Annotated in this window: 57 protein-coding genes and 1 pseudogene (1 of these 58 running past the window's edge); 30 read left to right on the plus strand and 28 right to left on the minus strand. The window is 47.7% G+C overall.

Features of this window, described 5'->3' with window-relative positions; translation table 11 throughout:
- The 5 genes from ACTHTA_RS00005 to nagZ all read left to right on the plus strand — a co-directional run.
- The coding region (locus ACTHTA_RS00005) for an IS3 family transposase (RefSeq protein ID WP_440376361.1) at window positions 1–555 on the plus strand (555 nt) is incomplete at its 5' end.
- Between the two features lie 160 nt (window positions 556–715).
- Window positions 716–1,969 carry a glutamyl-tRNA reductase gene (gene hemA / locus ACTHTA_RS00010; protein ID WP_003684306.1) on the plus strand — a complete coding sequence of 418 codons (1,254 nt, stop codon included), beginning with the start codon at window positions 716–718 and terminating at the stop codon, window positions 1,967–1,969.
- Between the two features lie 245 nt (window positions 1,970–2,214).
- Window positions 2,215–3,714 carry a DegQ family serine endoprotease gene (locus ACTHTA_RS00015; protein ID WP_308887889.1) on the plus strand — a complete coding sequence of 500 codons (1,500 nt, stop codon included), beginning with the start codon at window positions 2,215–2,217 and terminating at the stop codon, window positions 3,712–3,714.
- A 133-nt stretch (window positions 3,715–3,847) separates the two neighbouring features.
- On the plus strand, window positions 3,848–5,368 hold the full coding sequence (locus tag ACTHTA_RS00020) for a Na+/H+ antiporter NhaC family protein (RefSeq protein WP_313971215.1): 1,521 nt from the start codon (window positions 3,848–3,850) through the stop codon (window positions 5,366–5,368).
- Window positions 5,369–5,465: 97 nt separating this feature from the next.
- Entirely contained in the window at window positions 5,466–6,551 is a 1,086-nt protein-coding gene (gene nagZ, locus ACTHTA_RS00025; protein WP_308887887.1) for a beta-N-acetylhexosaminidase, read from the plus strand.
- A 75-nt stretch (window positions 6,552–6,626) separates the two neighbouring features.
- Here the strand turns inward: nagZ and ACTHTA_RS00030 are convergent, their stop codons facing one another.
- Window positions 6,627–7,373: an amino acid ABC transporter permease gene (locus ACTHTA_RS00030; RefSeq protein WP_308887885.1), complete on the minus strand. Its 747-nt coding sequence runs from the start codon at window positions 7,371–7,373 to the stop codon at window positions 6,627–6,629.
- A gap of 326 nt (window positions 7,374–7,699) precedes the next feature.
- Here ACTHTA_RS00030 and trhP point away from each other — a divergent pair, with 326 nt between their 5' ends.
- Entirely contained in the window at window positions 7,700–9,055 is a 1,356-nt protein-coding gene (gene trhP, locus ACTHTA_RS00035; protein ID WP_049329556.1) for a prephenate-dependent tRNA uridine(34) hydroxylase TrhP, read from the plus strand.
- A 62-nt stretch (window positions 9,056–9,117) separates the two neighbouring features.
- Here trhP and hemC read toward each other — a convergent pair whose 3' ends face one another.
- Window positions 9,118–10,053, minus strand: a complete 936-nt coding sequence (gene hemC, locus ACTHTA_RS00040) for a hydroxymethylbilane synthase (protein WP_250590528.1) — start codon at window positions 10,051–10,053, stop codon at window positions 9,118–9,120.
- A 256-nt stretch (window positions 10,054–10,309) separates the two neighbouring features.
- Between hemC and ACTHTA_RS00045 the strand changes: the two genes are divergently transcribed.
- From ACTHTA_RS00045 to ACTHTA_RS00070, 6 genes are all read left to right on the plus strand, one after another.
- Window positions 10,310–11,617: a YadA family autotransporter adhesin gene (locus tag ACTHTA_RS00045; RefSeq protein WP_440364466.1), complete on the plus strand. Its 1,308-nt coding sequence runs from the start codon at window positions 10,310–10,312 to the stop codon at window positions 11,615–11,617.
- A 297-nt stretch (window positions 11,618–11,914) separates the two neighbouring features.
- Entirely contained in the window at window positions 11,915–12,430 is a 516-nt protein-coding gene (ybeY, locus tag ACTHTA_RS00050) for an rRNA maturation RNase YbeY (protein WP_250590532.1), read from the plus strand.
- 1 nt (window position 12,431) lies between these two features.
- Window positions 12,432–13,274: an HlyC/CorC family transporter gene (locus ACTHTA_RS00055; RefSeq protein WP_049329553.1), complete on the plus strand. Its 843-nt coding sequence runs from the start codon at window positions 12,432–12,434 to the stop codon at window positions 13,272–13,274.
- The gene (locus ACTHTA_RS00060) at window positions 13,271–14,008 is read left to right on the plus strand and encodes a methionine ABC transporter ATP-binding protein (protein WP_003679393.1); all 738 of its coding nucleotides are present in this window, start codon (window positions 13,271–13,273) and stop codon (window positions 14,006–14,008) included. Before ACTHTA_RS00055 ends, ACTHTA_RS00060 begins: the two co-directional genes overlap by 4 nt.
- Window position 14,009: 1 nt before the next feature.
- On the plus strand, window positions 14,010–14,696 hold the full coding sequence (locus ACTHTA_RS00065; RefSeq protein WP_049329551.1) for a methionine ABC transporter permease: 687 nt from the start codon (window positions 14,010–14,012) through the stop codon (window positions 14,694–14,696).
- 201 nt (window positions 14,697–14,897) lie between these two features.
- Entirely contained in the window at window positions 14,898–15,809 is a 912-nt protein-coding gene (locus ACTHTA_RS00070; protein ID WP_003684378.1) for a MetQ/NlpA family ABC transporter substrate-binding protein, read from the plus strand.
- 591 nt (window positions 15,810–16,400) lie between these two features.
- Here the strand turns inward: ACTHTA_RS00070 and ACTHTA_RS00075 are convergent.
- The 10 genes from ACTHTA_RS00075 to ACTHTA_RS00120 form a co-directional block, all read right to left on the minus strand.
- The gene (locus ACTHTA_RS00075; RefSeq protein WP_308186500.1) at window positions 16,401–17,426 is read right to left on the minus strand and encodes an FAD:protein FMN transferase; all 1,026 of its coding nucleotides are present in this window, start codon (window positions 17,424–17,426) and stop codon (window positions 16,401–16,403) included.
- Window positions 17,427–17,545: 119 nt separating this feature from the next.
- The gene (locus ACTHTA_RS00080) at window positions 17,546–18,040 is read right to left on the minus strand and encodes a nitrous oxide reductase accessory protein NosL (RefSeq protein ID WP_070632491.1); all 495 of its coding nucleotides are present in this window, start codon (window positions 18,038–18,040) and stop codon (window positions 17,546–17,548) included.
- The gene (locus ACTHTA_RS00085) at window positions 18,037–18,867 is read right to left on the minus strand and encodes an ABC transporter permease (protein ID WP_003684339.1); all 831 of its coding nucleotides are present in this window, start codon (window positions 18,865–18,867) and stop codon (window positions 18,037–18,039) included. The genes ACTHTA_RS00080 and ACTHTA_RS00085 overlap by 4 nt, the downstream gene beginning before the upstream one ends.
- A complete protein-coding gene (locus ACTHTA_RS00090; protein ID WP_049329549.1) occupies window positions 18,864–19,757 on the minus strand; it encodes an ABC transporter ATP-binding protein in 894 nt (297 codons plus the stop codon). The genes ACTHTA_RS00085 and ACTHTA_RS00090 overlap by 4 nt, the downstream gene beginning before the upstream one ends.
- Window positions 19,758–19,816: 59 nt before the next feature.
- Window positions 19,817–21,178 (minus strand): nitrous oxide reductase family maturation protein NosD, encoded by a 1,362-nt coding sequence (locus ACTHTA_RS00095; protein WP_431768184.1) that lies wholly within the window; start codon window positions 21,176–21,178, stop codon window positions 19,817–19,819.
- A gap of 198 nt (window positions 21,179–21,376) precedes the next feature.
- The gene (gene nosZ / locus ACTHTA_RS00100) at window positions 21,377–23,344 is read right to left on the minus strand and encodes a TAT-dependent nitrous-oxide reductase (protein ID WP_049350970.1); all 1,968 of its coding nucleotides are present in this window, start codon (window positions 23,342–23,344) and stop codon (window positions 21,377–21,379) included.
- A 108-nt stretch (window positions 23,345–23,452) separates the two neighbouring features.
- The gene (locus ACTHTA_RS00105) at window positions 23,453–25,801 is read right to left on the minus strand and encodes a 4Fe-4S binding protein (RefSeq protein WP_440364302.1); all 2,349 of its coding nucleotides are present in this window, start codon (window positions 25,799–25,801) and stop codon (window positions 23,453–23,455) included.
- A 415-nt stretch (window positions 25,802–26,216) separates the two neighbouring features.
- A complete protein-coding gene (gene porB / locus ACTHTA_RS00110; RefSeq protein ID WP_283121771.1) occupies window positions 26,217–27,278 on the minus strand; it encodes a trimeric porin PorB in 1,062 nt (353 codons plus the stop codon).
- A gap of 312 nt (window positions 27,279–27,590) precedes the next feature.
- Window positions 27,591–28,436, minus strand: coding sequence for a tRNA pseudouridine(38-40) synthase TruA (gene truA / locus ACTHTA_RS00115; protein ID WP_440375723.1), 846 nt, complete (start codon window positions 28,434–28,436; stop codon window positions 27,591–27,593).
- 225 nt (window positions 28,437–28,661) lie between these two features.
- Complete coding sequence (locus ACTHTA_RS00120; protein WP_440364309.1) at window positions 28,662–30,647, minus strand: FimV/HubP family polar landmark protein; 1,986 nt, start codon at window positions 30,645–30,647, stop codon at window positions 28,662–28,664.
- Window positions 30,648–31,000: 353 nt separating this feature from the next.
- Between ACTHTA_RS00120 and ACTHTA_RS00125 the strand changes: the two genes are divergently transcribed.
- The 6 genes from ACTHTA_RS00125 to dtd all read left to right on the plus strand — a co-directional run bounded on the left by ACTHTA_RS00125 (window position 31,001) and on the right by dtd (window position 34,384).
- Window positions 31,001–31,534 (plus strand): septation protein A, encoded by a 534-nt coding sequence (locus ACTHTA_RS00125; protein WP_049350972.1) that lies wholly within the window; start codon window positions 31,001–31,003, stop codon window positions 31,532–31,534.
- Window positions 31,534–31,824 (plus strand): YciI family protein, encoded by a 291-nt coding sequence (locus ACTHTA_RS00130; protein WP_004519663.1) that lies wholly within the window; start codon window positions 31,534–31,536, stop codon window positions 31,822–31,824. Before ACTHTA_RS00125 ends, ACTHTA_RS00130 begins: the two co-directional genes overlap by 1 nt.
- Window positions 31,821–32,093: a BolA family protein gene (locus ACTHTA_RS00135; RefSeq protein WP_049329542.1), complete on the plus strand. Its 273-nt coding sequence runs from the start codon at window positions 31,821–31,823 to the stop codon at window positions 32,091–32,093. The genes ACTHTA_RS00130 and ACTHTA_RS00135 overlap by 4 nt, the downstream gene beginning before the upstream one ends.
- Window positions 32,094–32,144: 51 nt before the next feature.
- Entirely contained in the window at window positions 32,145–33,017 is an 873-nt protein-coding gene (locus ACTHTA_RS00140) for a peptidyl-prolyl cis-trans isomerase (protein ID WP_308887871.1), read from the plus strand.
- A gap of 44 nt (window positions 33,018–33,061) precedes the next feature.
- A complete protein-coding gene (locus ACTHTA_RS00145; RefSeq protein ID WP_308887869.1) occupies window positions 33,062–33,826 on the plus strand; it encodes a peptidylprolyl isomerase in 765 nt (254 codons plus the stop codon).
- A gap of 96 nt (window positions 33,827–33,922) precedes the next feature.
- Window positions 33,923–34,384, plus strand: coding sequence for a D-aminoacyl-tRNA deacylase (dtd, locus tag ACTHTA_RS00150; RefSeq protein WP_049329571.1), 462 nt, complete (start codon window positions 33,923–33,925; stop codon window positions 34,382–34,384).
- Between the two features lie 56 nt (window positions 34,385–34,440).
- On the opposite strand, the pseudogene ACTHTA_RS00155 reads toward dtd, so the two are convergent.
- The 13 genes and pseudogenes from ACTHTA_RS00155 to hisC form a co-directional block, all read right to left on the minus strand.
- Window positions 34,441–34,791: pseudogene (locus tag ACTHTA_RS00155) on the minus strand (gluconokinase, GntK/IdnK-type); the annotation flags it as partial.
- Between the two features lie 145 nt (window positions 34,792–34,936).
- The gene (gene tatC / locus ACTHTA_RS00160; RefSeq protein WP_049350975.1) at window positions 34,937–35,713 is read right to left on the minus strand and encodes a twin-arginine translocase subunit TatC; all 777 of its coding nucleotides are present in this window, start codon (window positions 35,711–35,713) and stop codon (window positions 34,937–34,939) included.
- A 15-nt stretch (window positions 35,714–35,728) separates the two neighbouring features.
- A complete protein-coding gene (gene tatB, locus ACTHTA_RS00165) occupies window positions 35,729–36,391 on the minus strand; it encodes a Sec-independent protein translocase protein TatB (protein WP_440364304.1) in 663 nt (220 codons plus the stop codon).
- Window positions 36,392–36,394: 3 nt separating this feature from the next.
- A complete protein-coding gene (gene tatA / locus ACTHTA_RS00170) occupies window positions 36,395–36,598 on the minus strand; it encodes a Sec-independent protein translocase subunit TatA (RefSeq protein ID WP_003679438.1) in 204 nt (67 codons plus the stop codon).
- 35 nt (window positions 36,599–36,633) lie between these two features.
- Window positions 36,634–36,957 carry a histidine triad nucleotide-binding protein gene (locus ACTHTA_RS00175; protein WP_049329536.1) on the minus strand — a complete coding sequence of 108 codons (324 nt, stop codon included), beginning with the start codon at window positions 36,955–36,957 and terminating at the stop codon, window positions 36,634–36,636.
- A gap of 118 nt (window positions 36,958–37,075) precedes the next feature.
- The gene (locus tag ACTHTA_RS00180; RefSeq protein ID WP_003679440.1) at window positions 37,076–37,399 is read right to left on the minus strand and encodes a phosphoribosyl-ATP diphosphatase; all 324 of its coding nucleotides are present in this window, start codon (window positions 37,397–37,399) and stop codon (window positions 37,076–37,078) included.
- Between the two features lie 32 nt (window positions 37,400–37,431).
- The gene (gene hisI / locus ACTHTA_RS00185) at window positions 37,432–37,839 is read right to left on the minus strand and encodes a phosphoribosyl-AMP cyclohydrolase (protein WP_063075327.1); all 408 of its coding nucleotides are present in this window, start codon (window positions 37,837–37,839) and stop codon (window positions 37,432–37,434) included.
- Between the two features lie 44 nt (window positions 37,840–37,883).
- Window positions 37,884–38,651: an imidazole glycerol phosphate synthase subunit HisF gene (gene hisF / locus ACTHTA_RS00190; protein WP_049329534.1), complete on the minus strand. Its 768-nt coding sequence runs from the start codon at window positions 38,649–38,651 to the stop codon at window positions 37,884–37,886.
- 40 nt (window positions 38,652–38,691) lie between these two features.
- On the minus strand, window positions 38,692–39,009 hold the full coding sequence (locus ACTHTA_RS00195; RefSeq protein ID WP_003684447.1) for a hypothetical protein: 318 nt from the start codon (window positions 39,007–39,009) through the stop codon (window positions 38,692–38,694).
- 178 nt (window positions 39,010–39,187) lie between these two features.
- On the minus strand, window positions 39,188–39,925 hold the full coding sequence (gene hisA / locus ACTHTA_RS00200) for a 1-(5-phosphoribosyl)-5-[(5-phosphoribosylamino)methylideneamino]imidazole-4-carboxamide isomerase (protein ID WP_308887866.1): 738 nt from the start codon (window positions 39,923–39,925) through the stop codon (window positions 39,188–39,190).
- A 73-nt stretch (window positions 39,926–39,998) separates the two neighbouring features.
- The gene (gene hisH / locus ACTHTA_RS00205; RefSeq protein WP_440364305.1) at window positions 39,999–40,643 is read right to left on the minus strand and encodes an imidazole glycerol phosphate synthase subunit HisH; all 645 of its coding nucleotides are present in this window, start codon (window positions 40,641–40,643) and stop codon (window positions 39,999–40,001) included.
- Between the two features lie 168 nt (window positions 40,644–40,811).
- Window positions 40,812–41,768: an imidazoleglycerol-phosphate dehydratase HisB gene (gene hisB, locus ACTHTA_RS00210; RefSeq protein ID WP_440362843.1), complete on the minus strand. Its 957-nt coding sequence runs from the start codon at window positions 41,766–41,768 to the stop codon at window positions 40,812–40,814.
- Window positions 41,769–41,787: 19 nt separating this feature from the next.
- Window positions 41,788–42,873, minus strand: coding sequence for a histidinol-phosphate transaminase (gene hisC, locus ACTHTA_RS00215; protein WP_440362842.1), 1,086 nt, complete (start codon window positions 42,871–42,873; stop codon window positions 41,788–41,790).
- 218 nt (window positions 42,874–43,091) lie between these two features.
- On the opposite strand from hisC, the gene ACTHTA_RS00220 reads away from it, so the two are divergent.
- From ACTHTA_RS00220 to rplS, 9 genes are all read left to right on the plus strand, one after another.
- The gene (locus ACTHTA_RS00220; RefSeq protein ID WP_070632531.1) at window positions 43,092–43,448 is read left to right on the plus strand and encodes a DUF2069 domain-containing protein; all 357 of its coding nucleotides are present in this window, start codon (window positions 43,092–43,094) and stop codon (window positions 43,446–43,448) included.
- Entirely contained in the window at window positions 43,445–45,277 is a 1,833-nt protein-coding gene (locus ACTHTA_RS00225) for a Wzy polymerase domain-containing protein (RefSeq protein ID WP_440364306.1), read from the plus strand. Before ACTHTA_RS00220 ends, ACTHTA_RS00225 begins: the two co-directional genes overlap by 4 nt.
- 207 nt (window positions 45,278–45,484) lie before the next feature.
- Window positions 45,485–46,162 (plus strand): two-component system response regulator MisR, encoded by a 678-nt coding sequence (gene misR / locus ACTHTA_RS00230; RefSeq protein ID WP_049329527.1) that lies wholly within the window; start codon window positions 45,485–45,487, stop codon window positions 46,160–46,162.
- 15 nt (window positions 46,163–46,177) lie between these two features.
- Window positions 46,178–47,575: a HAMP domain-containing sensor histidine kinase gene (locus ACTHTA_RS00235; RefSeq protein ID WP_308887857.1), complete on the plus strand. Its 1,398-nt coding sequence runs from the start codon at window positions 46,178–46,180 to the stop codon at window positions 47,573–47,575.
- A 55-nt stretch (window positions 47,576–47,630) separates the two neighbouring features.
- Window positions 47,631–50,021, plus strand: a complete 2,391-nt coding sequence (locus ACTHTA_RS00240; RefSeq protein WP_308887856.1) for a bifunctional acetate--CoA ligase family protein/GNAT family N-acetyltransferase — start codon at window positions 47,631–47,633, stop codon at window positions 50,019–50,021.
- Window positions 50,022–50,096: 75 nt separating this feature from the next.
- Window positions 50,097–50,345, plus strand: coding sequence for a 30S ribosomal protein S16 (gene rpsP, locus ACTHTA_RS00245; RefSeq protein ID WP_003684452.1), 249 nt, complete (start codon window positions 50,097–50,099; stop codon window positions 50,343–50,345).
- A gap of 15 nt (window positions 50,346–50,360) precedes the next feature.
- The gene (rimM, locus tag ACTHTA_RS00250) at window positions 50,361–50,870 is read left to right on the plus strand and encodes a ribosome maturation factor RimM (RefSeq protein ID WP_440364307.1); all 510 of its coding nucleotides are present in this window, start codon (window positions 50,361–50,363) and stop codon (window positions 50,868–50,870) included.
- Entirely contained in the window at window positions 50,870–51,619 is a 750-nt protein-coding gene (gene trmD / locus ACTHTA_RS00255) for a tRNA (guanosine(37)-N1)-methyltransferase TrmD (RefSeq protein WP_308887852.1), read from the plus strand. The genes rimM and trmD overlap by 1 nt, the downstream gene beginning before the upstream one ends.
- Window positions 51,620–51,633: 14 nt before the next feature.
- Window positions 51,634–51,999: a 50S ribosomal protein L19 gene (gene rplS, locus ACTHTA_RS00260; protein ID WP_003679470.1), complete on the plus strand. Its 366-nt coding sequence runs from the start codon at window positions 51,634–51,636 to the stop codon at window positions 51,997–51,999.
- A gap of 211 nt (window positions 52,000–52,210) precedes the next feature.
- On the opposite strand, the gene ACTHTA_RS00265 is transcribed toward rplS, so the two are convergent.
- Window positions 52,211–53,620 (minus strand): PepSY-associated TM helix domain-containing protein, encoded by a 1,410-nt coding sequence (locus tag ACTHTA_RS00265; RefSeq protein WP_308887851.1) that lies wholly within the window; start codon window positions 53,618–53,620, stop codon window positions 52,211–52,213.
- Between the two features lie 344 nt (window positions 53,621–53,964).
- On the opposite strand from ACTHTA_RS00265, the gene greA reads away from it, so the two are divergent.
- Window positions 53,965–54,441: a transcription elongation factor GreA gene (gene greA / locus ACTHTA_RS00270; protein ID WP_003684304.1), complete on the plus strand. Its 477-nt coding sequence runs from the start codon at window positions 53,965–53,967 to the stop codon at window positions 54,439–54,441.
- 97 nt (window positions 54,442–54,538) lie between these two features.
- Window positions 54,539–54,967, plus strand: coding sequence for a DUF4149 domain-containing protein (locus tag ACTHTA_RS00275; protein WP_250590574.1), 429 nt, complete (start codon window positions 54,539–54,541; stop codon window positions 54,965–54,967).
- Window positions 54,968–55,102: 135 nt separating this feature from the next.
- Here ACTHTA_RS00275 and ACTHTA_RS00280 read toward each other — a convergent pair whose 3' ends face one another.
- Window positions 55,103–55,864, minus strand: coding sequence for an OmpA family protein (locus ACTHTA_RS00280; protein ID WP_070749355.1), 762 nt, complete (start codon window positions 55,862–55,864; stop codon window positions 55,103–55,105).
- A gap of 442 nt (window positions 55,865–56,306) precedes the next feature.
- On the opposite strand from ACTHTA_RS00280, the gene ACTHTA_RS00285 reads away from it, so the two are divergent.
- The gene (locus ACTHTA_RS00285; RefSeq protein ID WP_308887849.1) at window positions 56,307–57,257 is read left to right on the plus strand and encodes a CysB family HTH-type transcriptional regulator; all 951 of its coding nucleotides are present in this window, start codon (window positions 56,307–56,309) and stop codon (window positions 57,255–57,257) included.
- Window positions 57,258–57,343: 86 nt separating this feature from the next.
- Here ACTHTA_RS00285 and fnr read toward each other — a convergent pair whose 3' ends face one another.
- On the minus strand, window positions 57,344–57,671 hold the end of the coding sequence (gene fnr / locus ACTHTA_RS00290; RefSeq protein ID WP_039862092.1) for a fumarate/nitrate reduction transcriptional regulator Fnr. The gene runs 407 nt beyond the window's last position; only the last 328 of its 735 coding nucleotides appear in the window; its start codon lies beyond the right edge, outside the window; it ends in the stop codon at window positions 57,344–57,346.

A 57,671-nucleotide genomic window follows, 5' to 3' on the forward strand; every position in this document is an offset into this window, starting at 1 on the left:
GCCTACCGCCATCCCGCCATGGGCGAAATATCGGAACACCTCCTCAAACGCCTATTCACAGCCGAAAAGCCCAACGAAAAATGGCTGACCGACGTGACCGAACTCAAAGAAAAGGACGGCAAACTGTACCTCTCGCCAATATTGGACTTGTTCAACCGCGAGATCGTCGCCTACGCCATGAGCCGCAGAGCCGACAGCGAAATGGTGAAGGAAATGCTCGAAAAAGCCGCATCCCGGCTGACCGGCAAAGGAACGATGCTTCATTCGGACCAAGGTGTGCTGTACCGTACGTCGGGATATAGGGAATTGCTTGCCCAACATTCCATGGTTCAAAGCATGTCGCGAAAGGCGAACTGCTGGGACAATGCGCCGATGGAAAGCTTCTTTGCGGTGTTGAAGACGGAGTGTTTCTACCGTGCAGGAGAATTGACGGTGGACGAATTGATGAAACAGATAGATGACTATATGGATTACTACAACCGGGAGCGTTGCAGTTTGAAATTGAAAAAGCTGAGTCCTGTCGCATATAGAACCCAGCTTACACAGAGCGCCTGAATAGGCTTTTATGAGTGTCCAAGATTTGGGGGCCAGTTCATCTTTTCAGATGGCCTTCTCGATGGTAAACCTCATTGTATCTTCATCCCCAACACATTCATTTTAAAGCCCACTTAAGCTATAATACCCACCACACACACTACCCAGTCATACCATAACCATGCAACTTACCGTCGTCGGACTCAATCACCAAACCGCGCCCTTGAGCATACGCGAAAAACTGGCATTTGCAGCTGCAAATCTGCCGGATGCCGTGTCCAACCTCGCGCGCAGTGAGGCGGCGGAAGAAGCAGTCATTCTTTCTACCTGCAACCGCACCGAGCTTTACTGCGTCGGTGAAACCGAAAAAATCATCGACTGGTTGGCGCAATATCACGACCTGCCTGCCGAAGAAATCCGCCCTTACCTCTATACCTTGGATAATAATGAAACCGTCCGCCACGCCTTCCGTGTCGCCTGCGGTTTGGACTCCATGGTCTTGGGCGAACCGCAAATTCTCGGTCAAATCAAAGATGCCGTCCGCGTTGCGCAAGAACAGGAAAGCATCAATACCCACTTAAACGCCCTGTTTCAAAAAACCTTTGCCGTTGCCAAAGAAGTGCGTACTGACACTGCTGTCGGCGAAAACTCCGTCTCCATGGCTTCTGCATCGGTCAAAATGGCAGAGCAAATCTTCCCTTCCATTTCCGATCTGAACGTTCTCTTTATTGGCGCAGGCGAAATGATTGAACTGGTGGCCACTTATTTTGCCGCCAAAAATCCCAAGCTCATTACCGTTGCCAACCGTACACACCAGCGCGCGCAGGAATTGTGCGACAAACTCGGCGTCAACGCCGAAGCCTGCCTGTTGAATGAATTGCCCGATATTCTTCACGATTACGACGTGGTCGTTTCTTCCACCGCCAGCCAACTTCCCCTCGTCGGCAAAGGCATGGTTGAGCGCGCATTGAAAAAACGCCACAACATGCCTGTTTTCCTGCTGGATTTGGCCGTTCCGCGCGACATCGAAGCCGAAGTCGGCGAATTGGAAGACGCATATCTCTATACCGTAGACGACATGATGGACATTGTCCAAAGCGGTAAAGATGCGCGCAAAAAAGCAGCGGCGGCGGCTGAAAGCATGGTGGAAGAAAAAGTCAGCGAATTTATCCGCCTGCAGAAAAACCGTCAAAGCGTTCCGCTTATCCGCGCCTTGCGCGACGAAGGCGAACGTGCGCGCCGCCAAGTATTGGAAAATGCCATGAAGCAACTGGCAAAAGGCGTATCCGCCGAGGATGTCCTCGAACGCCTCTCCATCCAGTTGACCAACAAACTGCTCCACTCTCCGACACGCACGCTCAATAAAGCCGGCTCGGACAACAGCGAATTAATCGATGCCGTGGCGCAGATCTACCATTTGGATCAACACGACTGACCACAATTTAAAGGCCGTCTGAAAGAAGCGAACCGACCGGCAGGTCATATTCCAAAGCTTTCAGACGGCCTTAAAACAATAAAATCCCAATCATCATTTTTTCATTTAAAATGAAATGCTTGAAAAAAAACTGTTAAAGTGTAAAAATCCTACCTTATACATTTAAACAGCATTCAAACAATAAAACTACCTGCCGGCTCAAACGCATACCGACAATACGATAGGCACCGGCAAAAGGAACTTTCGTGAATATTAAAACAAACACATATCTGGCTCTTGCTGTTCTCTCAGCTTCCCTTCTTTCAGGTTGCGACAAAGTCAGCACCTTTTTCGGTAAAGACGAAAACAAAGAACTCGTCCAACGCATAGAAACCAATACCGATGACGGAAAAATCGGTATGTTGCTGCCCGACTTCGCCCAACTGGTGCAAAACGAAGGACAGGCCGTCGTCAATATTCAAGCGACACCGGCGAAACGCACTGCGACACCGGATGACGACCACAGCATGGACCTGAGTCAATTCCCCGACAACGATCCGTTTTACGAGTTCTTCAAACGCCTCGTTCCCAATATGCCCGACATGCCGCAAGAAGATACCGAAAGCGACGCTTTGAATTTCGGCTCCGGCTTCATCATCAGCAAAGACGGCTATATCCTGACCAATACCCACGTGGTTGCCGGCATGGGCAATATCAAAGTCCTGCTCAACGACAAACGCGAATACACAGCCAAACTGGTCGGCTCAGACGCCCAATCCGACGTCGCCCTCTTAAAAATTGAGCCGCAAGAAGACTTGCCGGTTGTCAAAATCGGCAATCCGAAAGATTTGAAACCGGGCGAATGGGTAGCCGCCATCGGCGCACCTTTCGGCTTTGACAACAGCGTAACCTCCGGCATCGTCTCCGCCAAAGGTCGCAGCCTGCCGAATGAAAACTACACGCCGTTCATCCAAACCGACGTTGCCATCAACCCAGGCAACTCTGGTGGCCCGTTATTCAACCTCCGCGGCCAAGTAGTCGGTATCAACTCGCAAATTTACAGCCGCAGCGGCGGTTTCATGGGTATTTCGTTTGCCATTCCGATTGATGTTGCCATGAATGTGGCCGAACAATTAAAAGCCAACGGTAAAGTCCAACGCGGTCAATTAGGCGTGGTTATTCAAGAAGTTTCTTACGATTTGGCCAAATCTTTCGGTTTGGACAAAGCAAGCGGCGCACTGATTGCCAAAATCATGCCGAACAGCGCGGCACAACAAGCCGGTTTGCAGGTTGGCGACATCGTACGCAAAGTTAACGGCGAAGAAGTCCGCGCTTCCAGCGATTTACCTGTTATGGTCGGCTCGATTATGCCGGGTAAAGAAGTGACTTTGAGCATTTGGCGCGGCGGCAAACAAACCGATGTCAAAGTCAAACTTGGCAGCGCGGCCGAGCAAACGGAAACTTCTGCAAAAGAAGCCGAACACCCACAATATGAAGGCGGCCACGACGGATTTACCGTTGAAAATGCAGGTGTTACTCTGCAGGTTGAAAACGCAGACGGCAAACAACGCTTAATCGTTCTGCGCGTCAACGGAGCGGCCGAACGTGCCGGCCTCAAACGCGGCGACGAAATCATTGCCGTCAGCCAAATCAGCGTCAATGACGAATCCACTTTCCGTAGCGCATTGGAAAGCTCAGGCAAAAACGTACCGCTTTTGGTACAACGCGATGGCAATACTTTGTTCCTTGCGCTAAATCTGCAGTAGTCCGATTTTTCAGACGGCATGATGATGTGTTAAATGATAAAATACCCATCTGTCAGAGGCGGTGGGTATTTTGTTATCCGTCTTCCAATTTAGGCCGTCTGAAAATATTTTACCGCTTATATACAATATAATTATGCAACTTATTAATTATTCAAATTCTATTTTATCTATCGTCCCGGCAGCCATTGCGCTCGCCCTGGCCATTGCCACACGCCGTGTGTTGCTGTCCCTGGGTGTCGGCATTATCGTTGGCTCATTCCTGCTGGTAGGCGGTAATCCACTCGATGCCTTGGTTCACTTAAAAGACATGGCGATCAGCCTGACTTGGGCGGACGGCGATTGGTCCTTGGGCAAACCCAAAATCCTGCTCTTTTTGGTGCTTTTGGGGATTTTCACTTCCCTGCTGACGCATTCCGGCAGCAACCAAGCATTTGCCGATTGGGCAAAACAGCACATCAAAGGCCGTCGCGGTGCGAAGCTGCTGACCGCCTGTCTGGTATTCGTTACCTTTATTGACGACTATTTCCACAGCCTTGCCGTCGGTGCGATTGCCCGCCCTGTAACCGACAAATTCAAAGTTTCCCGCGCCAAACTGGCTTATATCCTTGACTCCACTGCCGCACCAATGTGCGTTTTGATGCCGGTATCCAGCTGGGGCGCATCGATTATCGCTACTTTGGCAGGCCTTTTGGTAACTTACAACATTACAGACTACACACCGATGGGCGCATTCGTGGCCATGAGCCTGATGAATTACTACGCCGTCTTCGCATTGATTATGGTGTTTGTCGTTGCCTGGTTCTCCTTCGACATCGGCTCTATGGCCCGTTTGGAACGCGCCGCTTTGAACGAAATTCATGATGAAGCCATTGAAACAAGCCATCCCAACGGCCGTGTATTTGCACTGATTGTGCCGGTTTTGGTACTGATTGTCGCCACTGTTTCCGCCATGATTTACACTGGTGCGCAAGCTTCTGAGACCTTCTCTTTGCTCAGCGCATTTGAAAATACCGATGTGAACACTTCCCTCGTGTTCGGCGGTACTTGCGGCGTATTGGCCGTCATCCTCTGCACCATCGGCACCATCAAAACCAGCGATTACCCTAAAGCCATTTGGCAAGGCATCATCTCTATGCGCGGTGCCATTACCATCTTGATTTTGGCATGGATTATCAGCACTGTTGTCAGCGAGATGCACACCGGCGAATACCTCTCCACTTTGGTGGCAGGCAATATCCACGCAGGCTTCCTGCCCGTGATTTTGTTTATGCTCGCAGGCGTGATGGCCTTCGCTACCGGCACAAGCTGGGGCACATTCGGCATCATGTTGCCGATTGCCGCCGCCATGGCCGTCAAAGTCGAACCATCGCTAATTATCCCTTGCATGTCTGCCGTAATGGCCGGTGCCGTATTCGGCGACCACTGCTCGCCAATTTCCGACACCACCATCCTCTCTTCTACCGGCGCACACTGTAACCACATCGACCACGTTACCTCGCAATTCCCTTACGCGCTGACCGTAGCCGCGTCTGCTGCCATGGGCTACCTTGCACTGGGCATGACCGGCTCTGCACCTTTGGGTTTTGTGGTAACCGGCATCGCGATGGTTGTGTTGATTCTGATCTTAAAAGACAAGAAAAAAGCAACTGCCTAATTCAAAACCAATATTCAGACAGCCTGAGATATCCCTATACTCTCAGGCCGTCTGAACATAACGATTATCCAATAGATACATTATTCAGGACAAAACAATGAATACGCCTCATCTTCCACGCGGCCCAGTCATGGCCGACGTCGCCGCCTATCATCTGACCGAAGAAGAAAAACAACGCCTGCTCGACCCTGCCGTCGGTGGCATTATTTTGTTCCGCCGCAACTTTGAAAACGTTTCCCAACTCAAAGCTTTGGTTCAAGAAATCAAAGCCGTCCGTACACCTGAACTCATCATCGCCGTCGACCACGAAGGCGGACGGGTTCAACGTTTTATTGACGGCTTCACCCGCCTACCGGCCATGAACGTATTGGGCGAAATTTGGGACAACGAAGGCAAAGAAGCCGCCTGCGCCCAAGCAGAACAAGTCGGTTGGGTTTTGGCTACCGAACTCTCCGCCTGCGGCATCGACCTATCCTTTACGCCTGTATTGGATTTAGACTGGGGTCAATGCGCCGTCATCGGCAACCGCAGTTTCCACCGCGACGCCAACATCGTTACCCAGCTTGCCCTTGCCCTGCAAAAAGGCCTGAACAAAGGCGGCATGAAATCTTGCGGCAAACACTTCCCCGGCCACGGCTTTGTTGAAGGCGACAGCCATCACGTCCTGCCTTGCGATGAACGCAGCCGCGAAGAGCTGGAAGCTGCCGACCTTATCCCCTTCCGCGCATTGAGCCAAGCAGGTATGGCCGCAGTCATGCCTGCCCACGTCGTCTATCCTCAAATAGACAGCCAACCTGCAGGCTTCTCCGAAAAATGGCTGAAGCAAATCCTGCGCCAAGAAATCGGATTTAACGGCGTTATCTTTTCAGACGACCTGACCATGGAAGGTGCATGCGGTGTCGGCGGTATTAAAGAACGCGCCCGCCTTTCTTTTGAAGCAGGCTGCGATATTGTACTGGTGTGCAACCGCCCTGACTTGGTCGATGAATTGCGAGACGGTTTCCACGCACCGGCAAACGCCGATTTGGCAGCACGTTGGCAATACATGGCCAACACATTGACCGTACAAGAAGCTACCAACATCATGGCAACCGAAGAATTCCAAGCCGCCCAACAGGCTACTGCCAAACTGGCAACGCCCAAAGACATCGCAGGCGGTGTCAAAGTCGGCGAAGCATTCTGATTTCAGGCCGTCTGAAACATTGACGGCAAATAAAAAAGGAAGACTTGAAAAAGTCTTCCTTTTTTGTCTTCCTAATTAATGATGTTTTACGTTATAGCGACGTTCCAAACGTAAGAATACCCATCCTAATACACTCGTCAATACAAGATAAATCAATGCAACCGTATAAAGTGGCTCTTGGAATATCGAATACTGGCCAGTAATCGCTTTTTGAACAGACATAAGTTCAGGAACTGCAATAACAGATAGCAAAGAACTATCTTTCAAAAGCGTGATAAATTCACCTGCAAGTGGCGGCAACATACGGCGAAGAGCCTGAGGCAAAATCACATAACGCATCGCCTGAGTATAGGTCAGACCCAAAGAACGCGCAGCTTCCATTTGGCCTTTATCAATCGACTGGATACCGGCACGGAAAATCTCACAAACATATGCACCTGAGTTTGCAATCAAAGCCATTACACCCGCAATCAATGGGCCATAAGAACGACGAAAATTAATTGCAGCTTCTCCGCTGATTAATGCACCATCGGTAGGATGTACAAAAAATGGGAAAATAACAAAAGCCCAAATAATAACTTGAGCAAGCAATGGCGTACCGCGGAACAACGCAACATACACAAAAGAAATCTTACGCAAAACCCAAGCCAAGACACGTATCGGCGCACCGGCTTTTTCCGGATTAACCAAACGCGCCAACGCCAGCAGCAAACCTAAAATCGAACCGCCAATCGTTGCAACCACTGTAATTCCCAGCGTCGCTAATACGCCGTAAAAAAACATCCAGCGGTATTCATAAATAATGTCAAAACGAAAATCCATAACCCTTCCGTCGGTCAAAATCGGTAACTAATCCGAATATTTTTTAAAATGAAGCTTGATATTTTACAAGAAAATACATTGCTTGAACGGTTTTTTGTTAAATTATTCCGCCCAACCCTGCTTTTTTACATTTCCAATGAATTACAGCCCCTTTTCACCTTTGCCAATATAAGACATTTTCCGTATAAAAAACAAAGCGCAAACCCGATACAAAATTGACCGAAACACAAAAACAGCGGATAATCCGCCCATTCTTCAAACATCTTTCAGACGGCCTTCCCTCTTCCCTTGAGGGCCGTCTGAAAACATTTTAAAAAGCATAAAACATGAAAGCACCCGAACTCTTATTACCTGCAGGCGGCCTCGAACGCATGCGCGCCGCCTACGACTACGGCGCAGACGCCGTTTATGCAGGCAGCCCACGTTACTCCCTGCGCGCCCGCAACAACGAATTTGCCAAACTCGACGTCCTCGAGCAAGGCATTAAAGAAGCGCACGAGCGCAACAAAAAATTCTTCCTGACCGTCAATACGCTGCCGCACAACTCCAAACTCAAAACCTTTGTTTCCGATATGGAGCCCTTGATTGCCATGAAACCTGACGCACTGATTATGGCGGATCCGGGTTTGATTATGACCGTGCGCGAAAAATGGCCGGAAATGCCGATTCACCTGTCCGTTCAGGCAAACACCACCAACTACTGGGGCGTGAAATTCTGGCAAAACATCGGTGTCGAACGCATTATTCTGTCACGCGAATTGAGCATGGAAGAAATCGCCGAAATCCGCCAAGAATGCCCTGACATTGAACTCGAAGTCTTCATCCACGGCGCATTGTGCATCGCCTACTCCGGCCGCTGCCTGCTCTCCGGCTATTTCAACCACCGTGACCCCAACCAAGGCACCTGCACCAACTCCTGCCGTTGGGATTACAAAGTCCACAACGCCACTGAAAGCGATGCGGGCGATGCCCAGCTTCTGCAGGGCTTCAACTTTGAAAAAGCCCAAGAAGAAGCCAACCAAAACTTTGAAGGCATCAACGGTCAAAAACGCCATCCATATGCCGACAAAGTTTTCCTGATTGAAGAGTCCAACCGCCCGGGCGAAATGATGCCGATTATGGAAGACGAACACGGCACCTACATCATGAACTCCAAAGACCTTCGCGGCATTGAGGTGGTTGAGAAACTGGCCAAAATCGGTGTCGACAGCCTCAAAGTCGAAGGCCGCACCAAATCGCTTTATTATGTTGCACGCGTGGCCCAGTCCTACCGCAAAGCGATTGATGATGCCGTTGCAGGCCGTCCGTTTGATTACAGCCTGTTAAGCGAACTCGAAGGCCTTGCCAACCGCGGCTACACCAGCGGCTTCCTTGAGCGCCACCAAACTCAGGATTACCAAAACTACCTCAGTGGTCATTCGATTGCCAAACAAAGCCAATATGTCGGCCACGTTACCGAAATCGATGAAAACGGCTGGGCAACCATCGAAGTCAAAAACCGCTTTGCCGTCGGCGATTCACTCGAAATCATCCACCCAAGCGGCAACCAAACCATCAAATTGGAACAAATGACCCGCAAAGGCCAGCCTGTCGATGTGGCACCAGGCAACGGCATTCAAGTCAAAATCCCCAATATGCAGGGCAAAGAAAAAGCTTTGGTTGCGCGGATTATGAATCCTTAAGCATCAACAAAATAAAGGCCGTCTGAAAGTTTCAGACGGCCTTTTAAATTATCTATACTGTTTTAAGCCTGTTCTTGCAATACGGCGGCAATCAACTCTTCCGCACCATCATCTGCCAGTTTTTTGGCGACTGCACGACCCAAGGCATCGGCGTATTCGGCAGGGGCTTGCGCGTCCGCTTGCAAAATGACCGAACCGTCAGGATGACCAACCAAGCCGCGCAAGGTCAGCAAGCCGTTTTCTTCAGTGCAATATGCGGCCAGCGGCACTTGGCAGCTTCCGCCCAGAGCGCGCGCCAAAGCGCGTTCGGCAGTAACGCAGGCGTGCGTGGTATCGTGGTTCAAAGGCTTTAAGACTTCGTACAAATCTTCGCGATGCGCTGCAATTTCAATACCCAATGCGCCTTGTCCGGCGGCAGGCAGGCTGTCGGATTCTGTCAAAATCATGCGGATGCGTTCGTCCAATTCCAGACGCTGTAAACCGGCGGCAGCCAAGATAATCGCGTCGTATTCGCCGTTATCGAGTTTGGACAAACGGGTTTGCACATTGCCGCGCAAAGGTTTGATAACCAAATGCGGATAGCGCGCACGCAACTGGGCTTCGCGGCGCAGGCTGGATGTGCCGACAATGGCGCCTTTGGGCATTTCTTCCAAACGCGCGTATTGGTTGGACACAAACGCATCAAACGGATTGGCGCGTTCGCCGATGGCCGCAAGCGCGAAACCTTCAGGTAAATCCATCGGTACATCTTTAATCGAATGCACGGCCAGGTCGGCCCTGCCGTCATACAAAGCCTGTTCCAACTCTTTGACAAACAAGCCTTTACCGCCAACTTTTGACAAAGTTCTGTCCAAAATCTGGTCGCCGCGCGTGGTCATGCCCAAAATCTCGACTTCGCAATCGGGATATAGGGCTTTCAGACGGCCTTGGATATGTTTTGCCTGCCACATGGCAAGCAGGCTTTCGCGACTGGCGATAACGAGTTTTTTCGGGTTCATAATGGTTGCCTGAAAGATGGAAAACGGCATGAAGTCTATCATAATTCTGAAAATGAGCGCTATTGAAAAGACTGTCTTCTTTTTGTGCCATTTTTACTTCTTTTAATTGCAATGAGAAGCATAAATTTAATATGCATAAAATATCAAATGGAGTAAAAAAGTTTAATTTTTATGCTAAAATCTTAAGCGAAGTGCAAGGGTGTATTTCTTATCATTGATGATAACTAGTCTATTTTTTAACTTTATGGTACCTATTATGAAAAATGTAAGTAAGTTAAATAAAAATACAAGCATGAAATTATCTACGGCAGCGGTCGTACTTCTTTCTGCATTGGGTGTTTCTACGATTGCTAATGCAGCAGATAATTTTATTCGTGTTAGTGATGGCACTGAAGAAGCTACAGTTGGTATTTCAAAGGATGTCGCTGTTGGTCGCAATGCTAAGGCTAATGATGGAAACACTAGCGTTGCTATTGGCGGTGCGACAACAGTAGGTGCAGACACCGTTGCAAAAGGAAACGGTGCTAGTGCATACGGTTATGGTGCTAAAGCTGATGGAGCTAATGCTTCGGCTCTTGGTAATCAAGCTAATGCTACAGGGCTAGCTACAACTGCGGTTGGGGTATCTACCCAAGCAACAGGCGCTTATTCTGTTGCTGTAGGTTCAAATGCTAAAGCTACAGGCGTAGGGGCTGTAGGTATTGGTTTGGCATCTACAGCGGGTACTGGAGCAACTAAAAATTTTACTGTATCTGTCGGGGCATATTCAGGCGCTGATGTAGAAAATGGCGTTGCATTAGGTTCATACTCTAAAGCAACTGTTAATAAAGAGGCTGTAGGATATGATCCGTCAACTCAAGCTGCTACAACTGAGACAAGTGCAGCTTGGAAAGCTTCACATGCTGCGGTTTCTGTTGGTGACGTTGACAACAATATCACCCGTCAAATCACCAGCGTTGCTGCGGGTACAAAAGATACTGATGCAGTGAACGTGGCTCAATTGAAATCTTTAGACGGTAAAGTTGAGAAAAACAAAACCGATATTGCAACTAATAAAGCCGATATCGCAACCAACAAAACCAATATTGCGACTAACACGGGTAATATTGCGACTAATACAGCTAATATTGCTGCTAACACGGGTAATATTGCGACTAATACAGCTAATATTGCTGCTAACACGGGTAAGATTACGGCTAATACAGCTAATATTGCGGCTAACACAGCTAACATTCAGACTAACGCGAATAATATTGCGGCGATTAACACTCAATTAGCGGATAATAACGATTCCATCAATGAATTGCGTGGCAATGTAAACCTCTTAAATAAAGACTTGAGAGGCGGTGTTGCGAGTGCGATTGCTCACGCTTCTGTTCCTCAATCCACCAAAGCCGGTGCTATCGGTGTGGGCGTGGGTACCGGTTTCTATGGTGGTCAATCTGCGGTTTCTCTTGGTGTGTCCGGTGTTACCCCTAATGAAAACTGGGTGTTTAAAGCCAGCGTTTCTACCAACAGTCGTGGTAACTACGGTGTGGGTGCCGGTGCGTTTTACCAATGGTAATAAACTGTTAATTCCGAGTTAATCGGAGCATAATAAAAAAGCCATTCTGAAATAGAATGGCTTTTTTGTTGCGATGAGAAATTATGCTAAGATTTTGTCTAATGCTTTGCTGACATCTTCTACTTTTTGCGTGCCGTCTAAGCGGAAATATTAGGTGTTGCCCGCTTTGGCTTCTGCTTGGTAGTAATCCACTAATGGTTTGGTGGTGTTGTGATACACTTTTTTTGGGCGGTTTTTCAGACGGCATGAGGGTGAATATGTTATATTTACGCCTAAAAACCCAATTTTCCGGACAACATGAAACGCGCCAAACAATATCCTTTTTTATCCTTACAGCGGCAACGTTTTCATCTAAACTTTGAAAACGCCTCTTCCGCCGCCAACCTTCCGAGCGAACGCGACTTCTACCGCTGGGCGTGGTCTGCCTTGAAAAACGAATACTGCCGCGCAGACATCAGCCTGATTCTTCTGGACGAAGAAGAAGCCCGCGCTTACAACCGCGACTACCGCGGCAAAGATTACGCCACCAATGTATTGAGTTTCGCGCTCAACGAAGGCGAAATCCTACCCGACCAGTTTTCAGACGGCCTGTATGGCGATTTGGTGATTTGTCCGCAAGTGGTTTTGAAAGAAGCCACCGAACAAGGCAAAACACCCGAGCAGCATTTTGCCCACCTGACCATACACGGTACTTTACACCTGATGGGCTACGACCACATCGAAGACGATGAAGCCGAAATAATGGAAGCCGAAGAAATCCGCCTGATGCTGGCGGCAGGCTTCCCCAACCCCTACCAAGAGGACGAATATTAAAATGGACGGTACGCAGTCGAAACCAAAATTTTTCGAACGCCTAATCTCCCGACTTGCCGGCGAGCCCGACTCCGCCGAAGACGTATTGACCCTGCTGCGCCAAGCACACGAGCAGGAAGTTTTTGACGCCGAGACACTGACCCGGCTGGAAAAAGTATTGGACTTTGCCGAGCTGGAAGTGCGCGATGCGATGATTACGCGCAGCCGCATGAACGTATTGAAAGAGAACGACAGCATCGAGCGCATCACGGCCTACGTCATCGAAACCGCCCATTCGCGTTTCCCTGTCATCGGCGAAGACAAAGACGAAGTTTTGGGTATTTTGCACGCCAAAGACCTACTCAAATATATGTTCAACCCCGAGCAGTTCCACCTGCAATCCGTCTTGCGCCCTGCCGTTTTCGTTCCCGAAGGCAAATCTTTGACCGCCCTTTTAAAAGAGTTCCGCGAACAGCGTAACCACATGGCGATTGTCATCGACGAATACGGCGGCACATCCGGCTTGGTCACCTTTGAAGACATCATCGAGCAAATCGTCGGCGAAATCGAAGACGAGTTTGACGAAGACGACAGCGCCGACAACATCCATGCCGTTTCTTCCGAACGCTGGCGCATCCACGCGGCTACCGAAATCGAAGACATCAACACCTTCTTCGGTACGGAATACAGCAGCGAAGAAGCCGACACCATCGGCGGCCTGGTCATTCAAGAGTTGGGGCATCTGCCCGTACGCGGCGAAAAAGTCATCATCGGCAGCCTGCAATTTACTGTTGCACGCGCCGACAACCGCCGTCTGCACACCCTGATGGCCACACGAATTAAAGAAAACACGGATAAACCATGATTATTCTGGATCACGTTTCCAAACACTATCAAACACGCGACAAAAAAGACTTTGTCGCCGTCGAGCCGACCAGCCTCGAAATCAAACAGGGTGAAATCTTTGGCCTGATGGGCTACTCCGGTGCAGGCAAATCCACCTTGTTGCGTCTGATTAACTTATTGGAACGTCCGGATACAGGTACCGTCAGCGTGTGCGGCCAAGAACTGACCGCGCTCAACGCCACGCAACTGCGCCACGCCCGACAAAACATCGGCATGGTGTTCCAACAGTTCAACCTATTGAGCAACCGTACCGTTGCCGAAAACGTCGCTTTTCCTTTAGAAATTGCCAAATGGCCGTCTAAAAAAATCCAAGCGCGTGTTGAAGAATGTTTGGAAATCGTCGACTTGCAAGACCGTGCCAACCATTACCCGTCCCAACTTTCCGGCGGTCAAAAACAACGTGTCGGCATTGCCCGCGCGCTGGCGCCGCAACCTCAAGTCATCCTCGCCGACGAACCCACTTCCGCCCTCGACCCCGCCACTACGCGCAGCGTTTTGAAGTGTTTGGAAGACATCAACCGACGTTTCAACGTAACCATCGTCATCGTTACCCACGAAATGAGCGTTATCCGCCGCCTGTGCGACCGTGCCGCCCTCTTGGACAAAGGCCGTCTGCTGGAAATCGTTGAAGTACACGGCAACCAAATCCATGCCCAATCCGAAATCGGGCAAGAGCTGATTCGAGAGGACTAATATGGCAAATTTGACATTTGAAAGTGCTGTTGAGACCATCGTCAGCATGAAGGGCGAAATTATCCAAGCCTTGGGCGAAACCTTTATTATGGTCGGTCTATCGACTACTTTCGCCGTTATCTTCGGTACGATTTTGGGCGTATTGCTGTTTGTGACGTCAAGTCATCAGTTGCACTACAACAAACAGCTGAATTTATTTTTAGACAACCTGGTCAACCTGATGCGCGCATTCCCTTTCGTCATCCTGATGATTGCCATGATTCCTGTTACACGCGCCATCATCGGCACGACCATCGGCCCGGTTGCCGCCTCATTGGTATTGAGCGTATCCGGCCTGTTCTACTTCGCCCGTCTGGTCGAGCAAAACCTGCGCGAAGTGCCCAGAGGCGTGATTGAAGCGGCCTCCGCAATGGGTGCTTCGACCATGAGCATCATCTGTAAAGTGCTTTTAAATGAGGCGCGTGCAGGTATGGTTTCCAGCATTACCGTACTGGCTATCGGCCTTCTGTCGTACAGCGCGGCAGCAGGTATGATTGGCGGTGGCGGTTTGGGCGACCTTGCCATCCGTTACGGCTACTACCGCTATCAAATGGAAGTCATCATCTTCATCGTCGCCATCCTGGTTTTACTCGTTATCCTGATTCAAGGTATCGGCAACAGATTGGCACGCAAACTGGATAAACGTTAAATAAACCAGGCCGTCTGAAATGGACTTACTATTTTTCAGACGGCCTATTATCTATTTAGAACATATTAGGATATATATATTCCAAATAAGTTTACAAAAAACATCCTCATATTTCCAAAATAGATTTACAATCCCTCTTTATTTTGACGGCGGCAGCTTGAGGCCGTCTGAAACCGCTTTATCATCCATCAGGAGCAAAATATGCAAATCAACACATTCTTCAAAACCCTTTCAGCCGCTGCGCTCGCCATCGTACTGGCTGCCTGCGGCGGTCAAAAAGACAGCGCGCCTGCTGCTTCTGCCGCTTCCTCTGCCGACAACGGCGCAGAGAAAAAAGAAATCGTCTTCGGTACAACCGTCGGCGACTTCGGCGATATGGTAAAAGACCAAATCCAACCGGCTTTGGAGAAAAAAGGCTATAAAGTCAAACTGATCGAGTTCACCGACTATGTCCGCCCCAACCTTGCTTTGGCTGAAGGCGAATTGGACATCAACATCTTTCAACACAAACCTTATCTAGACGACTTCAAAAAAGAACACAAACTGGACATTGTTGAAGCCTTCCAAGTACCGACTGCACCTTTGGGCTTGTACCCTGGCAAACTGAAATCTTTAGACGAAGTGAAAGACGGTGTCAGCGTTTCTGCACCTAACGACCCATCTAACTTTGCCCGTGCATTGGTTATGTTGAACGAATTGGGCTGGATTAAACTGAAAGCCGACGTTGATCCGCTGACTGCTTCTAAAAACGATATTGCTGAAAATCCAAAAAACATCCAAATCGTAGAACTTGAAGCCGCCCAACTGCCACGCAGCCGTGCCGACGTTGACTTTGCCGTCGTTAACGGCAACTACGCCATGAGCAGCGGCATGAAACTGACTGAAGCCCTGTTCCAAGAGCCAAGCTTTGCCTACGTTAACTGGTCTGCCGTCCGCACTGCCGACAAAGACAGCCAATGGCTGAAAGATGTAACCGAAGCTTACAACTCTGACGAGTTCAAAGCCTACTCACAAAAACGCTTTGCCGGTTACAAATATCCTGCTGCATGGGGTGAAAATGCAGCTGCAGGTGCTCAAGCCGAAGCTGCTTCTACTGCTTCTGCAACCAAATAAGTAACTTTTTGAAAAAGGCCGTCTGAACATTCAGACGGCCTTTTTCTATTGATTATCTATTCCCAAAGCTTGAAACAAGTTTTTTGATTAACGCCAAATACTTACACAATTCCCTTTTTAAACCAAATCAATATGTTTTAAAAAAGTTCAATAAGGAATCATGTTTTTATTCAATATAATCAATCACTAAATGAATTATTCTACTTTTTTATAATATTCACTAGTAATGTTCCGCTTATCCTGATATTATACCGCTCATCTAAAGACATCCGGTTATCTGCATTAAAGACCGTTCATCTGAATTGCTTCAAACCACTTTGTCGGATTTTCCTATAGTATGTTGTGTTTCTCCGTATCGAAGGGGTTTGAGCGGTCGAAATACCGTATTGCTTAGATATTAAAGCTTCGTGCTTTGAAATGAGTGAATTTTTGTTTTAAGTGTCGTAATCTCTTGCTAATTACTCCCAGCTGCAAGAGTTTCAGGGTTGCCCCCTTGGGCAGCCCTTCTTTTTTATCTTCCATTTTTTCAGCAATCAAGCCTTCCCTGCCCTATACACATAGTCAAAATCGCAGGCAAGGCCGCCCTTCTCCTCAACTTCCAATCTTCTTCAATTCATTATTCGGCATCACCAGCCAAACCTGTGCCTTTTTAACTTGAGCCGCAGTACGGATGGCCGCCTCATCCATAATGGAGAACGCTGTAGAAAAGGCATCGGCAACCGCCGCACTCTCCGCCATGACGCTCATGCTTTTATAACGCGGTTGGCTTCCGCCTGTACGAGGATCAAAAAGATGGGTAAATTTGCCAGCTTCGTCCATTACCGTGCCATAGCCGCCCGATGTGGCAAAGGCTTGGTTTTTCATGGCAATGGTGGTCAGGATCTGGTCTTCTTGGTCGGGATTGCGAATGCTGACATTCCACTCGCGCCGGTTGGCATTATCAAAGCCGTAAATTTCCCCCATATCAATCAATGCCTGGGTAACGCTTTGCTGCTTTAACAATTCGACTACTTTATCAGTGATATAGCCCTGCGCAATGCCGTTGAGCGACAAGCCCATGCCTTTTTGGGCAAAACGGATTTCTTTGGTATCAAAATCGATTTTGTTGAAATCCACTAATTTGAGCGTGTCTTTGATACTGCGTTCGGATGGCGGCGTTTCGGTTTTGGGGTTTCGCCTGAAATGGTCGGCATACAGATTCCACAATGGCTGAATGCTGGGATCAAATGCACCCTGCGTCAGCTGATGGATATCTCGGCTGATGCTGAGCAGCTGCAAAAAATCGGATGGCGGATTTTTCAGACGGCCTTCTCGGTTTAAACGGCTGATCAGGCTGTCGTCCCGATACAGGCTGAATATTTTTTCCAATCGTGAAACTTCCGCCAATACTTTGTTGACCAGTATTTCCGCCTGCTTGCGCTCAACGCCGAACAACCGCAATTCCGCGCCCGAACCCAATGCAATGCCTCTCCAAATAACTGGCTGCTCTTCTTGATTCTGGCTGGCCGAATGAGTCGGCTGATTGGTTTTGCGGCTGATGGCAAAAGGAATGCCAACACCGGCGGCAAATGTGGCGGCGATGGCAAGGAAACGGCGGCGCGTTAAAGGGGTGGACATAAAGTATTCCTTGGATTTTTTATCTTTACATTGAAAGCCGCATTCATTAAATCATCAATCGGCAGCTTCCAACACAAAGGCCGTCTGAAACTGTTTCAGACGGCCTTTTATTGATTGTTTTATTTGAAAATGTATTCGTCGGGCATCTCTGCAAAACCGACTACTCTGCCGCCTTTTTCTTTGGAGAATTTTTCAGCCTGAGCCTTGTCGGCAAACGGAAGCGCGTCTTCTGCACCCATGCCGCCGATAAAGCTGCTTTCGATGACATAATAGGCTTTTTTCGCATCTATCCATTCGGCGTCGGCATTGGGTTTTTCCCAATCTTTGACTTTACCCATATCGGTAACATAGATGGCATTAATACCTTTAGGCTCTTCAGGCAGCTTGGTGTAGCCGAACATCTGCTTGATGGTGGAAAACCAAACCGGTTTGTCAGGTTTGCCGTTCAAGAAGATTTGCGCTTTAGGACCGTTGTGTTCGGTCAAATTCATGCTGCAGTAATGACCGACTGCGCTGTCGCTGATTTGTTGGGGCGCAGGCGGAGGAGTATTTTCCTGTTTGCTACAAGCAGATAAAGCAAGGATGGTGAATGCTGTAAATAATATTTTTCTCATATTTGTCTCTTTCCGAAAATCCAGGCGGCTAAGACCAAGGGAATGATAACCCATAATACCTGCGCCGTCAGCAAAACCGGCATAGTCAGGCTGATTTGATCGCTCAAACCGGCCATACCTGCGTACATGGCGGTGTTTTCATAACCGGTCAGGTTGAGCAGACGGTAAATGTCGGAAGGATTGAACAAGAGAATGGTTTCCACAACAGGCGCGGTAATGACTTGTTCAGTATCGGCAACCAAAATACCCAAAAGCGCCATATCGAAAATCACCACAAAAAACAGCCATACGCCGATGGCGATACCGGCGGCGGTACCGCGTTCTTTGACTTTCGCGCTGATCAAATAACCCATAGACAAAAAAGCTGCACCAAGAATCACACTGGCAACAATCAGGAGGGCAAAAGGCTTCCATGCGGCAAGGTCAAAGCCGCCGTTGGCAAGCTGGAGGGTAATGCCCGCCAATCCGTAGCCAGCCGTGGTGGCAAGGGCAAGGATGATGAGATGGCCGATAAATTTGCCGGCAAGGATTTGGTTGCGCGAAATCGGATAGCTCAACAACAGCGCCATCGTGCCGCGTTCGATTTCGCCAATCAGCGCATCATAAGAGAGCAACATCGCAATCAGCGGAATCAGGAAAATCGACAGACTGGAGAGGCTGACAACGGTAACGGTCAACGGATCGACTTTGACTGTGCCGGTGGGCGAGCTGCCCAGGAAACCCAATGACAGGGCAAGCGCGGCAAGCAGGAGTGCGGCGGCGAGGACCCAACGGTTGCGCAGGCTGTCGCGGACTTCTTTGCCGGTAATAATCCAAACGGGGTTCATACGTCTTCCCTTTTTAAGAATTGTGCGTACATATCGTCAAGTGTCGGGGTATGGATATCGATATAGGCAAGGTTGCCCAAATCACCCAATTCGCTCAAAAGTCCCATACGTTCTTCGGCTTTACATTGCGCTTTATACGACAGGCCGTCTGAAAGCGGCTGCCAACGCTCGCTCAACGGGCGCGCTTCTTTTAAACGGACATTGACGGTCAACGGCAAACCACTTTGGACATGCAGCTCATCCATGCTGCCATCGGCAACTTTCACGCCATTTTTCATGACGATAATGCGGTCGGCGTGGCCATCGAGTTCGGCAAGCGCGTGCGTGCTGAGCAATACGGTTGCACCGCGTCCATTCAGCTCGCGCACGACTTCGTAAAACATTTGGCGTGAAGCCGGATCAAGGCCCGTGGTCGGTTCGTCAAACAATAAGACTTTAGGCTCGCCCAATAAGGCTTGTGCCAAAGCGAGACGTTGGCGCATACCTTTGGAGTAAGTGCTGACACGGCGGCGTGCCGCTTGAGAAATGCCGACGCGTTCCAACAACTCACGGTTTTTACTCAAGGGCTGTTTTTTCAGCTTGGCATAGAAATCCATGGTTTCAATGCCGGTCAATGAAGGATGAAGCGCGACGGTTTCAGGCAGGTAGCCGATTTGACTGCGAAGCAGTGCGCCTGCCTTGCTGCCGGTACGCTCGCCCAGTAACATGACTTCACCTTCGGTCGGCGTAATCAGACCGAGTATCAGCTTCATGATGGTGGATTTGCCTGCACCGTTATGCCCTGCCATGCCGACGCTTTCGCCTGCTTTGAGGACTAAATCGACTTGGTTGACGGCTTTTTGACTGCCGAATTGTTTAGTCACGTTTCTTAATTCGACGTGGTTGGTCATGAATAATTCCTTTGTGCCGTTTCAGACGGCCTCATTCAAAAGGCCGTCTGAAAACATGTTTAATTCAAAGATCCGTTTTCGGCATTACTCCAATTGGATTGGCGCGTATTGGCTTCGTGCAACAGCTCATCCTTCATGGCTTCGTATTTGGTACTTGTTTTGTTGCTGATCGGTTTCATCAATGGCTTACTGTCGATGACGCCGCCCGGCAAAATAGCGGGGAACTGTGATTGCGCCCATTTGACAATACTGACGGCAGGACTGTTCATCAGCAAACGGGACACAGGAGCGCGCCAAATGATTTGATCGATGATGCCGTTCGGTCGATAGGCGTTGTCGCCAAAACCATCGCCATCAAGATCGAATGCGCTGTTGTCGCTCCAATAATTGCCTCGTCCGCCCTCTCCCCAATCAAGGAAACGGGTGCTGACGTATTTGACTTGGCTTTCGTTGTTGATAAACGAATTATTGAACAGGCTTGTGCCTTCAATGGCCGCGGTAAAGTGAATACCGATTTGACAGTTTTCAAAATGGTTGTCAAAAATTTTATTGAAGTTGGCGTTATAGGCGAATACGCATTTACCGGCTTTGTTGATAATATTGTCGTTAATATCGGAATAGTTGACGTAATTGAGCATGATACCTTGGTCACGGCTGCCCACGGCGATATTGCCATACACTTTAAGACGCTCTGAGAACATCAACACATAGCCCATATTGTTGCCAACGGAGATGTTGTTGCTAACCTCGCTGTCGTTGGTGTACATATAATGTACTGCAAAACGCAAATCGCTGAAACGATTGCCTTTATAGGTATTGTTTGTACTGGTATTGGAGAAAATACCGTCACGGCCTTTGGAAATATCGTTGTCGACTACTTGCGCACCCGGCGCATTCCAAACCGTTACGCCATTACCGCGCTCATTCACGCGCAATGTAGCTTCCCCGACAATCTTATTTTCGCGCACCATCGATTCTGCCGCTCCATGGATGTACACGCCGACAGAGTTGTCCAAGACATTATTGTGTTCAATCAATGCGCGCGGAGCCGTCTCCTCAAGATAAATCCCTGCATCCATGGCCGGCAGGCTCAAGCCTGAATTGGAAACAGTCAGATTACGCAGGGTCACGTCAGGCGCATGAACGGCAATGGTGCGCCCACTCCTATCACCGACGATCTTGGCGGAGCGGTCGGCCGGACCTTCAATGGTAATCGGTTTGTCGATATAAAGTTTGGTCTTGTATGTACCGGAGGCAAGCTTGAGCGTATCGCCGGCTTGGGCGCGCGCTAAAGCATCATTGAGATTGTCTTGTGCGGATACGTTGATGACTGTGGCAAAGGCCGTCTGAACCATACTGCCCAACAGCAATACGAATGCGGCACGTTGCCATTTGGAACGATGGGATGGTGTATGCGTCATAATCATATCTCAATTTCAGACGGCCTGTTTCCTACATGATAAACATATGCAGAAACAGGTATTTTGATGTTATAGCAAAGCTGTCTGATGATGGTTTATATTTCATTGACATATTGACTGACAAACAGCTTTGCTATAAAGGCCGTCTGAAAGAATGTCTTTTCAGACGGCCTAAAGGATTAAATCATCAAACCAAAATTATTTTGGTTTAACAATCATTTGACCTGACATTTCCATGTGCAATGCGTGGCAGAACCATTGGCAGTAGTACCAGTGTACGCCTGGACGGACTGCTTTGAAGGTTACAGAAGATGTCGCTTGCGGGCTAATCTCCATAGCGATACCGTAGCCTTCCAAAGTGAAGCCGTGAGTCAAGTCCTCAATAGTCTCAACGTTGGTCACGTATACGGTCACTTCGTCGCCTTGGTTCACTTCAAATTGAGGGATACTGAATGCAGGCGCAACGGCAGTCATGTACACGCGTACTTTGTTGCCTTCGCGTACGACTTTAGCGGCTTTTTCCAACTCAACGCCGTCTTTTTGCGCTTGTTCCAAAGCATCTTTCCAGAACCATGGGTCTTTGCGGTCCCAAGTTTTGCTTGGGTTCACTTTGGAAGCGGAAACCAGACAGAAGTCGTGCGGTTCTGCAAAAGTCGGGTTGTCGTGAACCAGACGCATTTCATCGCCGGAGATGTCGATCAATTGGTCACACTCAGGTTTCAGAGGACCTGCGTTCAGGAAGCGGTCTTTGGAGAATTTGTTCAAAGACACCAACCATTTACCGTCGGCTTCTTTGGTTTCGCCCATGGTAGTGTGGTTGTGGCCAGGTTGATAGTGAACGTCCAGTTTTTGTTTGATCGGATCGATTTTCTCGCCTTTGTACGCTTTAATCGCATCATCGATGTTCCATTTTACCATTTGGCTGTCGATAAACAATGTTGTATAAGCATTGCCGCGACCGTCAAATGCAGTGTGTAAAGGGCCAAGACCCAGTTGAGGCTCAGCTACGACAACATCGCGCTCTTTGATTTTGCCTGCAAACAAATCGTCCAGTTTGCTGACATCCAATACGGTAACGGTTGGAGACAGTTTACCGTTGAGCATGATGTATTTGCCGTCAGGGCTTGCGTTACAGCCGTGAGGAGAGTTAGGCACAGGGATGTAGCGGGTGTATGGAGAGTTGGCTTCTGCACGGCCGTCCAACATTTTCACGCCGTTAACTTCTTTGAAGTCACCTTTTTTGATGCCTTCTTCGATAGCAGCCAGGTTAAATACTACACACCAGTCTTGCTCGTTAGAAGAAGCACCTTGTACAGTCAGAGCGCGCTCAGAGTTATAGCAGGTAGAGAAAGAGTATTTACCTTGGTAGTCGGCATCGCCGTTGTCCAAGTTACCGTCTACCAAAACTTGCCATGCGATCTCCATGGTTTCGCCGTCAATTGCGGTATAAACGGCATTCCAAGTTTTAGGATCATCCCATTTGCCTACGCCGTCAACAGGAACGATATGCTCGCCGTTGGCAAAAACGTAACCGGTTTTCGGATAACGTTGCGGACGCAGGCCGTGGATACCTGAAGCATTAGGAATATCAATGATTTTATCGGTTTTCATCACATCCAAGCGGATACGGCAAACACGGGTGTTTGCTTTATCGTTGGCGTAAGCATAACGGCCATCGTAAGTTTGGTCGGTGAAAGACAAGTGTGGGTGGTGCAAGTCGCCGTTAGGGTAGCAACGCAAACCGCTGTCTTGCAAGAATTTACGAGTTTCTTCGGTAATATTTCCGTTGAGGACTTTCAAGCTCTCATTGGTACGACCCCAACCGGTAGCGCTGTCCATATTGAATACAGGGATACGCATCAGTTCGCGCATAGACGGCAAACCGATCAAGCGCATTTCGCCTGATTGACCGCCTGAGAGGAAACCGTAGTATTGGTCAAGTTCACCTGGACCCACTTCGGAAGTCATTTTGCCCGGCTCGGCAGAATGAGCAGCTGCTTTTTCAGCAGGAGCTGCGCCAGAAGCAGCAGCTTTATCACCCTCACCGTTAGAGCAACCGGCCAAGCCCAACAAACCGGCACCGGCAATGCCTGCACCGGAAGCAGCGGCAGTACCTAAGAATGAACGACGGCTTAAGCCGTTTTGTTCTAATTTTTCGTCTGACATACGACACTCCTTGGATAAAATCCGGCGGCCGATTTTTTTCAGACGGCCTGCCGATGAAAAAATTTCTAAGTCGGGCTGCCGATACAGCCCTCTTTTTTTTATAAATAACTACTTATCAACACTAATTGCCGATTCTTTTTTAACAAACTGAACAACTTGTTCTTGAGCCTTTTGCGTTGCTGCCGCATCATGCTGCTCAGATTTTGCCGCCGCTTGCTTTTGTTTTTTCTTATTCGTTGCCACTACTTGAGGACAACGTGTATCGTGGTGATACATTACCTGGCAATGCAGGCATTGGATACATTCGTTCGGATGAATATCGCCTTCTGGTGCAATGGCCTGAACCGGACATTCATGTGTACAAATCTGACAAGGGTTGCCACACATTTTATAGCGGCGCAGCCAGTCAAACACACGGAAGCGACCCGGCAATGCGATACCCGCACCCAAAGGACACAGATAACGACAGAAGAAACGTTCGATAAACAAACCGGCAATCAGCAAAGCTGCAGCAAACAATACAAACCACCATTCGCGCATAAACTTCAGAATAATTGCGGTTTTGAAAGGTTCAACTTCTGCAAATTTTTCAGCAGTGCCCAAGTCGTACAGGGAAATAGCCAGCAAACCGAAGAAGATGACGTATTTAATGGCTGTCAGGCGCGTATGCAACAAATGTGGCACAGTAATTTGTTTTACGCCCAGTTTTTTAGCAACACGATTGGTCAACTCCTGCAATGAACCGAAAGGACACAGCCAGCCGCAGAACGTACCCCTGTTCCACAACAGCATGGTCGCCGCTGTAAAGAGCCACAGAATGAACACCAGCGGATCCATCAGGAAAAATTCCCAGTGGAACTCAGTCAAAATTGCGGAGAACAAGGTCAGCGTATTGACAACCGATAATTGTGCTTGCGCATACCAACCAATATAAACCAAGGTAAATGTCAAGAAGCATAGGCGGAAACGGTCATACCATTTTTCGTAACGTACAATCCAGTCTTGGAATAGGAATACCAACAGGAGAATTGTCAAAGCAATACCGACAACAATAATTTGACCTTGTTTAGCTTTCCAAACCTGTTTCCAAAGTTGGTTGGAAACACCATCATCACCGGCAGTCGCATCTTCGGCAATACCCGTACTTTCAGGAGCTGAAGCTACAGCCGCAACTTGCTCAACCGGCGCGCTGATTTCAACAGGTGGTGCTTTTGGATCATCGACATAGTAGCCTTTTGGCAATTCGTAATCCAAATCTGCAGTTACGAAAGCTTTATCGTTAACGCTCAACACACGTTGAATCATCAGTTGTAAACGCCATGGCTCGGCAGCATCAAATTCCACACCTTCAGGGATAGTAAACCAAGAAACCTCTTTAAATGCAGGCGCACCTTCCGCTGCCAAAGCAACCACACGCTCATGTTGTGCATCGGTAAAACGGAAGCTGGTATCGCCCTGAATCATTTCGATACGGTCAAAGATACCGCCACGCACATAGCCTGAGCCCTTCCAAGAGTATCGGCCTTCACCAGCAACCATAATTGCCTGTTGACCTGGTTGCAAACGTTTTTGCAGATTATTCCAACCTGCCTCACCTAAAAGGCTTTTACCGATAGAAGGTTGGCTGACCAAAGCGACATATAAATCAACGAATGTATCGTTACCATCACCCTGCTCTGCATGATCTGCAACACCGGCTTTACCGCCTTTTTCAAATAATTTGTTGATATCATCAACAGAAATATGCAGATGACCAACAGCTTTTTGTTCTAACAACGCATTCCAAGACTGAATGTCTTGTTTATCAGGATTCACAGCACGACGGGGACGGGTTTGAACCGCAGGCTCATTTGCAGCCTGCTCACCAGAAGCGGCAGCAGCACCGGCTTGAGTCGCTTTATCAGTACCCAAATGATATTGATGAATAACCGATTTGACAGAACGCTGAATACTGTCGTTAATCACCATCAACGTTACAGTCGCACCACTGATGATATCCGCGGGAGCCACGCCAGGCTGCGGAGGATTTTTAATAAAATTTAAGCCAATATATTTATCAATGAATTTATCGACTCGGGATTGCGGAATACCGATCAGCATAATTGGTTCATGGTGCTCAACCAATTTTGCTCCCGCAATAGTGCCATCATTGGCCAAGGCGATCATCGTATCAATCGGCTTACTCGAATAACCGCGCGTATTAACCACGTCAGTCGTGATATAAACCAGACCAAGCTGCTCTTCGCCTTTATATACACGAGCAACCAAAGGCTTACCTTCAGGTTTGCCGTAGCGATCAGCACCAGGAAAAATTTCAGAAGGCTGAATTTTTGCCAAGAAATCAGGCAAGCGCTCCGCGTAAGCAGGCAGGCTTACTATCATCATAGAAAACACAGCAAAAAGCACAAGGATTCGTTTCCAAATGCCACTTAAACACTTTACTTCAAGGCAGGACATGGCTATTCCCGATATATCGATACTCTAAACACTTATATTATATGAATCATCTATCGGCAATAATTTGATTAAAATCAAATTTACAAATCTTAAAACCAAATTCCACATGCTAATAATACTTTAGAACTATAAAAATAAATCTTTTATTAGTAGACATGAAATATAGGAAAATCAACTCAATCCAATAACCATCTCAATATCGTTAACTTATTTATAATAATACTCAAAACAATTTCTAAAATTTCATTTAGCATATATTAAATAGAATATAACCTGACTTAAATTTTCATAGGCCGTCTGAAACCGAATATCGAAGATACTTTAACCTGCCCCTGCAATGACAAAATACATTTCTTGCAAAAACAAAAAGAGCCTGTATAAAACAGGCTCTTTTTCAGACTAATCTTAAGTCAGATTAGAATTTGTGACGCAGGCCAACAGTACCAGCAGTTTTCTCGTATTTATTGTCGCCTTTACCTTCTTTCAACCAACCGGCAGACAGCAAGGCAGAAGTGCGTTTAGAGAAGTCGTAGTCGGCACCAACGATAACTTGGTTGTAAACGCTGTTCTCTTGTTTCACGCCTTTTTCTTTAGCTTTGAAACCGTGAGCGTAAGAAACACGAGGAGTTACGTTACCGAAGCGGTAAGCCGCAGTTGCACCAACTTCAACACGTTCGTTTTTCTTAGCATTTGCGACATCTTCTTTGAAGCCTTCGTATTGACCCACAACAGCAACCATCAGGTTGTTAGCATCGTAACCAGCAGTCAGACGGTGTGCTTGGTGATCTTTGTAAGTACCAGCAGTCAAGGTAGTGTTGCCGTTGAATGTATCCAAGTAGCCAGCATCCAAGACAGCATGTTTAGCGAAAGAACCAGCATAGCGACCAAAGAAGCCAGAGTTTTCGTAGTTCAGACCCAAATCGTAAGACGCACGGGTTTTCACAGCGTGATCGTATTTATCGCCAGGGTTGGCATTGTCGCGAGGCTGGTATTGAACGCTTGCGCTGAAACCACCAAACACAGGGGTATCGTAACGTACAGATACTTTGCGACCATCTACACGTTTGATTTTACCCAATTGCAGAGCATCTGCGTTAGCATCACTAGACTCCCAAGGGTCGAAGCTGTCGCTGCTTTCGTTCAGAGTAGTATCCAAGTTACCGACACGAACTTTACCGAAGCCACCTTCTAAACCGATGAAAGATTCACGGTTAGCAAAACCAGAGTTACCACCGGCAATAGAAGTGTTTTGTTCAACTTGCCAAATAGCATTCAGGTTGCTACCCAAGTGTTCGTGACCTTTGAAACCGATACGAGAGCCGAAGTCAGCAATCTCAGTAGCAGTTTTAGAAGAAGTCTTACCCTCTTTTACTTTAGAAACTTCCACGCCAGCTTTGATTTGACCGTACAGAGTCACATCAGCCATAGCTGCAACAGGCAGAGCTGCCAAAGTCAGAGCAATCAGAGATTTTTTCATTGCTGTATTCCTTTTCTATTGTGAAGAAATAACTTAAGCAGACCGGACAATCCGCTTAGGCTTACTTTATCGCTGGAATCAGCGATTCCATGACTGTCACTATAATTGTTCCTCTCTAAAAAAACAAACTTTATTCAACTCCCCCCACTACCGCAGAAACCAAATAAAGGTAGAGACAACCCCAAAAGTAGAAATTTATTATTTAAAATCAATGATAAATTTATTTAAAACCAATATTTGCATTTTTACAACACTTTATCAGTTTACACATCAATCACGCTATTTTGTTGCTTTTATACCAACAATCCGCAGTTAGGCCGTCTGAAAATCATTACCTAGAACGCTCATCCACTCGGGCAAAGATAGTTGTGTCACCCCAAACTTATCAGGATAGTCAACACCTGTTAGATACAGACCATCCGACATAAACGTTGGCGGAGCCTTCAATCTACTTTTTGCATGAAAGACCGATTCAAACTCATCCACACTGATTCTGCCACTTCCCACATACACCAATGCACCCATAATATTGCGCACCATATGATGCAAGAATGCATTTCCATGCAAATCAAGGCACAGATAGCGAGAAGTTCCACTAATACTTATCCTATATAGTGTTTTTATAGGAGATTTCGCCTGACATTCAGCCGCTCGAAAACTAGAAAAGTCATGCTCACCCTCCAATAAGGCAGCAGCCTGCCTCATCAGATTTACATCTAATTTCAAATGCGTCCATCCTACTCTGCCAACCAATAATGGAGAACGAACCGGTGAAGACTCCAATAAATAACGATAATGGCGGCCATAAGCATCAAATCGGGCATGAAAATGAGATGCAACTTTTTGCGCAAGTAACACAGCAACACCATCAGGCAAATGTGCATTGACGCCACGCACCCATGCTTGCTCCGGACGACTTACTGATGTATCAAAATGCACTACCTGGGCAGTTGCATGCACACCTGTATCCGTCCTTCCCGCAACAATAGTATTAATTTGCTCCCCTGCTATTGAAGACAACGCCTGCTCTAAGGCCGTCTGAACAGTTGGCAAATCTCCAGCCTGTTTTTGCCAACCATAAAAACGGCTACCGTCATAAGAGAGGGTCAAAGCCCAACGCTGCATCAGATGCCCTGTTGTATTTGCTTGTTCAGTCATTTCTTATACTTCTTGTAAATTGATATTGTTGCCTACGCTCAAACAACAAATATTAAAAAGGAGTGATCAACACACGCCTCTCATGTATTTCAGACGGCCTTTATCTTCAACCATCATATAAAGCTGAAATCTTACCCAACCAATCATAGACTCAGACAAAATCTTGCTTTTTAATTTACCATAAAAAAGATGCCGTCTGAAACGGCATCTTCATTTGACTGGCACTTATGCGCCAAGTTCTTTCATCAATTTTTGGGCTTTATGCAGAATATCGCCTTCAGCCTCTTCAATCAGCCCTTGCAATGTTTCTCGAGCCGCTTCAGGATCACCGATTTCGATATACATCTTAGCCAAATCATATTTGGCTTCAAGCGGTGCAGTCATGCCGACTGATTCTGAAACAAAGCCTCTTTCACTATTGCTTTTATCGGCAGCCACTGAAACATCTTCAGCTCCCCATTCCAATGCACCTTCTTCAATCACAAACTCAGAAGCAGCTTCTTCTTTCTCTACTTCTTCTTTGATTTCTTGAATTTGCAAGTCTTGATCTTGCTTGACATCGAATGGCAGCACATGGCTGTCTGAAGCTTCAGGGGTTTCTACCGTAAACTCGAGTGGCTCTTCATTTCTTGACTCGGAGACTTTTTTCTCTGCCGCCAAATCAAACTCAGCAAATGTATTTACCTGCTCTTCTTTACGTTCCGGCATAACAACCGATACTGGCTGATACGGATTTTCTGGTTCAGGCTCGTACACGCTTTCTGTTGATTCGATACTATCCCAATCAGCATGGCGGCGTTGCTCTGTCTCAACATCATGCGTTACTGCACCTGAAAGAATACCTGCCTGACTATTGTCAATCTTACCCAAATCAAGTTTGACATCATCGATATTGGAAGATTCTTCTACTTCATTGATAACCACATCATCTTCGAAATCATCTTCGATAAACAGACCGTCTTGAGTTTTTTCAGACGGCGTTACTTTAGTTGCAGCAACCGCAGCAGCTGAAGCAGCAACATTTTTCTGTACAACCTTCTCTTCATCCTTACGGCTTACAGGTGCTTCTTCCAGCTCGTCATTACGTTTACCGGCAGCTTTCAATAACAACCAAGCAACAATAAGGGCTGCACCGCCTGCCAATAACCATTTCCATAAATTGCCGTCTGATTCGCTTTCTGTTTGCTCCGCGACAGAATCCGTGGTTGCAACAGGCTCAGAAGCCACTACATTCTCTTGAGCATCAGAAGCCATAGCTTCTTGACCATCAGATGCAGGAACAGTCGATGCGGTGTTTTCATTGACCGCTGCAGATGCTGCTTGTTCTGCTTGTTCAGCTGAAGCTTGTTTCACTTCTTCCTGTTGCTGTGTATTTACACCAGCATCTTTAACCTGGGCTTCAGTTTGAGCCTCAGGCTGAACAACAGGTTTTTCTGTTTTAGCTTCTGTTGCATTGGCGGCTTCATTGCCTTTCTCTGTCGCTGTATTGGTTTTAGCAGGAGCAGACACAGCCAAGCGTTGCAATTCGCTACGGTTTGGAATATTCAGTACTTTACCTGCCAACATACGGTTGGCATTATTATCAATAAACACATCCGGATTGGCATTTACCAAAGCCTGAATGGTTTGATCCAAGGTCATACCCTGCGGACGGATGCTGGACGCGATGGCAATCAGGGTTTCACCCGTACGCACCAAATGCTGCCTGCCTGAACGTGCAGCCGTGTCGTTTTTAGCAGAGGCCGTCTGAACTTGTTTTTTCTCAGCCTTACGCTGTACATCCTTACGCGCTCGAGCTGTCTGATTACCTGCTGCTTTATTGTTTTTAGTTGCAGGCTGTTGGGCATTGCGTGTCGGCTCGGAAGATTGAGATTCAGTGACCGGACGGATACGAACAGATGCAGCATCTTTAGAATCATATCCGGCCGGATCGATAATAGCGGTGTACTCACGCGATTGCGCGCCAACACCTACTTGGAAAACCAAAACAGGATCTTTGATGGCTTTAGAAGAGCGGATGGTAACGACTGCCTTATCGCCTGATTTGCGTACCGCTGCGCGCAAATTGCCATTTGAAATAGTGGCCTTACCGCCATTAAGCAGAGCCTGAGCTTCCTCGCCAGTTACAGTGATACTGCCTGTAAAAGGCTCACCCAAATGAGATTGAACATTCAAGCCGCCCAAACCTGCAGAGGCACTGAGCGATGTCATTAAAGCAATAGAAGCTGTAATTAATTTAATATTGTGATGTTTTTTCAAAACTGATCCCCTGTTCGGAAATTATGGTACTAACCAATGTGCACGCATTTAACCATATATTTACTAGATATTACGTCATGATATATTTTTAACCCATTCCTGCCAAGCAATAGAGGCTATTCAGCCTAAAATTCCTTAGCAAATCTATTACTTTTGCATGCTTGTGTTTCTTTTTTACAAATTTCGCCAACCCAAAACAAATATTTCATATAAATATGTGCGATATTAAAGTCATGGTGAAACGTGCAAAAAAACACATCTCCCTGTATGATTAGCATTTACTCAATTAGTTTCATCATTAATATATGAAGATTTTGAGCGACTTATTCGCCGTATTCTTATTTTTCATCACATACATCATCACCAAAGACATGATTGCCGCAACAACTGTTGCGGTTATCGTCGGTATTGCCCAAGCTGCGCTGACCTTTTGGAAACACCGCAAGCTGGACACCATGCAATGGGTCAGCCTGATTTTGATTGTCTTTTTTGGCGGTGCAACGATTCTGCTGAAAGACAACCGCTTTATCATGTGGAAACCAACCGTTCTGTTTTGGATCGGCGCGATCGTCATGCTGTTCAGCCACCTGGCCGGTAAAAACGGGCTTAAAGCCGTCATGGGCAAAGAAATGCAGCTCCCTGATTTTGTATGGACACGCCTGACTTATGCATGGATTGGCTTCCTAATTTTTATGGGTGCGGCCAACCTCTTTGTCTTTACGTATTTTCCAGACCAATGGGTCAATTACAAACTGTTCGGCACATTGGGCTTCACAATCATTTTTTCCATCGCACAGGGTATGTATCTGATGCGTTTCCAGCCTAAGGAGGATCAATAATGGAATATTTCATGCTTTTGGCCACTGATGCCGAAGATGTCCACGAAGCACGCATGGCGGCCCGCCCTGCTCATTTGGCACGCTTAGAAGAATTGAAAGCGCAAGGCCGTCTGCTGACTGCCGGCCCCAATCCTCTACCAGATAATCCGGAACGTGTTTCCGGCAGCCTGATTGTGGCTCAATTTGAATCTTTGGACGCTGCACAAGAATGGGCAGAACAAGACCCTTACGTTGATGCCGGCGTATACGCAGAAGTATTGATTAAACCCTTTAAAGCCGTGTTCAAATGAGCAATATTCGTCAAATTATCGAGGAACGCCTGCGAACGCTTGAGCCTGAGTTCTTCGATTTTGAAGATGAAAGCCATCTGCATGCCGGCCATGCCGGTAATAAAGGCGGCGGGCATTACGCCATAGTGGTGGTCAGCAACGCATTTGAAAACATTGGCCGCCTCCAGCGGCAACGTATGATTAAGCAGCTTTTACAGGACTTGTTTTCAGACGGCCTGATTCATGCACTCAGTATCAAAGCGGCCACGCCGGACGAATACTTCCATTAAGATTACTGCCCAAACTTTGATTTCCAATCATTAATTTAAATGAGAAATACGATGAAAAAAACCTACTTTGCTTCAGCCTTGATGTTTGCCCTGACTTCCGGCACACTGTTTGCCCAAACTTTGGTAACCGTCAACGGTCAAGCCATCGACAGCAGCGTTATCGATGACCAAGTTGCTTCCGTACGCGCCAGCAACCCGAACGTTCAAGACACTCCTGAATTGCGTCAAATGCTGACTGAACGCCAAATTATCAGCACTGTTGTTACCCAAGAAGCCAAAAAATTAAAACTGGATCAAAGCGCTGAATTCAAAGCTGCATTGGAGCAAGCGCGTGCCGATGCCGCCAAGCAAGGCGCAGATAAAAAAGCCACATTCAAAACCGAATGGGCAGTTTTCGAAAATGATTTGCTAGGCCAAGCTTTCGCGGCGCATATCGTCCGTCAATATCCTGTTCAAGAAAAAGATGTCAAAGCCGCTTACAACGACTTCAGCAACTTCTACAAAGGTACTCAGGAAGTCCAACTGGGCGAAATCTTAACCGACAGCAGCAGCAATGCCCAAAAAGCCATTGCCGATTTGGATGCGAAAAAAAGCTTTGTTTCGGTATTGAACCAATACTCAATTGACGAAGCGGCCAAAAAAGCCGGCGGCATCCCTAAAGCTTATGTTCCGCTTAAAGATTTGCAAGAATCAGCGCCTCCGCTTTACGCTGCTGTCAAAGACCTGAAAAAAGGTGCGCACACTAAAACGCCTCTGCAAAACGGTAATCTGTACGCTGTTTTCTATGTCAATGACCGCCGTAATGTTACCGTTCCTTCTTACGAAGCCTCTAAAAACGAGATTGGCAGCGACTTACAGGGAGCCCGTGTTGATGCGGCCATTCAATCATTACTGAAAAAAGCCAGCATCAAAGTCAACAAATAATATAACATGCCCGCCGTGATAACGGCGGGCAATAAGGAACTCACATGAACATCAAGCCCAAAACTGCCGTTTTGGCTATCCTCGCCCTATCGACCGTCGGCTTGGCAACCGCCAAAGCACCTGAAATCGATCCTGCACGTATCGACAGCATGGTCGCCGAAGTATTAAGACAGGCCGATCAACATCCCAACCAGACTGCCAAACCCGATGGTCAGGCAATCCGCAAAGATGTGGTTACACGTTTGCAGACTTTGGAAGTTTTGAAAAATGAAGCCATCAAGGCTGGTTTGGATAAAGATGCAGAAATACAGAATCAGTTTAAAAATGTGGAAGCTGAGTTTTATGCCAACCAATACGCTGCTTATCTAGAACGTCAAACCGCGGTTGACGATGCCGAATTGCGCCGTTTCTACGACCAGCAAACACGCATCATCAAGCTGCAACAAGTCAGCTTTGCTTCAGCCGAAGAAGTCCGCGCAGCGCAAGAACTGCTGCTCAAAGGCTTGTCATTTGAAGAGCTGATGAAACGCTATCCCAACCCCGAACAAGAGTTCGACGGCTTCATCTCTCCGCAGCAGCTTTCGCCTCAACTGGCTACCTCTTTTGCCGACATGAACCGAGGTGATGTAACGCATGAGCCGATTCAGATGGGAAACCGTTTTTATCTGTTTAAACTCAGCGCCGTAGAGCGTAATCCTAATGCCGAACCTTTCGAACTGGTACGCAATCAGATTGCCCAAGCTGTCAAACGACAAAAAGTCGAGAATCAGATCGAACGTATCTTGAAAGAAAACGGCATTAATCCGTAAATTAATTCAATGGTTTCAGGCCGTCTGAAACTATATTTGAACTCAGAGGGCGTATCTTACGCCCTTTTTTACAACTCCTTTTATTCACACAAGATTATGCGCGCTGTTATCCAAAAAGTTACCCAAGCCAAAGTTGACGTTTTGTCCGAAAACTCCTGTGAAACCTGCGGCGAAATCAACAACGGATTTATGATATTGCTCGGCGTTACCCACACCGATACAGAAGCGGACGCCAAATACATTGCGGATAAAACCGCCAACCTACGTATCTTTGAAGACGAAAACGGAAAATTAAATTTATCGCTCAAAGATGTCGGCGGCTCGATATTACTGGTTTCCCAGTTTACCCTTTACGCCGATGCGCGCAGCGGCCGCCGCCCATCTTTCTCCAATGCCGCGCCCGCAGAACTAGCGGATAAACTTTATCAATACACCGCACAACTTCTACGCGAACATGGATTGACTGTCGAAACCGGCAGATTCCAAACCCATATGCAGGTTTCCCTTTGCAATGATGGGCCGGTTACCTTATTGCTTGATTCGCAAAAAACATTCTAAATTCCATCAAAAAAGGCCGTCTGAAATATTTCAGACGGCCTTTCCATTTCTGATCATTACTCAATCAAGCCTTGCGCTTTCACCCAGTTCACAATATCTGCCTCAACGGCTTCAGGCGAACCCGGATTGTCGATTTTGACACCGTACTCATCAGCACCCAGCTCTTCCAAAATTTCCAGCTGAGAATCCAGCATTCCGGCTTTCATATAATGCCCCTGACGCGACAGCATACGCTCAAGATTGATTGCTTGAGGCGGGGTCAGATGGATAAAAGCCACCTTCCCTTCTGCACCACGCAGAATATCGCGGTATTGGCGTTTGAGTGCGGAACAAGTAACAATGGAATATTTTTCCCCATTTTTTGCCTGCTCCGTCATCCAGTCACGCAAATTGCCCAGCCATGGGTAAGGTCGAAATTTTTAGTCACATCAAAAGAATTTGGGGCTGTAGCGTTTTTGTACGATTCCCCAAACATCCATCATACTTTTTCTTAAAAACTGAAGTGCCATGATACAAAGGCCGTCTGAAAAATTCTTCAGACGGCCTTAATTCTTAAACTTCTGCCGGTGGTTGCGGTGTATCTTCATCTTCCTGCTGCGTTTTCACTTTGGCAAAGCGGCTGAACCAAATGCCTGCTTCGTAGAGCAGAATCAGCGGAACAGCAAGCAGGGTTTGAGAAATTACATCAGGTGGCGTGATGATTGCGGCCACGACAAACGCACCGACAATCACATACGGACGCGCATTCTTAAGCTGTGCAGTCGAAACAATGCCCATTTTTGCAAGCAACACCACAACGACGGGCACTTCAAACGTCGTACCGAATGCGACAAACATGCCCAAAATAAAGGACAGGTATTTGTCGATATCGGTCGCCATATTGACGCCGACAGGGGTTACACCGGCCAAGAATTTGAAAATCACGGGAAATACCAAAAAATAGGCAAACGCCATCCCAACGAAGAAGAGCGTCACGCTGGACAACACTAGCGGCGTAATCAAGCGTTTTTCGTTTTGGTATAAGGCAGGGGCAACAAACGCCCAAACTTGATACAGCGTGTGCGGCAACGACAGTAGAAATGCCGCCATCAGAGTAACCTTGACCGGCACAAAAAACGGCGCGATCACATCGGTTGCAATCATGCTGGTATCTTTAGGCAGATTGGCCATTAATGGTTCGGCAACAAAGGTATAGAGCTGCTGGGCAAACGGCATCATGCCCAAAAAGCAGACGACGATACCGATGACGATCCACATCATGCGGCGGCGCAGCTCGAGAAGATGCTCGATAAGCGGTTGGACGGGTTGTTCGTGTTGAGGTTCGGACACCGGTTGACTCACTTTTTACTTACGGACGCGCAGTTTGGGCTTGGCGTGGAATTTCGGGCGCATATCGCGTTTGCGGCTCATCGCCTGCTTACGCAAAGAAGTCGTATGCGGCGGAGGAACATCGGCAACAGGGGATTCGACATAGCTGACTTCTACCGCAGGAGCAGGTGAAACCGAAGCCGTCAAATACTCACGCCAAGCGCGGTCTTGCTCGGATTCGGCATTTTCAGCCTCGACAAGCTCTTGGGTTTGCACTGCCCCACCCTGCTCAGAAGCTTGGATTGCACTTTCATTCTCAGTGCTTTTTGAAGCCAGATCAGGCAAAGGATTGCCAAGCTCATCCACACCGAAATCGGCAGGCGTTTTCTGTTCGGGCAGGCGTTCCCACGGCTTGAGGCCGTCTGAAATATCGCTCAGATTTTTTTGTGCATCGTTGCCCAAGTCTTTGATACCGTCGCGAAACTCAGATGCGGCGGTTTCAAATTCCTGCTTCACCTTGCGCAATTCGTCCAACTCAGCCTGAGTGTTGAGCTCCTGCTTGACGTTGTTGACGAATCCTTGCAATTTGCCGACCAAACGCCCAGCCGTGCGCGCGGCTTGCGGCAGACGTTCGGGGCCAAGCACTATCAGGGCGACAACGCCAACCAGCAGCAATTCGCCCAAACCGAAATCAAACATGGATTATGCTTTGTCTTCGTCTTTTTTGTGTTCGATGACTTCGTCTTTTTTGGCATCTTTGCCATCTGTACCTTCGTTCAGGCCTTGTTTGAAGTCATGTACTGCACCGCCGAGGTCTTTGCCGACGTTGCGCAATTTTTTGGTACCGAATACCAAAACGACGATAATCAGTACGATAATCCAGTGCCAGAGAGAGAAGCTACCCATGATAAATCCTTGAATTTGTTAAAAATAGATAATAATTATGCAGGCGTACCCATGATATGGATATGCAGGTGGAAGACTTCTTGTCCGCCACCTTTGCCTGTGTTGATCAGGGTTTTGAAACCGTCGGTCAAACCAGCCTCATGGGCGATTTGAGGAACTTTCAACATCATTTTGCCCAACAGGGTTTGATGTTCGGCGGTTGCGTGTGCCAGTGAATCGAAGTGCACTTTCGGAATCAGCAGCAGATGCACCGGCGCGGCAGGACGGATGTCTTTGAAACAAAGCATCTCATCGTCTTCGTAAACGGTTTGTGCCGGAATATCTTTGGTTGCGATTTTGCAAAAAATACAATTATCCATAATGGCTCCAATGGCCGTCTGAAAACAGGCGTGACGGGTTTCGACCAAAAAAGGGAAATCGTTTTTGCCCCAAGAGACGGATTCTGAAACAGGTCAAGTACGGGATTGTAATATAAATTCAAGATTCTTTGCGAGAAGCTTTTTCCACTAATCCCGACAAACCTTGACGGCGCGCAAGCTCGTTGACCACATCTTCAGCGCGCAATCCGTGATGCGCCAATAAAACCATGGTGTGAAACCACAAATCCGCCACTTCGTAAACCAAATGTTCGCCACCGCCATCTTTAGAGGCCATCAAGGTTTCACCTGCTTCCTCGATGACTTTTTTCAGAATCTTGTCTTCGCCTTTATGCAGCAGTTGGGCAACGTAAGAAGCATCCGGATCTCCGCCTTTGCGCGAATCGATGACGTTTTGAATTTGGGTAAGGATAGTATCGGTCATGGTCGGTTTCTCTTATTTTCTTTCAGACGGCCTTAAGGATGTTTATGTCCGTAGATTGCTTCTTCATCTTTCAACACGGCATCGACTGTCTGCCATGCGCCGTCTTGCCAAACTTTGTAAAAACAGCTTTCGCGCCCTGTATGGCAGGCAATGCCGCCGTTTTGTTCAATCAGCATGACGACTGCGTCGCCATCGCAATCCAGGCGCAATTCATGTACTTTTTGCGTATGTCCGGACTCTTCGCCCTTCATCCATTGTTTTTGGCGGGAACGGCTGTAATAGTGGGCAAAACCGGTTTCTACGGTTTTTTGCAGGGCTTCGGCGTTCATCCAGGCAACCATCAGCACACGGCGTGTCTGCCAATCTTGGGCAATGGCGCAAACCAAACCTTTTTCATCAAATTTTACGGCATTCAGCAGCGTTTCGTTTATATTCGACATGTGCGTCTTTCTCCCATATTTTTCAGACGGCCTTTGGATAGCAATCACAAACGCACTTCGATTCCTGCTTCGCGCATGGTCAGTTTCGCTTCGCGGATACTCGCTTCGCCAAAGTGGAAAATACTGGCGGCCAATACCGCATCGGCCTTTCCTTCTTTAATGCCGTCCACCAAATGTTGAACCGAACCGACGCCGCCGGAAGCAATAACCGGAATATCGACCGCTTCGCTGACCGCGCGTGTCAAAGGCAGGTTGAAACCTTGCTTGGTACCGTCCCGATCCATACTGGTCAGCAAAATTTCGCCCGCACCGCGCCGCTGCATTTCGACAGCCCATTCCACCGCGTCCAAACCGGTCGGATTACGTCCGCCGTGGGTAAAGATTTCCCAACGGGTGTTTTCAGGGTTGACCGCTTTGGCATCGACGGCTACAACAATCGCTTGCGAACCAAAAAAACCGGCTGCTTCGTTTACCAAATCAGGATTGGTTACAGCGGCCGTATTGATGCTGGCCTTATCGGCACCGGCATTAAGCAGACGACGGATATCAGCAACCGTACGCACGCCGCCGCCGACCGTCAATGGAATAAAAACTTGTGAAGCGACTGCCTCAATAACGTGCAAAATAGTGTCGCGATTGTCGCTGGAAGCAGTAATATCCAAAAAGGTCAACTCATCCGCGCCTTCATCGTTGTAGCGTTTGGCAACGTCAACCGGATTACCTGCATCGCGCAAACCCAAAAAGTTGACACCTTTTACCACGCGACCGTCTTTTACATCCAGACAAGGAATTATTCGTTTTGACAATGCCATACTCAATACCTCTTATCCGTTATCAGGCCGTCTGAAACCGTCAGGCCAAAAATTTGCTCAACCAATCCGGCAAATGTTGCAACAGCTGAAAATAACCAATCCCCGCTATCATTGCCAAAATGCAGGAGATGATGAAATTGCTGTCGATGCGGCCGACTATGGAAAAAATCAAACCGGCAAATGCCCACACTATCCCATTGAAAATCATCCAATAGGTGTCGATAATCGGCAAATCAAACGCCGTCAGCTGCCGTAGTATCACTGCAATCAGTGTAAACCACAAACTTTCGCTTAGCGGATACACTTCGCGATCGGATGACCAGATAATCCAAAAACCCAAAACAAACGCTTCAAGCATACCAATCCCTTAATAAAATAAGATATTGAGTGAGTTGTTTTTTATAATTATTTCAGACAGATTTTAAGTCTAAGGACTTTGCAAAATGCCGCTTTTGAAGGTATTTTCAGCTATGCGCCAACTCCTGCGCTGTTACACCTTGCAAAGCCTTAATCTGCATAATTAAACGCACTTTAGGTCAAGCCAAAGAATCGGCCAGTTTTTGTGCCTGTGCGAAATCAATACTTCCCTCATAAATTGCGCGGCCGGTAATCACACCGCTCACACCCTCTTTTTCAACGGCACACAATGCGTGGATATCGTCCAAATTCGTCAAACCTCCGGAAGCGATAATCGGGGTATTCACTGATTGAGCCAATTTGACGGTAGCCTCGATATTCACGCCGCTCATCATGCCGTCGCGGCCGATATCGGTATAAATAATGCTGTTGACACCATCGTCTTCAAAACGCTTGGCCAAATCGACGACATGGTGTCCCGTTACCGTTGCCCAACCGTCTATCGCCACCATCCCATCTTTGGCATCCAAGCCGACAATAATCTGACCCGGAAATGCCTTACATGCTTCGCGCACAAATTCAGGATTTTTTACCGCGGCAGTACCGATAATCACATCGGTCAGACCCAAATCCAAATACTTTTCAATCGTGCCCAAATCACGGATACCGCCGCCAAGCTGTACCGGAATATCTTTAGCCACTGCGGCCAAAATTTCTTTAATCGCCGGAAAATTTTGAGGAACGCCTGCGAATGCGCCGTTCAAATCGACCAAATGCAAACGGCGTGCGCCCTGATTGCGCCAATGCAACGCCATCTCTGCCGGCGAGTCGGAAAACACCGTCGCCTGCTCCATCAAGCCTTGTTTTAAGCGAACACAGCGTCCTTCTTTCAAATCAATGGCAGGTATCAACAGCATTTTTTTCTCCTCTACTCAATTTCAGTATATTTTACACAAATTAGCGATTTTTAGTAGATTTATGTTAAAAGCCTCAAATCTGCCAATTTAAAAAATTACGCAGCAGCAGCAATCCTGCCTGATGGCTTTTTTCCGTATGGAACTGTGTGGCAAACACATTGTCCTTACCGACAATGCAGGCAAATTCATTCGGATATTCGCTAACGCCTAAAACAACCTCTTCATTTTTCGGTGCAAAATAATAGCTGTGAACAAAATAAAAATACTCGTTCTGCCCAATGTCTTGAAATAAAGGGTGCGGACGGGTTTGACGCACTGTATTCCAACCCATATGCGGTACTTTCAGACGGCCTCCCTGTGCATCGGTTTGATTGGGCAAAAACCGTTTTACTTGCCCTTCAAACCAACCCAAACCATCTGTATCGCCTTCTTCGCTGTGTTCAAACAATAATTGCGCACCTACGCAAATGCCAAAAAACGGCTTGTTTTTCAGGCCGTCTGAAACTGCCTCGCCCAAACCGCTTGCCTTCAGCGCCGACATACAATCCGGCATGGCACCCTGCCCCGGAAAGATAACCTTATCTGCCGCCATCACCTCTTCAGGCCGAGAAGTCAGATAAACTTCGGCATTTTGATTAGACAAAACCTGCGCCGCCTGAACAGATTTCAATACTGAATGCAGGTTTCCCATTCCATAATCGACAATCGCTACTTTCATTGCTTCTCCTCAGGCCGTCTGAAAACATTTAATGATTAATATAATAATAAGAATGATTGTAGCAAAAGATGGTTTAAAACAAAATATTGTTGATATACAAGACAAATAATAAAGACCGTCTGAAACCAATTAGGGTTTCAGACGGTCTTTATTCATTCACACGATGCCTTATTTTTCAGATGCGGCTTCCGCTTCTTCTTGAACAGATTCTTCGCTCAGCGTGCCTTTGGTAGAAGGCGTTTGACCCATCATGCGCGGATCGTATTCGACTGCCATGCGCAGGGCGCGGCCGAAGGCTTTGAAAACGGTCTCGGCTTGATGATGTGCATTACGGCCGCTCAAGTTATCGATGTGCAAGGTCATCATGCTATGGTTCACAAGGCCGTGGAAAAATTCTTCAAACAAATCGACATCAAAACGGCCGATCAGGGCGCGGGTAAAGTCGATGTTGTACACCAAGCCAGGGCGGCCAGAAAGGTCGATGACTACACGGCTCAACGCTTCATCCAGCGGAACATAGGCATGGCCATAACGAGTAATGCCGGCTTTATTGCCAAGCGCTTGTTTCAAGGCCTGACCCACCACGATACCGATGTCTTCAACCGTGTGATGGTCGTCAATGTGCAAATCGCCTTTGCAGGTAATATCCAAGTCAATCAAACCATGACGCGCTACTTGGGCAAGCATGTGTTCAAGGAAAGGAACGCCGGTATCCAAGCGGTATTTGCCGGTACCGTCAAGATTGAGGCTGACGGTAATTTGGGTTTCGCTGGTATTACGGGTAACGGTAACAAAACGGCCTTCGGTTGAAACACCAGCTTCGGCTGCTTCGACAGTTTGTTTTTCCAAACGCGCCGCTTCAACCGCTGCTGCTTTTTCTTGGTCTTTGCTGTGATCACGGTTCAACCAGCCTTTGCGTTTGTGCATGCCAGATTCCAACTTCGCAGCCAGGCTCGGACGAATGCCGCGAGCAGACTCATCGCCTGCTTGTTGTTCCAAACGGCGTTTGAGCTGAGACAAAGAGGCGGAGTTTTCATAACCGCATGCGCGTGCAAGCTTGGTTAATGAGCCGGCTTCTTCAACCAGTAACAGAAAATTGGTCAAATGCAATTGAGCTTTATTCATAATGGTAGTTTCCTTGGAATCAAAGATTAGGGTAAAGGTTTTTAATAACGGCCAAAACGGCATCATTTTGCGCTGCCGAGCCTATGGTTATGCGGACACACTGATCCAAAAGCGGATGACTGCCATGCAGTTTTTTAATCAGTATGCGGTTTTGCTTCAATGTTTCAAACAGCTCGTTCGCATCAGGGACACGAACGGTAATAAAGTTGGCTTCGCTCGGAAAAACTTGCAAACGGTTTAATTTCAGCAATTCATTCATCACGCGCGAACGCTCATTTTTTAATGTATCAATGTTTTGCTGAATGATTTGATGATGTTTCAATGAGAATTTTGCCGCCGCCAAGCTTAATTGATTCATATTATAAGGAGGAAGAATTTTAGCCAGTTCACCCATAATGCTTGGACTTGCCGCCGCATATCCCATCCGCAAGCCTGCAAAGCCGATTTTACTGATGGTGCGCATTACGACCAGATTTTCGACTTCGCCCGCCCACGGAAGGAAACTGTCATGATGAAACGCACCATATGCCTCATCGACAACCACAATGCCGGTAGCCGCGCGAATGATTGCCTCTACTTCTTCCCGCTTAAAGCACACACCAGTAGGGTTATTGGGATAGGCAATAAAAATTAATGATGGCTGATGTTGCTCGATAGCGGTCAAAACGGCAGGGAGATTTAAAGAAAAATCTGGATTTAAGGGAACGCCGACATATTCCATGCCATAAAGCGCGGCATTATGACGATACATAACGAAACTTGGCTCAATACCCAATACACGCGCATTTGGTTTGGCAACCAGCATAGTCAAAAATTGGATAAGCTCGTCGGAGCCGTTGCCTAACGCGATTTCCGCCTTATCGGGAATACCGAAAACCTCCCTCAATTCTTCATAAATACCGCTCTTGGCAGCATGAGGATACAAATGAATCGGTGCCTGCTTTGCCAAATCCGCCCATTCTGACAATAAAGATTCATACCCGGCGAAAGGATGATGCGGACACTCCATGGCGTCCAACTTAATAAAACCTTCCGGCAAATCGGCAACCTGATAGGCTGTCATTACTTTAATGTCATCACGGATAACATCAGCAACGCGATTCATGGTTTTCTATCCTCCTGAGATAAAGTGTTTATAATAGTAGCACAATCTTTACTAGATATATATATTGATAAGACTACAAAACAAGATAAAGTTTCATTCGTTTGAAGAAAAAACAATAAATCCTTTCTTCAGCATCTTTAAGCAATATTCTTGGCTTACCCTGCCTTTTTAGCGGTATAATTTTAAGTTTTCCAGTACGGCTTTACGCCCTCAATATTGTGAACAATACACGCTCCCCATTACCTTATCTTGCAACTTCCATAAGCCTTATCCTGCTGATTCTGCTTTCCTTGTCATGGGAATTGTGGATCGCACCATTGCGCGAAGGCGGCTCATGGCTGGCACTGAAAGCCCTGCCGCTGTGCCTGCCGTTGACCGGTATTTTGAAAAAACGCATCTACACTTATCAATACAGCTCCATGCTGATTCTGATTTACTTTGCCGAAGCCTGTATGCGCCTGGCTGACACAACCGTCGCCAGCCGGATTTGCGCCGCCGTTTCCGTATTATTGTGCATTGCCTTTTTCCTCGGCTGCCTTGCATTTATTAAACAACAAAAACACACATCAAAATGACCTACCACACACTTTCAGACGGCCTGACTGAATCTTCAGTGAAAACCTTTTGGCCTTTATGGCTCAGTTTTCTTTGGATTTGCGCCGTCCCTTTTCTCTCACTCTACCGAGTCGGCCCTCTGCCCAGCTTTTATTTGGAAGCCATCTCATTGAGCGGCTCATTGGTACTGACATTGATTAGCGCACACAAAGGCCTGCTGAATATCCGCCTTCCTGCACTCAGTATCGGCTTGTTTGCCATGGCCGCATTTTGGTCGCTCCAAGTGCGCCTCATGCATTCCATCTACCCCGGTATGAGCGACATCACCGCCTGGACCTTTGTCATTTTGGCACTGGGCGCATGGTCGGTGCGTGGCTGGATAGCAGCTTACGGACAGGAACGTGTCGTCAGCATCTTTGCTTGGTCTTTATTGATAGGTGCAACCATACAGGCTGCCATCGTTTGGTTGCAATTTAAAGGTTGGTCCAACGTAGAGTGGTTGAACGGCATCGTCGCCCGAAGCAACGGCACCGTAAACGGCCAACTCGGCCAGCGCAATCATTTGGGACATTATTTGATGTGGGGTATTTTAGCGGCATCCTATTTATGGACGGTGCGCAAAATGTCCAATGCAGCAGGTTTTCTGTTCGTATTGGCATTGACTGCGACCCTCGGCCTTGTCAACTCGCGCACCATCTTGGGCTACATTGTCGCCCTATTCCTGATTACGCCGTTATGGTTTTGGCGTACCCGTTTCCAACACAAACGCGCACTGTGCATTTTCCTTCTGACCGCCATCCTGGCTGCCGCTTTCCAATTCGGCATGGGCAGCCTGTTAGATTTGTTTGGCAACATCAAATACGAAACCGCTGTCGAACGCGCAGGCACCAGCGGTTTTGAAGGCTCCATGCGCCAAATCGAATGGAGCAAGGCATGGATTGCCTTTCAATCCGCACCTTGGTTCGGACATGGCTGGAACAGCTTTGCCCAGCAAACCTTCCTGATCAATGCCCAACAACAATACTTCCCCAACAATATTCTCGGCGTACTGTTTACCCATTCGCACAATATCGTCATGCAGTTATTGTCTGAAATGGGCATTGCCGGTACCTTGCTTGCAACCTTAACCCTGCTTGCAGCCGTATGGCGACTGTCGGGCCGCAACCAAACGCCGGCTTCCCTGTTTTTGCTGACCGCCGCCGCCGTCAGTCTCTGCCACAGCATGCTCGAATATCCGCTTTGGTATATTTATTTTCTCACCGTATTCAGCCTGATTCTGTCGCTGACACTTTCTTATCCAAAAGATGTTTCAGACGGCCCTTTATCTACCCGAATCAGACAGTGGGCAGGCGGTATAGCCGCTTTATCGATTTTAATCGGCATGGCAAACCTCAGCTGGGAATATCAAAATCTGACCCAATATAGCCGTGTAGGGAAAACCGACGATCCGCAAACAGTCCAAAACAAAATCGACGGTTTGCAGCAGCTTTCCAAAGAAAGCCCTATGCTTGCCTATTACGCCGATTTAAGTTTGAGCAAACGTGCAGACCCGACCGATGCCTACATCCGCCCGTGGGCAGAAGAAGCCGCACTCAAAGCCCTGACCTACCGCCCCTACTCCAGCGCCTATCAAGTCGGCCTCTACCTCTACCGACAAGGCAAGAAAGAAGAAGGTGCGCAATGGATGCAGGCAGTGCAATATTATTACCCCTATATGATGTATTTCTACGCCGATAAAATACGCAGCCATCCGGCATTCGCCCCCCTGCTGCCCAAACTTTTGTCCGATTGCAAAGATTTCATCAATGCACCGAAACACCAAACTGCCAAATCATGCGACAAACCCTAAACAAAATACACTCAATTGTCAGTTTGTCCTTACAGGCCGTCTGAAAATGTAAAGAGCGACAAGTTTCTATGCAAAAAAGCGCAAAAGCACAGAAAATTACGCTATCAACAAAAGCAGATTGCATGTTAAGATTGAATACAACTCTATTTTAATCGCCGCACCGCCTATTTAGTGCCACGGCGCATACAATCACGAAAAGGAAATTCCATGAGTCGCGTATTACTCGTAGATGACGATGCCCTCTTGACCGAATTACTGACCGAATACCTGACTGCCGAAGGCCTCAACGTCCACAGCGTTTCTGACGGCGAAGCCGGCGTTCAAGAAATTCTGACCGGACAATACGATGTCGTCGTATTAGACTCCATGATGCCTAAAATGAACGGTTTGGACGTTTTGAAAAACGTACGCACCCAAAGTACTGTACCCATCATCATGCTGACCGCAAAAGGTGACGACATCGACCGCATTATCGGTTTGGAAATGGGTGCGGACGATTATGTACCGAAACCATGCACACCGCGCGAACTCTTGGCGCGTATCAACGCCATCTTGCGCCGTGCGCAACACAGCAACGAACAAAACAACGCGCCTAACAGCATTTCTGTCAGCGACGTTGTCCTCTACCCTGCCAAACGCCAAGCCAGCATCAAAGACACTCCGCTTGAATTGACCAGCACCGAGTTCAATCTGCTCGAAGTTTTGATGCGCCACGCCGGACAAGTTGTCAGCAAAGAGACCCTGTCTATCGAGGCACTCGACCGCAAACTGGCTAAATTTGACCGCAGCATCGACGTACACATCTCCAGCATCCGCCACAAATTGGGCGATGCTTCCCTGATTCAAACTGTACGCGGCTTAGGCTACCTGTTTGTTAAAAATTAAAGATTAAACAGATCAATGAAACTGTTTCAACGCATCTTCGCCACATTTTGCGCAGTCATCGTCTGCGCAATCTTTGTGGCGAGTTTTTCATTTTGGCTGGTGCAAAACACCCTTGCTGAAAACCAATTCAACCAACGCCGCACCATCGAAACCACATTGATGAGCAGCATCGTTTCCGCCTTCAATTCACGCGGAGACAGCGGTGCGCGCGAAATTCTTTCTGAATGGAAAAACAATCCGGTTTCCAATGCCGTTTATGTCATTACCGGCGACGATAAAAAAGATATTTTAGGCCGAAACATCGACAGCCTCTCCATTGAGCGCGCCCGTATCTTTGCCATCAACAACCCCGAATCTGATTTGGCACACATCGAATACGACCGTTTCGGCGAAGAATACCTCTTCTTTATTAAAGGCTGGGACAATCATCAAGCCCAACGCCTCCCTAGCCCGCTCTTCATTCCCGGCTTGCCGCTTTCGCCTATTTGGCACGAATTTATCATTCTGTCTTTTATCATCGTTGTGGGGCTCTTGATGGCATACATCCTTGCCAACAACATTACCAAGCCTATTAAAATTTTGGGTGGCGGCATGGACAGAGTAGCCAACGGCGAACTCGAAACCCGTATTTCCCAACAAGTTGACGACCGTGACGACGAATTGTCCCACCTTGCCGTACAGTTTGACAAAATGGCCGAGAAACTGGAAAAACTTGTTGCCAAAGAGCGCCACTTGCTCCACCACGTTTCGCATGAAATGCGTTCGCCGCTGGCGCGTATGCAGGCGATTGTCGGCCTGATTCAATCTCAGCCGCAGAAACAAGAGCAATACCTCAAGCGCCTTGAAGGCGAACTGGTGCGCATGGATACTTTGGTCGGCGAATTGTTGACCCTCTCCCGCTTGGAAACTTCCAATATCCCTTTGGAAAAAGAAAACCTCAAACTCGTTCCTTTCCTGACTAACTTGATTGAGGACAACCAAAGCATTGCCCACCAAAACAACCAAAGCGTTACCCTGAGCATTGACCCAAAAATCCCCGAAAATGCCGTGGTCAGCGCCAACGAAGGCTATCTATACCGCGCCTTTGACAACGTAATCCGCAATGCCATCAATTACAGTCCGGAAGGCAGCACCATTCAAACCCATATCGGACAAGACGGCAAAAACTGGATTATCGATGTTACCGATAACGGGCCTGGCGTAGATGAAATGCAGCTTCCGCATATTTTCACTGCCTTTTATCGCGCCGACTCCAGCGCACACAAGCCCGGTACAGGTTTAGGGCTTGCCTTGACGCAGCACATTATGGAACAGCACTGCGGTAAAATCATTGCTGAGAATGTCAAACCCAACGGCCTGAGGATGCGTTTTATCCTTCCCAAAAAGAAAGCCGGAGACAAAAAAGAAGGCTAAAAATAAGGCCGTCTGAAACTTTTCAGACGGCCAAAAACACAAATAAGGAACCATCATGAGTGCAACCGTCCAAACCGGCTACTTCTTCATGCCTGAACACATCATCCTCGTCGGCGCCAGCGAACGTCCGCACAGCCTTGGCGAACGCATTTTCAGCCACCTGCTCGGTTCCTCATATCAAGGCAAAATTACCCCCGTCAATCTTCGACACAGCAGCGTCGCAGGCATTCCCTCCTACTCCAGCCTCAGCAAAATCCCGGGCCAAGCCGACTTGGTTGTTGCCGTTATCCCGCCCGACCATTACGACTCGCTGTTCAAAGCCTGCCGTAAAAAAGACCTGCGCCACATTATCCTGATTCAAGATTGGGAAAACCTGCCGCCCGAATCCTGTAAAAACGCCCGCTCCATCATTCAAAAACATCACGGCGACGAATTGAACATCAGCGTGTGCAACAGTGCAGGCATCCAACTTCCCTCGCTCAACCTCAACATCGGCACCCAAACCGACTATCCGGCCGGCCATATTGCTTTGCTGACCGGCCACAGCACCGTCAGCCGCAACATCAACCACCTGCTGAACACACTGCACCAAGGCGTATCACGCCACATCAGCCTCAACTATGATATAAGCCCCACCACATCCGCCGACTGGCTCAACCGCTTCGGCCACAACCGCCATACCAAAGTTGCCGTGATCCACTACAATCCGGCCGAAAACCAACGCGAGCTGTTCAGTGCCATCCGCCACTTTACACGCCACACCCCGCTTATCCTGTTGTCCACACACTACACCGACGACACCGACAAAGCCATCCTGCGCAGCCTCAGCCGCCATTGCAATTTCCAACCAGTATTCAATACCTCCGAACTGGAAGCAGCCCTAAAAGCCCACCTATCCGGCATTCCCGTCATTACCAACCCTACCATTCTGTCCGACACGCCGATAGAATGGCTGCGCACGACCGCCGATGCCTGCGAATTGACCCTTGACCTCCCAACTGATGTACCATCCGTCCGACAAGGCTGCATCGGCAGCAACCCCACGCCTGCACGCATCCACCGCTTGGCACTCGAACAATTACAAAATCCGCATACTCAAGCCCTGCTTGGCATTATTTCGCCAGATACGCCGGATGCGTACAGCATTCATCAAACTCTGGATAATTTGGCACAAAAAACCAGCAAGCCCATTCTCGTCAGCTATCGTTTTTCAGACGGCCTGACTCGGTTTAACACGCCGGAAGAAGCCTTGCTGACACTTTATTTCCGCAATCAAACAGCCTATTTGCGACAAGTGCAAAATACCCCTGCTCCAGCCAAAACAGGCCGTCTGAAAACACCTAAAAGCAAAAGTATCGATAAAGCCATTGCATCCGGCCAAACCGAACTGATGGCAGAAGCCCTATACCTGCCTCCGTGCCAAACCCAAAAACACAATGCCATCCAGTTCCGGTTCAGCCGTCATGCCATTTACGGCACCATCCTTACCGCCCATTACAACGGCAAAACCGAAGCCGCATTACCTCCCTTTACCACGCTCGATATCCAGCGTTTAAGCCAGTTTGCAGAACTCGACAATACTTCTGTTCTCAATCAATTCCTGCATTCCCTAAACACGCTTATCCACAATAACCAGCATATCGGCGACATTATCCTCAACTACAACGGCAGCCAGTACAGCAGTACCATCATTCCCGAAATCGTGGAAAAACCAGCCGCACCAACAACCAAAATCCCCAAAAAAGCCGTCCAAACCTTGGAACAGGCCGCAGCCAAAATGCAAAGTGCCGCCGCCTACCTCCAACAAAAAAATCCAGCCGCAGCCGAATTCCTACGCAACACCGGCGAAGCCGCGTCCGAACTGCTGCACCCTAAAACCGAAACGCCCAAAATACAAAACGTACTCGCACCCTATCCGAGCCAAACCGATACCTTTACCCTGCCCGATGGCAACACACTGCACATCCGTGCACTAGAGCCTGAAGATGCCGAAGCCAAACAAAAATTTGTCCGCCAATTACCAGCGGCCGACCGCTATACGCGCTTCATGACCCATACCAACGAGTTGCCGCTGCCCACACTCGCACGACTGACCCGTCCCGATTTCCATACCGAATGCGCATGGGCAGCCTTCACTTCAGACGGCCGTATCGTCGCAGTCAGCCGCTACAGCCGCATCAATCGCAATGAGTGCGAGTTCGGCATTACTTTGGCACCTGAAGCACGCAGAACCGGCTTGGCCGGCAAAATGATGAACCTGATTATCCAAACTGCCACACAGCAAGGTTACCAAACCATGAATGCGGAAATCCTCAAAGAAAACACATCAATGCTCAAACTCGCTGAAAAATCAGGATTTACCGTCACCCCATCGGAAACCGACCGCTGCCTGTATCAAGCCAGCCTCGATTTGAACGAATGGCAAAACAGCAACAAAAACAAATAAAAACTTGCATAACCCGTGTGAAATATCCTAAAATTAGCGGTTTCTATATATCCGCATTTTTCAAAAGGACTCAAAATGGTAGTTATCCGTTTGGCTCGCGGCGGCTCAAAACACCGCCCTTTCTTCAACGTAGTCGTAACCGACTCTCGCAACCGTCGTGACGGCCGCTTCATCGAGCGCGTAGGTTTCTACAACCCCGTTGCCAACGAAAAACAAGAACGCGTACGTTTCGACGCAGACCGCATCAACCACTGGGTTGCTCAAGGCGCGAAAGTTAGCGACGCAGTTGCCAAACTGATTAAAGAGCAAAAAATCGCTGCTTAATCAGCCGAAACGACCATGACAGACACTCAAAAACGGGTAGCCATGGGCTACATCAAAGGCATATTCGGCATTAAAGGCTGGCTTAAAATTGCCGCCAATACCGAATATACCGACAGCCTGCTGGACTACCCCGAGTGGCAGTTGTGCAAGGATGGCAAAACCCTGAATGTTGTGCTTGAGGCAGGTAAAATTGTCAATGGCGAACTTCAGGTCAAATTTGAAGGTATAGACGATCGCGATCAAGCATTTACCTTGCGTGGCTATACCATCGAAATCCCCAGAGAGTCATTCGCCCCTACTGAGGAAGACGAATACTACTGGGCAGATTTAGTCGGCATGACCGTCATCAATAAAGAAAACATCGTCCTCGGCAAAGTCAGCAACCTGATGGAAACCGGTGCAAATGATGTTTTGATGATTAAAGGCGAACACGGACAAATCCTGATTCCCTTTGTCTCCAACTATATCGAATCTGTCGATACCGACAGCAAAACCATTATTGCCGACTGGGGTTTGGACTACTGATGCTGATTCAAGCCATCACCATTTTCCCGGAGATGTTCGACAGCATTGTCGAATATGGCGTTACAGGCAGAGCAAGAAAACAAAATCTTTGGCAGTTTCAAGCCACCAATCCCCGAAAATTTGCCGATAACAAACTTGGCTATATCGATGATCGCCCCTTCGGAGGTGGTCCGGGAATGATTATGATGGCGCCGCCGCTTCAAGCGGCAATTGAAGAAGCCAAAGCGAACTCGCAAAAACCTGCCAAAGTAATTTATCTCAGTCCGCAAGGTCAGCCGCTGACACATAAAAAAGCTGCAGAACTTGCCGAACTGCCTCATCTTGTTCTTCTATGCGGACGCTATGAAGGCATAGATGAAAGACTGCTGCAAAGCAGTGTAGACGAAGAAATCAGCATTGGTGACTTTGTCGTCTCGGGTGGCGAATTACCCGCCATGATGTTGATGGATGCCGTCTTAAGATTGGTTCCGGGTGTGTTGGGCGATATACAGTCAGCCGAACAAGACTCGTTTTCAGACGGCCTTTTAGACTGTCCTCATTACACCAAACCCGTAGAATTCCAAGGCATGATGGTTCCCGAAGTCTTACGCTCAGGAAATCATGGCTTGATTGCCGAGTGGCGATTGAAACAATCGCTGCGACGCACTTTAGAGCGCCGGCCTGATTTATTGGAAAAGCGCAGTTTAATCCCAAAGGAATCCCGCCTCTTAAAAGAAATCTTGCAAGAGCAACAGGAAATCCAATCATAACTTAGGAAAAACAAATGAACTTGATTCAACAATTAGAGCAAGAAGAAATCGCTCGCTTGAACAAAGAAATCCCTGAATTCGCTCCAGGCGACACCGTTGTCGTATCTGTACGCGTAGTTGAGGGTTCTCGCAGCCGTCTGCAAGCATACGAAGGTGTTGTTATCGCTCGCCGCAACCGTGGCCTGAACAGCAACTTCATCGTTCGCAAAATCTCTAGCGGCGAAGGTGTAGAACGTACTTTCCAACTGTACTCTCCTACCGTAGAAAAAATCGAAGTTAAACGCCGTGGTGACGTACGTCGTGCCAAACTGTACTACTTGCGCGGCCTGACCGGTAAAGCAGCTCGCATTAAAGAAAAATTGCCTGCTCGCAAAGGTTAATAGCTTTCATCAAAAACCCACTTCATTGAAGTGGGTTTTTTGTTTTTATACAAAAACTCCTCGTCTTTCTTACACAACCCTGCAAGCCAACCATCATCTCCATTTCACATATAAACTTAAACAGAATCGTAACCCCCCTACCTCTTTTAACCTTTATACAAAAGGCCGTCTGAAACAAAAGATTCAGACGGCCTTTAATCACATCGGGCGGTTATTTAAACCATCTTGCCAATGCCGGGATACGCGACAACAACAGTGTATCCAAAATCCAAATAACAGCGATTGCAGCAATGGCTGTCGGGAAAATCACAGCCAAAATCAGAAGTGGCACAGCCATTGCCCACCATACCGGCAATTTGATTTTCTGTGCAGGAGGAACCAAACCACGTGCTTCCGAAGGACGGCGTTTCCACCACATTACACAGCCGCTGACGCAGATGAAAATAACCGCCAGGCAGAACAAGACGTTCGCCAACACGCTCCACCAGCCCAGCGTCCCCATGTGCAGCGCGATGCTGGCCGCCATGAATTTGCCGAAGAAGTTGTAATCGTCGAAACGGATGTCGGCCAGGATTTTGCCGCTGTATTGGTCGATGTGCACCGTGCGGTCGGCGGTCGGGCTGACCATGTCGTAGCTCATCGAATCCTGCGACAGCGTCCACACGCCCGTTTCGCCTTTGGGCAGGTTGAGTTGGTAGCGGCCTTTGAAACCGATTTCGCGGGCAAAGCGGTCAACCGTCTCCAAAGTCATCGGCTCACTTGGATTAATACCGTTTTCACCCATTGTCGTACCGGAAACCGGCATAGGCGTCAACTCCAAAATCCATGGCACTTCTTTAGATTTACCGTCATTCAGCACATCACCATGGGTTGGCACGGAAGATACCGGATTAGGCTCCACACCCCATTTACCGGCAGGAAATTGACTCCACGCCTGAACCACTTTACCGCCCCAAATTCCCGCCCAAGCAATACCTGACAGACAGAACAGCAACAAAATCAAAGAAACCCAAGTGCCAAATGCTCCGTGCATGCTACGCCACCATGTGCGTCCTTTGCCTGCTTTCGGCACAAGCATGGATTTCAGGCTGCGCTGTTTCGCCCACCACAAATAAATCCCCGTGATTATCATCAGGATGGTCAGCGACGCGGTAGTTTCCAGCAGATAGTCACCCACCGGGCCGAACATCATATCGCCGTGGATTTCGTCCATCGTGTGATACCAGCCTTGACCGCGCGGCATCGTATTCACAACTTTTGCCGTATAGGGATCAACGGCAACCATAGTAGCTTTATCATCATTGTTCACGCGGAATACGGCAACCATATCATCTGCGCGCGGCGCAATATATTGCACTACAGAAGCAGTTTCCGGATTCACAAACTGTCTGGCGGCCTCAGCCTGAGCCGACAAAGGCTGCACCACTGCCTGCGGCGTAATATGTATGCGTTCGCCTTCTTTACCGGTGATATTGGCGAATAGCAGCATTCCCAACCCTGTAACAGCCAGCAGGGTTAAAAACGGCGCAACCAAAAGCCCGGCATAAAAATGCCATCGCCAAACAGTTAAATAACGGCGGTTAGCCTGTTGTTCATTTTGGGAAGTTGGTTTTGTTTCCATATTTTCTCTTCATATAGTTAAAGTAGACTAATTATTACGAATTAGCAACAGGTATTTTAATCAAAAACATTCATTTAAGAAACCGTTTTTCCAATGCAGCTTTGAAATACTTCAATATTTAGTTTTCAGGCCGTCTGAAAAAACAAAATAGACAGAAAACAACACTTTACTGAAAATCCGTTTTAATCATTGCGGTTTCGGCAGAATTTGGTAGAATACAGACATTACTTATTTATTCATCAAGCCGCCAAGCTTTGGCGGCTTGTGTTTTTATTTCCAATCCGGCTACCGCGCGTGGCCGGATAAAATTTTAAAAGCATTATCATGCTTTCATGGAGAACTCAATGCAAAAAATCCCTTTGACCGTCCGTGGTGCAGAATTGTTGAAACAAGAACTTCAACACCTCAAAAGCGTAGCACGCCCAGAAGTCATCGAAGCCATCGCCGAAGCACGTTCGCACGGCGACTTGTCTGAAAACGCAGAATACGAAGCCGCCAAAGAGCGTCAAGGCTTTATCGAAGGTCGCATCGCCGAGTTGGAACACAAACTCTCTATGGCGCACATCATCAACCCTGCCGAAATCCATGCAGAAGGTAAAATCGTGTTCGGCACAACTGTAACACTGGAAGATTTGGAAACTGAAGAACAAGTTACCTACCAAATCGTCGGTGAAGATGAGGCAGACATCAAAGAACGCAAAATCTACGTTGGCTCCCCCATTGCCCGCGCCTTAATCGGCAAAGAAGAAGGCGACGTTGCAGAAGTTCAAGCACCCGGCGGCGTACGTGAATATGACATCATTGCCGTACAATATATCTAAATAAACAAAAGGCCGTCTGAAAACATTTCCAGACGGCCTTTTGTTGTACCTAAAAACACCATAATAGAAAAAGTGAAATATTCTCAGGAGAAACATAATGAATCTACTGTACAAAATTATCCAAACCGCCGCCGCCATGTGGCTCGGTATGCAACTGACCGCAGGCTATGTTACCGCCCCAATCCTGTTCCGCCTTCTGCCTAAAATGCAGGCGGGAGAAATTGCCGGCATTTTGTTTGCCATTACAGCACTATGTGGCTTAGTTATTTTTGGCGCAGCCTATGCCTTTTTCAGACGGCAACTGGCCTCACTTTCTTGGTGGATATTGGTCCTTTGGTTACTCTTAGCCTGCAACCATCTTTTGGTTACACCGGTTATCGAGGCACACAAGTATGGTCTGGATAACTGGCTGCTGTCCCTAGTAGGCGGAACATTCGGCGTTTGGCACGGCTTATCCAATATCATCTTTTTGATTTGTACGATACTGGCAGCCATCTGCGTATGGAAATGGCCCAAGCCAAACTAATCCGTCTTAATAAAAGGCCGTCTGAAAATAAATTTTTCAGACGGCCTTTTATTTTGAATCATAAATTCCCCGACTCTTCAAATATAAACTATAAAAAAATGCCCTGCATATTGCAGGGCATTTTTCACAAACCGATTAAGGTTTAGCGTAACCGTGAACGCCATTGTAAGGAGCTGGGATCCAACCTTCATCAGTAGCAGGCAATTCGCCTTGACCTTCGATAGTTTGGCCTGGAGCAACTTGACGAGTAACAACGCTGCGGATTTTAACATCAACGCGACGGTCAGGTTCGATACAAGCGATAAGGGCAGCACGTTTCTTAGCTTTAGAAACTTTTTTACCCAGTTTAGCAACTTCAGCTTCACAAGTAGCAGTCATTTGAGCTTGAGATTCGCCCAGACCTACTGCAGAGATTTTGCTAGAAGCAACGCCACGGCCTACCAAGTAGTTAGCAACTACGTTAGCACGACGCTCAGACAGAGCTTGGTTGTATTCTTCAGAACCCATGAAGTCAGTGTGACCTTCAACACGTACAGTTTGTACGCTTTCGTTGCTCAGGCGTTGAGCCAAAGCGTCCAGTTTTTCTTGAGCTTCAGGACGCAGGTTATCTTTGTCGAAGCCGAACAGAGTTTTAGTAGACAGGGAAACAGTCTCGTCAACATACTCAGGAGCTTGTTGTACGGGAGCAACTGCTTCACGATCACCACATTCGACACGACCTTGGGTCTCTTTGTCAAAATAGCTGGTTTTCCAGCATTCGCCATAGTTGTTGCGGACAACTTCTTGAGATTGGCTGCTTACGACGTAGCCGTGTTTGGTGTGCGCTTCGCTGGCCATAGCGGTGCCGGAGGCAACCAAGGCAACGAACAGTGCGCTTAATTTCAGCTGTTTGGTCATTTTATTCCCTCATTAAATTGTTATGCGGCGGACTAGGAAAGCAACCGCTGCAAAGTACCAATATACAGGCCGCAGTATCAAAACAGCGACAAATCGGATATATCAGGTTGCACTATAAAGAAGCGCAAGGCAAACTGTCAATACTCGATGCCTTCAAACAATCATGAAGTGCCTGCTTCCTAGTAGTTAATCATGCCGAAAAATCAATCTTGTGTCATTAATTTAGGGCAAAATCAGACAATTCATCCACCTTAAGTTGTACAAAAACAACAAAACCCCTTTCCCTCTTCTTTCCTGAATTTCCCGTTTTCATATCGTTAAAAGATATTTCCATTAAAAACAACCGTTTTCAAAACTCGGGGCAAAACTGGGCAAAATATGTTAAATTACATGCCGTTTGTCGCACAAAATCCACATTAACAACGTATCCGGTACTGCTACCATGAAACTGCAACAATTACGTTATGCCCTTGAGGTTTACCGACACAATCTGAATGTCTCAGAAGCCGCCGATGCGCTTTTCACATCCCAGCCCGGCATTTCCAAACAAATCCGCCTGCTTGAAGAAGAATTGGGTATTCAAATTTTTATCCGCAGCGGCAAACGTGTGGTTTCCGTTTCGCAACCGGGCAAAGCCGTATTAGAGATTTCGGAACGGATTTTGCGTGATGTACAAAACATTAAAAATATCGGCAGCGAATTTACCGATCATGACAGCGGCTCCCTGACCATCGCGACAACGCATACCCAGGCGCGTTATGCTTTGCCAAAAATCGTTGCGGAGTTTGTCAAAAACTACCCTAAAGTCAATTTGACCATCAAACAAGGCAGCCCTTCTGCCATTGCGCAAATGGTCAGCAGCGGCGAAGCGGATTTGGCAATTATTACCGAACGCATTGACGATCACCCCGAGTTGGGCAAACTACCCTGCTATGAATGGAACCATGCCGTCATTGTTCCGCACGACCACCCTCTTTTGGACTGCCGCAATCCTTTAAGCCTTGAAGATTTGGCTTTATTTCCGCTGGTTACTTACGAATTTGCTTTTAATTCCGGCAGCAGCATCGCGCGTACATTTAATAAAGCGCATATTGAGCAACCTGATGTTGCCTTATCAGCTGCCGATACGGATGTATTGAAGACGTATGTCCGCTTAGGCTTGGGCGTTGGTTTGATGGCCAAAATGGCGTACGATCCCGTTGTCGATCAAGATTTACAGCTTATTGATGCGGCACACTTATTTGAACCGTCGCCCACTTGGATAGCCTTACGCACTGATACCTACCTGCGTGGTTACGCGTATGACTTTATCCAGATATTTGCACCGAAACTGACCAGAGAAGTAGTCGACCGCATTCTGTACACGCCGGTTGTTGAAGATTTTTCAATTTGATATCTGACTATCACTTTCGTAACTTAACAATTATTCTTTAATTCTTGTTAAAAAGGCCGTCTGAAATATTTCAGACGGCCTAAGATTCAGATAGCGTGCGAACAACCGGAAACCATTTTCTTCAAGGTTGTCGCATCTAAGATTTTGATGTGCTTATGTTCAACCGAAATCAAGCCTTCATGATGGAATTTAGACAAGGTGCGGCTGACTGTTTCCAGTTTCAGCCCCAAATAGCTGCCGATTTCCTCACGCGACATCCGCAGGATAAAATCATTGGCGGCGAATCCTCGTGAATAGAGACGCTGAGACAGGTTGAGTAAGAATGCTGCCAATCGCTCTTCAGCGCGCATATTGCCCAAAAGCAGCATAACGCCCTGATCTCGGACAATTTCGCGGCTCATCAAGCGGAAAAAG

The sequence above is a fragment of the Neisseria sp. P0013.S005 genome (genome assembly GCF_051958425.1).
GTDB classification, from domain to species: Bacteria; Pseudomonadota; Gammaproteobacteria; order Burkholderiales; family Neisseriaceae; genus Neisseria; species Neisseria subflava.

Bases quoted from the DNA above. Each gene is read 5' to 3' on its own strand.
- ACTHTA_RS00095 (WP_431768184.1), bottom strand. From the start codon at position 21,178: ATGACGCATACACCATCCCATCGTTCCAAATGGCAACGTGCCGCATTC.
- tatB (WP_440364304.1), bottom strand. From the start codon at position 36,391: ATGTTTGATTTCGGTTTGGGCGAATTGCTGCTGGTTGGCGTTGTCGCC.
- nosZ (WP_049350970.1), bottom strand. From the start codon at position 23,344: ATGTCAGACGAAAAATTAGAACAAAACGGCTTAAGCCGTCGTTCATTC.
- ACTHTA_RS00075 (WP_308186500.1), bottom strand. From the start codon at position 17,426: ATGTCCACCCCTTTAACGCGCCGCCGTTTCCTTGCCATCGCCGCCACA.
- truA (WP_440375723.1), bottom strand. From the start codon at position 28,436: ATGACTGAACAAGCAAATACAACAGGGCATCTGATGCAGCGTTGGGCT.
- ACTHTA_RS00135 (WP_049329542.1), top strand. From the start codon at position 31,821: ATGAGCAATATTCGTCAAATTATCGAGGAACGCCTGCGAACGCTTGAG.
- hisB (WP_440362843.1), bottom strand. From the start codon at position 41,768: ATGAATAAAGCTCAATTGCATTTGACCAATTTTCTGTTACTGGTTGAA.
- ACTHTA_RS00105 (WP_440364302.1), bottom strand. From the start codon at position 25,801: ATGTCCTGCCTTGAAGTAAAGTGTTTAAGTGGCATTTGGAAACGAATC.
- ACTHTA_RS00020 (WP_313971215.1), top strand. From the start codon at position 3,848: ATGCAACTTATTAATTATTCAAATTCTATTTTATCTATCGTCCCGGCA.
- ACTHTA_RS00090 (WP_049329549.1), bottom strand. From the start codon at position 19,757: ATGACCAACCACGTCGAATTAAGAAACGTGACTAAACAATTCGGCAGT.
- ACTHTA_RS00060 (WP_003679393.1), top strand. From the start codon at position 13,271: ATGATTATTCTGGATCACGTTTCCAAACACTATCAAACACGCGACAAA.
- ACTHTA_RS00080 (WP_070632491.1), bottom strand. From the start codon at position 18,040: ATGAGAAAAATATTATTTACAGCATTCACCATCCTTGCTTTATCTGCT.
- ACTHTA_RS00285 (WP_308887849.1), top strand. From the start codon at position 56,307: ATGAAACTGCAACAATTACGTTATGCCCTTGAGGTTTACCGACACAAT.
- ACTHTA_RS00195 (WP_003684447.1), bottom strand. From the start codon at position 39,009: ATGCTTGAAGCGTTTGTTTTGGGTTTTTGGATTATCTGGTCATCCGAT.
- trhP (WP_049329556.1), top strand. From the start codon at position 7,700: ATGAAAGCACCCGAACTCTTATTACCTGCAGGCGGCCTCGAACGCATG.
- ACTHTA_RS00275 (WP_250590574.1), top strand. From the start codon at position 54,539: ATGAATCTACTGTACAAAATTATCCAAACCGCCGCCGCCATGTGGCTC.
- tatA (WP_003679438.1), bottom strand. From the start codon at position 36,598: ATGGGTAGCTTCTCTCTCTGGCACTGGATTATCGTACTGATTATCGTC.
- rimM (WP_440364307.1), top strand. From the start codon at position 50,361: ATGACAGACACTCAAAAACGGGTAGCCATGGGCTACATCAAAGGCATA.
- hisI (WP_063075327.1), bottom strand. From the start codon at position 37,839: ATGTCGAATATAAACGAAACGCTGCTGAATGCCGTAAAATTTGATGAA.
- hisC (WP_440362842.1), bottom strand. From the start codon at position 42,873: ATGAATCGCGTTGCTGATGTTATCCGTGATGACATTAAAGTAATGACA.
- ACTHTA_RS00045 (WP_440364466.1), top strand. From the start codon at position 10,310: ATGAAAAATGTAAGTAAGTTAAATAAAAATACAAGCATGAAATTATCT.
- ACTHTA_RS00145 (WP_308887869.1), top strand. From the start codon at position 33,062: ATGAACATCAAGCCCAAAACTGCCGTTTTGGCTATCCTCGCCCTATCG.
- misR (WP_049329527.1), top strand. From the start codon at position 45,485: ATGAGTCGCGTATTACTCGTAGATGACGATGCCCTCTTGACCGAATTA.
- ACTHTA_RS00130 (WP_004519663.1), top strand. From the start codon at position 31,534: ATGGAATATTTCATGCTTTTGGCCACTGATGCCGAAGATGTCCACGAA.
- greA (WP_003684304.1), top strand. From the start codon at position 53,965: ATGCAAAAAATCCCTTTGACCGTCCGTGGTGCAGAATTGTTGAAACAA.
- hemC (WP_250590528.1), bottom strand. From the start codon at position 10,053: ATGAACCCGAAAAAACTCGTTATCGCCAGTCGCGAAAGCCTGCTTGCC.
- rpsP (WP_003684452.1), top strand. From the start codon at position 50,097: ATGGTAGTTATCCGTTTGGCTCGCGGCGGCTCAAAACACCGCCCTTTC.
- ACTHTA_RS00140 (WP_308887871.1), top strand. From the start codon at position 32,145: ATGAAAAAAACCTACTTTGCTTCAGCCTTGATGTTTGCCCTGACTTCC.
- ACTHTA_RS00235 (WP_308887857.1), top strand. From the start codon at position 46,178: ATGAAACTGTTTCAACGCATCTTCGCCACATTTTGCGCAGTCATCGTC.
- ACTHTA_RS00240 (WP_308887856.1), top strand. From the start codon at position 47,631: ATGAGTGCAACCGTCCAAACCGGCTACTTCTTCATGCCTGAACACATC.
- trmD (WP_308887852.1), top strand. From the start codon at position 50,870: ATGCTGATTCAAGCCATCACCATTTTCCCGGAGATGTTCGACAGCATT.
- hisF (WP_049329534.1), bottom strand. From the start codon at position 38,651: ATGGCATTGTCAAAACGAATAATTCCTTGTCTGGATGTAAAAGACGGT.
- ACTHTA_RS00065 (WP_049329551.1), top strand. From the start codon at position 14,010: ATGGCAAATTTGACATTTGAAAGTGCTGTTGAGACCATCGTCAGCATG.
- hisH (WP_440364305.1), bottom strand. From the start codon at position 40,643: ATGAAAGTAGCGATTGTCGATTATGGAATGGGAAACCTGCATTCAGTA.
- ACTHTA_RS00180 (WP_003679440.1), bottom strand. From the start codon at position 37,399: ATGACCGATACTATCCTTACCCAAATTCAAAACGTCATCGATTCGCGC.
- hisA (WP_308887866.1), bottom strand. From the start codon at position 39,925: ATGCTGTTGATACCTGCCATTGATTTGAAAGAAGGACGCTGTGTTCGC.
- ACTHTA_RS00280 (WP_070749355.1), bottom strand. From the start codon at position 55,864: ATGACCAAACAGCTGAAATTAAGCGCACTGTTCGTTGCCTTGGTTGCC.
- ACTHTA_RS00055 (WP_049329553.1), top strand. From the start codon at position 12,432: ATGGACGGTACGCAGTCGAAACCAAAATTTTTCGAACGCCTAATCTCC.
- nagZ (WP_308887887.1), top strand. From the start codon at position 5,466: ATGAATACGCCTCATCTTCCACGCGGCCCAGTCATGGCCGACGTCGCC.
- hemA (WP_003684306.1), top strand. From the start codon at position 716: ATGCAACTTACCGTCGTCGGACTCAATCACCAAACCGCGCCCTTGAGC.
- ACTHTA_RS00120 (WP_440364309.1), bottom strand. From the start codon at position 30,647: ATGACATCGCTCAGTGCCTCTGCAGGTTTGGGCGGCTTGAATGTTCAA.
- ACTHTA_RS00125 (WP_049350972.1), top strand. From the start codon at position 31,001: ATGAAGATTTTGAGCGACTTATTCGCCGTATTCTTATTTTTCATCACA.
- ybeY (WP_250590532.1), top strand. From the start codon at position 11,915: ATGAAACGCGCCAAACAATATCCTTTTTTATCCTTACAGCGGCAACGT.
- ACTHTA_RS00085 (WP_003684339.1), bottom strand. From the start codon at position 18,867: ATGAACCCCGTTTGGATTATTACCGGCAAAGAAGTCCGCGACAGCCTG.
- ACTHTA_RS00175 (WP_049329536.1), bottom strand. From the start codon at position 36,957: ATGGATAATTGTATTTTTTGCAAAATCGCAACCAAAGATATTCCGGCA.
- ACTHTA_RS00030 (WP_308887885.1), bottom strand. From the start codon at position 7,373: ATGGATTTTCGTTTTGACATTATTTATGAATACCGCTGGATGTTTTTT.
- dtd (WP_049329571.1), top strand. From the start codon at position 33,923: ATGCGCGCTGTTATCCAAAAAGTTACCCAAGCCAAAGTTGACGTTTTG.
- ACTHTA_RS00225 (WP_440364306.1), top strand. From the start codon at position 43,445: ATGACCTACCACACACTTTCAGACGGCCTGACTGAATCTTCAGTGAAA.
- ACTHTA_RS00070 (WP_003684378.1), top strand. From the start codon at position 14,898: ATGCAAATCAACACATTCTTCAAAACCCTTTCAGCCGCTGCGCTCGCC.
- porB (WP_283121771.1), bottom strand. From the start codon at position 27,278: ATGAAAAAATCTCTGATTGCTCTGACTTTGGCAGCTCTGCCTGTTGCA.
- rplS (WP_003679470.1), top strand. From the start codon at position 51,634: ATGAACTTGATTCAACAATTAGAGCAAGAAGAAATCGCTCGCTTGAAC.
- ACTHTA_RS00265 (WP_308887851.1), bottom strand. From the start codon at position 53,620: ATGGAAACAAAACCAACTTCCCAAAATGAACAACAGGCTAACCGCCGT.